The organism is Aliiroseovarius marinus (assembly GCF_050881025.1).
GTDB lineage: Bacteria > Pseudomonadota > Alphaproteobacteria > Rhodobacterales > Rhodobacteraceae > Aliiroseovarius > Aliiroseovarius marinus_A.
In genome coordinates this window covers 223011-278928 of record NZ_JBNNXQ010000004.1, presented here as the reverse complement: position 1 = coordinate 278928, position 55918 = coordinate 223011, and the positions used below count along the sequence as shown (strand labels likewise).

General features: G+C 58.2%; 57 protein-coding genes (2 of these 57 only partly in view). 27 read left to right on the top strand and 30 right to left on the bottom strand.

Annotated elements, in window-relative coordinates:
* Positions 1-717, top strand: the 3' portion of a protein-coding gene (hemN, locus tag ACRY08_RS13985) for an oxygen-independent coproporphyrinogen III oxidase (RefSeq protein ID WP_432450573.1). Its footprint begins 639 nt before the window's first position; only the last 717 of its 1356 coding nucleotides appear in the window; its start codon lies beyond the left edge, outside the window; it ends in the stop codon at positions 715-717.
* 275 nt (positions 718-992) lie between these two features.
* Here hemN and ACRY08_RS13980 read toward each other — a convergent pair whose 3' ends face one another.
* From ACRY08_RS13980 to ACRY08_RS13955, 6 genes are all read right to left on the bottom strand, one after another.
* Positions 993-1748, bottom strand: a complete 756-nt coding sequence (locus ACRY08_RS13980; protein WP_432450572.1) for an esterase/lipase family protein — start codon at positions 1746-1748, stop codon at positions 993-995.
* Positions 1749-1925: 177 nt separating this feature from the next.
* Positions 1926-3062, bottom strand: coding sequence for a hypothetical protein (locus ACRY08_RS13975; RefSeq protein ID WP_432450571.1), 1137 nt, complete (start codon positions 3060-3062; stop codon positions 1926-1928).
* Positions 3063-3419: 357 nt separating this feature from the next.
* A complete protein-coding gene (gene groL / locus ACRY08_RS13970) occupies positions 3420-5069 on the bottom strand; it encodes a chaperonin GroEL (RefSeq protein ID WP_432450570.1) in 1650 nt (549 codons plus the stop codon).
* A 41-nt stretch (positions 5070-5110) separates the two neighbouring features.
* Entirely contained in the window at positions 5111-5398 is a 288-nt protein-coding gene (locus ACRY08_RS13965) for a co-chaperone GroES (protein ID WP_432450569.1), read from the bottom strand.
* Between the two features lie 151 nt (positions 5399-5549).
* Positions 5550-6674, bottom strand: coding sequence for a cytochrome-c peroxidase (locus ACRY08_RS13960; protein ID WP_432450568.1), 1125 nt, complete (start codon positions 6672-6674; stop codon positions 5550-5552).
* Positions 6675-6755: 81 nt separating this feature from the next.
* On the bottom strand, positions 6756-7397 hold the full coding sequence (locus ACRY08_RS13955) for a DUF2161 domain-containing phosphodiesterase (protein ID WP_432450567.1): 642 nt from the start codon (positions 7395-7397) through the stop codon (positions 6756-6758).
* Positions 7398-7584: 187 nt separating this feature from the next.
* Here ACRY08_RS13955 and ACRY08_RS13950 point away from each other — a divergent pair, with 187 nt between their 5' ends.
* The 8 genes from ACRY08_RS13950 to ACRY08_RS13915 all read left to right on the top strand — a co-directional run bounded on the left by ACRY08_RS13950 (position 7585) and on the right by ACRY08_RS13915 (position 13534).
* Positions 7585-8505 carry a manganese-dependent inorganic pyrophosphatase gene (locus ACRY08_RS13950; protein ID WP_432450566.1) on the top strand — a complete coding sequence of 307 codons (921 nt, stop codon included), beginning with the start codon at positions 7585-7587 and terminating at the stop codon, positions 8503-8505.
* A 130-nt stretch (positions 8506-8635) separates the two neighbouring features.
* Entirely contained in the window at positions 8636-9079 is a 444-nt protein-coding gene (locus tag ACRY08_RS13945) for a carboxymuconolactone decarboxylase family protein (RefSeq protein WP_432450565.1), read from the top strand.
* Between the two features lie 107 nt (positions 9080-9186).
* The gene (locus tag ACRY08_RS13940; RefSeq protein ID WP_432450564.1) at positions 9187-10062 is read left to right on the top strand and encodes a TIGR01459 family HAD-type hydrolase; all 876 of its coding nucleotides are present in this window, start codon (positions 9187-9189) and stop codon (positions 10060-10062) included.
* Positions 10063-10257: 195 nt separating this feature from the next.
* Entirely contained in the window at positions 10258-10701 is a 444-nt protein-coding gene (locus ACRY08_RS13935; protein WP_432450563.1) for a MaoC family dehydratase, read from the top strand.
* Between the two features lie 94 nt (positions 10702-10795).
* Positions 10796-11740 (top strand): bifunctional riboflavin kinase/FAD synthetase, encoded by a 945-nt coding sequence (locus tag ACRY08_RS13930; protein ID WP_432450562.1) that lies wholly within the window; start codon positions 10796-10798, stop codon positions 11738-11740.
* A 2-nt stretch (positions 11741-11742) separates the two neighbouring features.
* Complete coding sequence (locus tag ACRY08_RS13925; RefSeq protein ID WP_432450561.1) at positions 11743-12033, top strand: Dabb family protein; 291 nt, start codon at positions 11743-11745, stop codon at positions 12031-12033.
* On the top strand, positions 12033-12485 hold the full coding sequence (locus ACRY08_RS13920) for a YcgN family cysteine cluster protein (protein ID WP_432450560.1): 453 nt from the start codon (positions 12033-12035) through the stop codon (positions 12483-12485). Before ACRY08_RS13925 ends, ACRY08_RS13920 begins: the two co-directional genes overlap by 1 nt.
* The gene (locus ACRY08_RS13915; RefSeq protein WP_432450559.1) at positions 12485-13534 is read left to right on the top strand and encodes a threonine aldolase family protein; all 1050 of its coding nucleotides are present in this window, start codon (positions 12485-12487) and stop codon (positions 13532-13534) included. Before ACRY08_RS13920 ends, ACRY08_RS13915 begins: the two co-directional genes overlap by 1 nt.
* 35 nt (positions 13535-13569) lie before the next feature.
* Here the strand turns inward: ACRY08_RS13915 and ACRY08_RS13910 are convergent, their stop codons facing one another.
* Together ACRY08_RS13910 and ACRY08_RS13905 are read right to left on the bottom strand one after the other, a co-directional pair.
* Complete coding sequence (locus ACRY08_RS13910) at positions 13570-14391, bottom strand: alpha/beta fold hydrolase (RefSeq protein ID WP_432450558.1); 822 nt, start codon at positions 14389-14391, stop codon at positions 13570-13572.
* Between the two features lie 2 nt (positions 14392-14393).
* Positions 14394-14993: a 2-hydroxychromene-2-carboxylate isomerase gene (locus ACRY08_RS13905; protein ID WP_432450557.1), complete on the bottom strand. Its 600-nt coding sequence runs from the start codon at positions 14991-14993 to the stop codon at positions 14394-14396.
* A gap of 105 nt (positions 14994-15098) precedes the next feature.
* Here ACRY08_RS13905 and ACRY08_RS13900 point away from each other — a divergent pair, with 105 nt between their 5' ends.
* A complete protein-coding gene (locus ACRY08_RS13900; RefSeq protein ID WP_432450556.1) occupies positions 15099-16112 on the top strand; it encodes a ribose-phosphate pyrophosphokinase in 1014 nt (337 codons plus the stop codon).
* 80 nt (positions 16113-16192) lie between these two features.
* Here ACRY08_RS13900 and ACRY08_RS13895 read toward each other — a convergent pair whose 3' ends face one another.
* From ACRY08_RS13895 to ACRY08_RS13855, 9 genes are all read right to left on the bottom strand, one after another.
* Positions 16193-16540, bottom strand: a complete 348-nt coding sequence (locus tag ACRY08_RS13895; RefSeq protein ID WP_432450555.1) for an H-type lectin domain-containing protein — start codon at positions 16538-16540, stop codon at positions 16193-16195.
* A gap of 60 nt (positions 16541-16600) precedes the next feature.
* Positions 16601-17803, bottom strand: coding sequence for an MFS transporter (locus tag ACRY08_RS13890; RefSeq protein WP_432450554.1), 1203 nt, complete (start codon positions 17801-17803; stop codon positions 16601-16603).
* 107 nt (positions 17804-17910) lie between these two features.
* Complete coding sequence (locus ACRY08_RS13885; protein ID WP_432450553.1) at positions 17911-18321, bottom strand: F0F1 ATP synthase subunit epsilon; 411 nt, start codon at positions 18319-18321, stop codon at positions 17911-17913.
* 57 nt (positions 18322-18378) lie between these two features.
* Positions 18379-19803 (bottom strand): F0F1 ATP synthase subunit beta, encoded by a 1425-nt coding sequence (atpD, locus tag ACRY08_RS13880; protein ID WP_432450552.1) that lies wholly within the window; start codon positions 19801-19803, stop codon positions 18379-18381.
* A gap of 18 nt (positions 19804-19821) precedes the next feature.
* The gene (locus tag ACRY08_RS13875; RefSeq protein ID WP_432450551.1) at positions 19822-20700 is read right to left on the bottom strand and encodes a F0F1 ATP synthase subunit gamma; all 879 of its coding nucleotides are present in this window, start codon (positions 20698-20700) and stop codon (positions 19822-19824) included.
* A 14-nt stretch (positions 20701-20714) separates the two neighbouring features.
* Positions 20715-22253: a F0F1 ATP synthase subunit alpha gene (gene atpA / locus ACRY08_RS13870; RefSeq protein WP_432450550.1), complete on the bottom strand. Its 1539-nt coding sequence runs from the start codon at positions 22251-22253 to the stop codon at positions 20715-20717.
* Entirely contained in the window at positions 22253-22813 is a 561-nt protein-coding gene (locus ACRY08_RS13865; protein WP_432450549.1) for a F0F1 ATP synthase subunit delta, read from the bottom strand. Before ACRY08_RS13865 ends, atpA begins: the two co-directional genes overlap by 1 nt.
* A gap of 402 nt (positions 22814-23215) precedes the next feature.
* The gene (locus ACRY08_RS13860; protein WP_432450548.1) at positions 23216-23983 is read right to left on the bottom strand and encodes a methyltransferase domain-containing protein; all 768 of its coding nucleotides are present in this window, start codon (positions 23981-23983) and stop codon (positions 23216-23218) included.
* Between the two features lie 108 nt (positions 23984-24091).
* Positions 24092-24739, bottom strand: coding sequence for a DUF938 domain-containing protein (locus ACRY08_RS13855; protein ID WP_432450547.1), 648 nt, complete (start codon positions 24737-24739; stop codon positions 24092-24094).
* Positions 24740-24815: 76 nt separating this feature from the next.
* Here ACRY08_RS13855 and gloB point away from each other — a divergent pair, with 76 nt between their 5' ends.
* The 3 genes from gloB (at position 24816) to ACRY08_RS13840 (ending at position 29040) form a co-directional block, all read left to right on the top strand.
* Positions 24816-25580 (top strand): hydroxyacylglutathione hydrolase, encoded by a 765-nt coding sequence (gloB, locus tag ACRY08_RS13850; RefSeq protein ID WP_432450546.1) that lies wholly within the window; start codon positions 24816-24818, stop codon positions 25578-25580.
* Between the two features lie 160 nt (positions 25581-25740).
* Positions 25741-28059 carry an ATP-dependent Clp protease ATP-binding subunit ClpA gene (gene clpA / locus ACRY08_RS13845; RefSeq protein WP_432450545.1) on the top strand — a complete coding sequence of 773 codons (2319 nt, stop codon included), beginning with the start codon at positions 25741-25743 and terminating at the stop codon, positions 28057-28059.
* Positions 28060-29040: a M23 family metallopeptidase gene (locus tag ACRY08_RS13840; RefSeq protein WP_432450544.1), complete on the top strand. Its 981-nt coding sequence runs from the start codon at positions 28060-28062 to the stop codon at positions 29038-29040.
* Positions 29041-29160: 120 nt separating this feature from the next.
* Here the strand turns inward: ACRY08_RS13840 and ACRY08_RS13835 are convergent, their stop codons facing one another.
* From ACRY08_RS13835 to ACRY08_RS13825, 3 genes are all read right to left on the bottom strand, one after another.
* Complete coding sequence (locus ACRY08_RS13835) at positions 29161-30897, bottom strand: peptidoglycan -binding protein (protein WP_432450543.1); 1737 nt, start codon at positions 30895-30897, stop codon at positions 29161-29163.
* 3 nt (positions 30898-30900) lie between these two features.
* Complete coding sequence (locus ACRY08_RS13830; protein WP_432450542.1) at positions 30901-32103, bottom strand: biopolymer transporter ExbB; 1203 nt, start codon at positions 32101-32103, stop codon at positions 30901-30903.
* Between the two features lie 76 nt (positions 32104-32179).
* The gene (locus ACRY08_RS13825; protein ID WP_432450541.1) at positions 32180-32725 is read right to left on the bottom strand and encodes a gamma-glutamylcyclotransferase; all 546 of its coding nucleotides are present in this window, start codon (positions 32723-32725) and stop codon (positions 32180-32182) included.
* Positions 32726-32815: 90 nt separating this feature from the next.
* Here ACRY08_RS13825 and ACRY08_RS13820 point away from each other — a divergent pair, with 90 nt between their 5' ends.
* Positions 32816-33817 carry a DUF2125 domain-containing protein gene (locus tag ACRY08_RS13820; RefSeq protein ID WP_432450540.1) on the top strand — a complete coding sequence of 334 codons (1002 nt, stop codon included), beginning with the start codon at positions 32816-32818 and terminating at the stop codon, positions 33815-33817.
* A 120-nt stretch (positions 33818-33937) separates the two neighbouring features.
* Here ACRY08_RS13820 and ACRY08_RS13815 read toward each other — a convergent pair whose 3' ends face one another.
* The 5 genes from ACRY08_RS13815 to ACRY08_RS13795 all read right to left on the bottom strand — a co-directional run bounded on the left by ACRY08_RS13815 (position 33938) and on the right by ACRY08_RS13795 (position 39070).
* Complete coding sequence (locus tag ACRY08_RS13815) at positions 33938-34831, bottom strand: extensin family protein (protein WP_432450539.1); 894 nt, start codon at positions 34829-34831, stop codon at positions 33938-33940.
* A 31-nt stretch (positions 34832-34862) separates the two neighbouring features.
* Positions 34863-35786 (bottom strand): prephenate/arogenate dehydrogenase family protein, encoded by a 924-nt coding sequence (locus ACRY08_RS13810; protein WP_432450538.1) that lies wholly within the window; start codon positions 35784-35786, stop codon positions 34863-34865.
* The gene (hisC, locus tag ACRY08_RS13805) at positions 35783-36904 is read right to left on the bottom strand and encodes a histidinol-phosphate transaminase (RefSeq protein ID WP_432450537.1); all 1122 of its coding nucleotides are present in this window, start codon (positions 36902-36904) and stop codon (positions 35783-35785) included. Before hisC ends, ACRY08_RS13810 begins: the two co-directional genes overlap by 4 nt.
* A gap of 196 nt (positions 36905-37100) precedes the next feature.
* Positions 37101-37721, bottom strand: coding sequence for a 30S ribosomal protein S4 (rpsD, locus tag ACRY08_RS13800; RefSeq protein ID WP_432450536.1), 621 nt, complete (start codon positions 37719-37721; stop codon positions 37101-37103).
* A 284-nt stretch (positions 37722-38005) separates the two neighbouring features.
* Positions 38006-39070 (bottom strand): Hint domain-containing protein, encoded by a 1065-nt coding sequence (locus ACRY08_RS13795; protein WP_432450535.1) that lies wholly within the window; start codon positions 39068-39070, stop codon positions 38006-38008.
* A gap of 209 nt (positions 39071-39279) precedes the next feature.
* On the opposite strand from ACRY08_RS13795, the gene ACRY08_RS13790 reads away from it, so the two are divergent.
* Positions 39280-40443 (top strand): alpha-hydroxy acid oxidase, encoded by a 1164-nt coding sequence (locus ACRY08_RS13790; RefSeq protein WP_432450534.1) that lies wholly within the window; start codon positions 39280-39282, stop codon positions 40441-40443.
* A 2-nt stretch (positions 40444-40445) separates the two neighbouring features.
* Here the strand turns inward: ACRY08_RS13790 and fliP are convergent, their stop codons facing one another.
* The 4 genes from fliP to fliF are packed head-to-tail and all read right to left on the bottom strand — an operon-like array spanning position 40446 to position 43769.
* A complete protein-coding gene (fliP, locus tag ACRY08_RS13785; RefSeq protein WP_432450533.1) occupies positions 40446-41186 on the bottom strand; it encodes a flagellar type III secretion system pore protein FliP in 741 nt (246 codons plus the stop codon).
* Positions 41187-41192: 6 nt separating this feature from the next.
* On the bottom strand, positions 41193-41480 hold the full coding sequence (locus ACRY08_RS13780) for a FliM/FliN family flagellar motor switch protein (RefSeq protein WP_432450532.1): 288 nt from the start codon (positions 41478-41480) through the stop codon (positions 41193-41195).
* Positions 41473-42090: a flagellar biosynthesis protein gene (locus tag ACRY08_RS13775; protein WP_432450531.1), complete on the bottom strand. Its 618-nt coding sequence runs from the start codon at positions 42088-42090 to the stop codon at positions 41473-41475. The genes ACRY08_RS13780 and ACRY08_RS13775 overlap by 8 nt, the downstream gene beginning before the upstream one ends.
* Complete coding sequence (gene fliF / locus ACRY08_RS13770) at positions 42090-43769, bottom strand: flagellar basal-body MS-ring/collar protein FliF (RefSeq protein WP_432450530.1); 1680 nt, start codon at positions 43767-43769, stop codon at positions 42090-42092. The genes ACRY08_RS13775 and fliF overlap by 1 nt, the downstream gene beginning before the upstream one ends.
* Positions 43770-43898: 129 nt before the next feature.
* Here fliF and ACRY08_RS13765 point away from each other — a divergent pair, with 129 nt between their 5' ends.
* The 10 genes from ACRY08_RS13765 (at position 43899) to ACRY08_RS13720 (ending at position 53995) form a co-directional block, all read left to right on the top strand.
* Entirely contained in the window at positions 43899-44402 is a 504-nt protein-coding gene (locus ACRY08_RS13765; RefSeq protein WP_432450529.1) for a flagellar basal body-associated FliL family protein, read from the top strand.
* Positions 44403-44417: 15 nt separating this feature from the next.
* Entirely contained in the window at positions 44418-44852 is a 435-nt protein-coding gene (locus tag ACRY08_RS13760; RefSeq protein ID WP_432450528.1) for a hypothetical protein, read from the top strand.
* On the top strand, positions 44852-45481 hold the full coding sequence (locus tag ACRY08_RS13755; protein ID WP_432450527.1) for a MotE family protein: 630 nt from the start codon (positions 44852-44854) through the stop codon (positions 45479-45481). The genes ACRY08_RS13760 and ACRY08_RS13755 overlap by 1 nt, the downstream gene beginning before the upstream one ends.
* Positions 45482-45549: 68 nt before the next feature.
* Positions 45550-46419, top strand: coding sequence for a flagellar motor stator protein MotA (gene motA / locus ACRY08_RS13750; RefSeq protein ID WP_432450526.1), 870 nt, complete (start codon positions 45550-45552; stop codon positions 46417-46419).
* Entirely contained in the window at positions 46416-48707 is a 2292-nt protein-coding gene (locus ACRY08_RS13745; RefSeq protein ID WP_432450525.1) for a hypothetical protein, read from the top strand. The genes motA and ACRY08_RS13745 overlap by 4 nt, the downstream gene beginning before the upstream one ends.
* 177 nt (positions 48708-48884) lie before the next feature.
* Positions 48885-50969, top strand: coding sequence for a flagellar biosynthesis protein FlhA (gene flhA, locus ACRY08_RS13740; protein ID WP_432450524.1), 2085 nt, complete (start codon positions 48885-48887; stop codon positions 50967-50969).
* Positions 50966-51739: a flagellar biosynthetic protein FliR gene (locus ACRY08_RS13735; RefSeq protein ID WP_432450523.1), complete on the top strand. Its 774-nt coding sequence runs from the start codon at positions 50966-50968 to the stop codon at positions 51737-51739. The genes flhA and ACRY08_RS13735 overlap by 4 nt, the downstream gene beginning before the upstream one ends.
* Positions 51739-52836: an EscU/YscU/HrcU family type III secretion system export apparatus switch protein gene (locus ACRY08_RS13730; RefSeq protein WP_432450522.1), complete on the top strand. Its 1098-nt coding sequence runs from the start codon at positions 51739-51741 to the stop codon at positions 52834-52836. Before ACRY08_RS13735 ends, ACRY08_RS13730 begins: the two co-directional genes overlap by 1 nt.
* Positions 52833-53222, top strand: coding sequence for a hypothetical protein (locus ACRY08_RS13725; protein WP_432450521.1), 390 nt, complete (start codon positions 52833-52835; stop codon positions 53220-53222). The genes ACRY08_RS13730 and ACRY08_RS13725 overlap by 4 nt, the downstream gene beginning before the upstream one ends.
* A gap of 128 nt (positions 53223-53350) precedes the next feature.
* Complete coding sequence (locus tag ACRY08_RS13720; protein ID WP_432450520.1) at positions 53351-53995, top strand: 50S ribosomal protein L25/general stress protein Ctc; 645 nt, start codon at positions 53351-53353, stop codon at positions 53993-53995.
* 62 nt (positions 53996-54057) lie between these two features.
* Here the strand turns inward: ACRY08_RS13720 and ACRY08_RS13715 are convergent, their stop codons facing one another.
* Positions 54058-54822: an FkbM family methyltransferase gene (locus tag ACRY08_RS13715; protein ID WP_432450519.1), complete on the bottom strand. Its 765-nt coding sequence runs from the start codon at positions 54820-54822 to the stop codon at positions 54058-54060.
* A gap of 38 nt (positions 54823-54860) precedes the next feature.
* On the opposite strand from ACRY08_RS13715, the gene pth reads away from it, so the two are divergent.
* Both pth and ACRY08_RS13705 read left to right on the top strand, forming a co-directional pair.
* On the top strand, positions 54861-55571 hold the full coding sequence (pth, locus tag ACRY08_RS13710) for an aminoacyl-tRNA hydrolase (RefSeq protein ID WP_432450518.1): 711 nt from the start codon (positions 54861-54863) through the stop codon (positions 55569-55571).
* On the top strand, positions 55568-55918 hold the 5' end (the start) of the coding sequence (locus tag ACRY08_RS13705; RefSeq protein WP_432450517.1) for a DUF2332 domain-containing protein. 672 nt of this gene lie beyond the right edge of the window; 351 of the gene's 1023 nt are visible here — the first part of the coding sequence; the start codon lies at positions 55568-55570; its stop codon lies beyond the right edge, outside the window. The genes pth and ACRY08_RS13705 overlap by 4 nt, the downstream gene beginning before the upstream one ends.

Below are 55918 nucleotides of genomic sequence, written 5' to 3'. Positions count from 1 at the left end.
CCGCATCAAAACACAGCGCGCATCACGGATTCGGTTGAAAAACTGATCAGCCTTGGTCCGGACCGCGTGGCGCTGTTTGGCTATGCGCATGTGCCCTGGATGGCGCGGCGCCAGACCCTGATCCCGACCGAAGCCCTGCCGTCGGCCGAAGAACGGCTGGAGCTTTACAACACCGCCCGCGACCTGTTCATCGCCAATGGCTATGACGAGATCGGCATTGACCATTTCGCCCTGCCCACAGATGGGCTGGCCAAGGCGCATAAAGCGGGCACGATGAAGCGGAATTTCCAAGGCTACACGGAAGACACGTCAAAGGTGCTGATGGGAGTGGGGGCCAGCTCGATTGCGCGTTACCCGCAGGGCTATGCGCAAAACGAACCCGCCACGGCCAAGTATCAGGCCGCTGCGCGCGCTGGAACGCTGGCATCAGCGAAAGGCCATGTGTTCAGCGGCGACGACATCGCTCGCGGGCGCGTGATCGAAGAGCTTCTGTGCTATTTCCGTGCCGATCTGGCGGCAATTGCGCAGGAACAAAACCTGCCCGTTGAAACGCTTTTGGGCTGGGTGGAAGGGTTGGAGGCAGCCATGCCCGACACCACAACGCTCATCGACAACGTGCTGGCGATCCGTGACAGCGCCCGCCCTGTGGCCCGCATGATCGCCCGTCATTTCGACGCCTATGACATGAATGAAAGCGGCCACAGCCAAGCGGTCTGATTGCAGATCAAAAGAGTGCTCCCGCGCCTTGCATCCCTGACGGTCTTCAGGCTTGGGGGTGGCCCGCCCCTGCGGGGCGGGTGGTCGGTCGCGCGCATGTGACCCATCGCGTTTTGCGGCAGGCAATTCGCAGAACTGGCTCAGGTTAAAACCGAAACGCTTTAAAGTGTTTCGAGATTAAGTTGGATCACAACTTGATTTCGAAACGCCCACATCATCGATAGGTTCCGCGCGTTTCGACATATTGTCGTGCCTCAACAATAAGTCGAAACGCTTTAGTCTTTCTTCCGATATCCGGCTTCAGTCGCAATCCGGTCCAAAACCTTCGCCAAAGTCAGGCCGTGTTCAAACGCCCCGGTTTTTAGGAAGCTTTTCACCTGTGCGATGACCAGCGGGTTTACCATCATGAACGTATGGGTCACCGGCAGGGTGATATGATCCGTCATACCCTCAACTCGCGTGCTTTCCACAGACACTTTGCCATCATCTTTGCCCTCGATCAGGGCCGAATAAATCGGGTTCAGGGACAGGGTTCCAGCCACCACACCAAGTTCAAATTTCGGTAGTCCCAGCTGGTTTGGCAGCGAGTCTTCCCCGGTCCCCAGCTGCATTCCAGCTGGCCCGTTGATCCATTCAAACGGCTCGAGATCACGCAATTCATCCACCAGTTCAGAGCCTTTGTTGGGCGGCGCAAGCATCACCACGCGCCCCATCTGTGCCGGTCGATGATCTTTCAGCCACACACGCGCCAGAATGCCCCCCATGGAATGGGTCACGAAATGCGTTTTCTGATCGCCGCACGCCCGGATGGCTGGCGGAATGGCAGCTTCGACCAGCACGCCAATCCGCGCTTTGGTGGATGGGTAGCCCAGATTGACGACATCGTAGCCTTCCGCCTCCAACGCTTCCTCCATCACCCAAAGGGATGACGGAGAGCGCGCAAGCCCATGAAGCAACACAACGCAATCCGCCCGTGCGGTGGACAGGCCAGAGACAAGCATCAAGGCGGCTATGACAAAGCGGCGTAACATACTGTTTAGATAAGCCCTGCGCCGCGCAATTGCGAGTGAGCAGCAAGCGTTTCGCGGGTTTGCGCGAAGTTTGGCCCGTAGGCCCATCAGACACACATCTGACCCAAACGAAAACCGCCCCAACCGATGGGTTGGAGCGGTGATGTTCAGGTTCATGGGGTGCAAGGGGGGCTGTGATCAGCGCACCTCGGTAAAGAACCCCGGCGCGAACCAGCGGATGATCAACGCACCCGCGCCCGCGACAGCCACCCCAAGCGATGCGATCCATCCGATGATCGGAACCATTGCCAACACCGTAATGGCAACCGCGCCCACCAATGCCGCAATGGCTCGCTCGGCAAGCGTTTCAGGCAATGGGCGGCTCATCACCCCCAAGAGCCCAACGCCAAGCACATAGGTACCGATCACGAAACCCGCGATCCCCAGAAGTGCCGCCAGAACGATCGACGCAGGCACCAACAGAATGCCAACTCCGGTCAGGGCGAACAGGAACAAGGACCCAGCCAGCGCCGAAATGGTCAGGAAACCCATCCACAACGCGCGCACCGGGCTTTCCAGCGTACGCACGCGCAGCGCCATCAGAAACTCCGGGGCAAGGGCCGCCAAAAGTGCCGCCATCGCCGTCAGAACAAGGATCGAGCTGATTTTGCCGCCAATCCAGCTGGTCAGACCTGTGCCAGATGTGTCTTGTGTCGCGCCACCGTCAGGATCAGCCGAGGCATCAAACGCGTCTGCATCGTGACGCTCGATCCGGTCGGCAGGCACCACATGTTCCGGCACGACAATGCCCTCAGGGTCATCGGCATAGATGTAGAGCGTGCCATCAACACGCGCATTTTCGCCAAAACTGACCGATTTGGTGGACAGGCTCAGATCCCCGGCGATGGCCTCGGTCAACAGCACATGTTCCGCAGCAATCAACGCGCTATCGCCTACCGGAGCCGTGATTTCAGCGCGTTGGGCGGCCACACGCAAATCGCCCCCGATGGCATCGGTGACCAAAACCGTGTCGCCCAGAAGCTGGGCGTCCCCACCGATTGCGGCCGAGACATTCACGTTCATACCTGCGGCATAGAGGCTTTGCCCCACCGACGCCGAGATCGAAACAGACCGACCGCCAACATGTGCGCTGCCCTCGATCGGCGCAGAAAGCACAACGGTGTTGCCGACCACAAAGGCATCATCCACCGCATCGCCCGAAAGCGTCACGTTGTCTCCGGCGATATAGGCGTCACCGCCAAAGCGGTATTCCTCTTGCGCAGCAGCCGGAAGCGCCAAAAGGGTTACAAAAAACAAAACGAGTGTGCGTAGCATGGCTGTCCCCTGCCATTAAGTTGATGTTACTGGCCTTAACATAGGCAAATCTGAACCGATTGTAAGACAGCTTGGGCAAATTACTTATGCAAATTGACCAAAGCGCTTCGGGATAAACCAAGGCCATGTTTATTCTTTATTCCGAAACGCTTTTGCATCGCACCTAAACGGAAAAGGCGCCCCTGTCGGGGCGCCTTTAAATCAGGCTTTCGATGAATTCCCTTGCAGGACTTCACCTGACGCTCAACGGCTCTCGGTGATTTCCTTTGCAGGAATTCACCTGGCGCTCAATGGCTCTCGGCAGATTGGCCTTAAGGCCAATCGCCTGTCGCAACTGAATTCCTGGCGGAATTCAGTTTACATCATGCCGCCCATGCCGCCCATGCCGCCCATGTCGGGCATGCCGCCACCAGCAGGCGCATCTTTCGACGGCTTGTCGGCAACCATGGCTTCCGTGGTGATCAGAAGGCCTGCAACCGAAGCTGCATCTTCCAGAGCGGTCCGGGTCACTTTGGCCGGATCGATCACACCAAAGCCGAACATGTCGCCATATTCTTCGGTCTGCGCGTTGAAGCCGAAAGCCGTGTCGTCCGACTCGCGTACTTTGCCAGCCACAACAGCGCCGTCGACGCCTGCGTTTTCAGCGATCTGGCGCAGCGGCGCTTCGATGGCTTTACGCACGATCACGATGCCAGCGTTCTGGTCAGAGTTTGCACCTTCCAGACCTTCCAGCGCTTTGCCGGCCTGAACCAGAGCAACACCGCCACCGACGATGACGCCTTCCTGCACAGCAGCGCGGGTCGCGTTCAGAGCATCGTCCACACGGTCCTTGCGCTCTTTCACTTCAACTTCGGTCATGCCGCCAACTCGGATCACAGCAACACCGCCTGCCAGTTTGGCAACACGCTCTTGCAGTTTCTCACGGTCGTAATCCGAGGTGGTTTCTTCGGCTTGAGTACGGATCTGAGCAACACGTGCTTCGATCTCGGCTTTCTCGCCAGCACCGTCGACGATGGTGGTTTCGTCTTTGGTGATTTCGATTTTCTTGGCCGAACCCAGCATGTCCATGGTGACCGATTCAAGCTTCATGCCCAGATCTTCCGAGATGACCTGACCGCCGGTCAGGATCGCGATGTCCTGCAGCATGGCTTTACGACGATCGCCGAAGCCCGGAGCCTTAACGGCCGCGATTTTCAGGCCGCCGCGCAGTTTGTTGACAACCAGAGTTGCCAGCGCTTCGCCTTCGACGTCTTCAGCAATGATCAGAAGCGGCTTTTGCGACTGGATCACCTGCTCAAGCAGCGGAACCATCGGCTGCAGCGACGAAAGCTTCTTCTCGTGCAACAGAACCAGACAGTCGTCCAGATCAGCAATCATTTTGTCAGGGTTGGTCACGAAGTAGGGCGACAGGTAGCCGCGGTCGAACTGCATGCCTTCAACAACAGTGGTCTCGGTTTCCAGACCCTTGTTCTCTTCAACAGTGATGACGCCTTCGTTGCCAACTTTCTGCATCGCGTCTGCGATCTGCTGGCCGATTTCGGCTTCACCGTTGGCCGAGATGGTGCCAACCTGCGCAACTTCGTCGCTGTCTTTCACGTCACGGGCCGAAGCTTTGATGCCTTCGACAACTTTGGCGGTTGCCAGGTCGATGCCGCGCTTCAGGTCCATCGGGTTCAGGCCAGCTGCAACCTGCTTCAGACCTTCGCGAACAATCGCCTGGGCCAGAACGGTGGCAGTGGTGGTGCCGTCGCCAGCTTCGTCATTGGTGCGCGAGGCGACTTCTTTGACCATCTGCGCGCCCATGTTTTCGAACTTGTCTTCCAGCTCGATCTCTTTGGCAACCGACACACCATCTTTGGTGATGCGGGGTGCGCCGAACGACTTGTCCAGAACCACGTTGCGGCCCTTGGGGCCCAGGGTCACTTTGACAGCGTCAGCAAGGATATTCACGCCACGCAGCATTGCATTGCGGGCATCGGTGTCGAACTTTACGTCCTTAGCAGCCATTTAGCTTACTCCAGAATATTCGTGTAAATCGTGTCAGACGATCAGGACAGGACGCCCATGATGTCAGATTCTTTCATGATCAGCAGCTCTTCACCGTCGATGGTGATTTCAGTGCCCGACCATTTGCCGAAAAGGATCTTGTCGCCTTCTTTGACGTCCATTGCGATGCGATCGCCGTCGTCGTCCTTGGCGCCAGCGCCCACGGCCACAACCAGACCTTCAGCGGGTTTTTCCTTGGCGCTTTCCGGAATGATCAGACCGCCAGCGGTTTTTTCGTCGCTCTCTACGCGGCGAACAAGCACGCGGTCATGCAGCGGGGTAAAAGCCATATTTCTAAGCTCCCTAAGCTCAGTTAACGTTCCATTAGCACTCATCTGTTGCGAGTGCTAACGGCGCATAGTTAGGGGTGGCTTTGGGGGGAGTCAACAAACGGGCGGCAACTTTCGTCGCCGCACCGCAGCACAAACAGCCCTGCAAAGATCAGTCTTCCAGCAAATGCTCGTATCGCTGATCGGTGAGCGTCTTCATGAACGCCACCAAAGCGTCAACGCGCTTGTCATCCAGCGCGGGCCCGTGGGTCAGTTCGTCGACCGCGAGGTTTTGCGGTATTTCGGGCATGGCCCAAGGCTTGTTCGTTTCGGGATTGATTTGGCGGGCTTTGTCCAAAGTGTTGTATTTATTGTAAAACAACACCACGGTTCGAAGATCTTCGAACACGCCATTGTGCATATAGGGGCCCGTCACCGCCACGTTGCGCAACGTGGGCACCTTGAACCGACCGCCCGCTGAGGCCGTGTCGACATCCGGGTTTGCCAACAGGCCCAGATCCGGCCCCTTCACACCATTTGCCGCGCGCACCGCCTTGTTCACGGGCGTGCCAATATTGTGGTATTCATAGTTGGTGAAGGGCTCGTCCTGCGCGATAGGAGACATGCGCAGCTGGTGGCAAAGGTTGCAATTGGTGAACTGCTCGGAGGTGAACAGCACGCGACCCAGCTCTTCCTGGGGAGACAGATCAACCTCGCCGCGCAGAAACCGGTCGTATTTGCTGTCGAACGGCGCAAAGAACGGCGTGCGTTCAAAGGCCGCGATGGCTTGGGTCATCGCATCGTAAGCGGCTGTGTCATCGTCCCATATCGCGTCACCAAACAGCGCTTTGAAGCTGGCCACATAGGCGTCATTTTCAGCCAATCGCGCCACAACCGACGCTTTGTCCGGCATGCCCATCTCGATCGGGTTCAAAGGCGGGCCACCCGCCTGCCCCGCCAGCCCTGCCGCGCGCCCATCCCAGAACATGCCGCCTCGCCATGCCGTTTTGTCGAGCTGTTCGAAGCTGGGCGTGAACATCGCATAGGCCGCCGTGGGTGCGGTGCGATCCCCAAGGCTTTCCCCGTCATCGCCCAACGACACAGCACGCCCAGCCTCGGTTTCACGCGGATCAACAAAACCAACTTCAGGATCGTGGCAGGTTGCACAGGATTGAGTGCGGTTTTTTGACAGGTTCACATCGAAAAACAACGCCTCGCCCAGCGCCTCCAACGTGTCTGTCGCGAAAACGGGGCCGGTGGTTGCAGCCAGAAAAGCTGCGGTCAGAAGCGGGCGCATGTCGATATTCCTTATGCCTACAGCTTCCTTTACTCCAATTTTCAGGATGCGCAACTTGATCCTTATCAAAACAGTCGGAAATTAATCTTCTGCCTCGCTCAGACCATAGACGCCACGCGCGACACGCTGAAACCACCCATAGTGATTCATCGCCATGATATTGGTCGCCCGCGAAACCCCGGTGGCGCGCGCAACCTCTGCCCCGCGTGATGGCCCGTTTGCCTCCAGATAGGCGCGCAATTTGTCGGCATCCTGCCGGTACGCCGTGATCAGCTTGCCGCGCGTCCCGCCGGTGTTCGGATCCCCCTCGCGTCGGGCAAATTCCGACAACAGCCGCGCGGTCTTCACCTTGGACTTTCGTGGCTGGAACGGGCCGGGATCGGCATGCAGCTGCACATGCCCGTCCTTCAAGCGCACCGACAAAACCCCAAGCCCCAGCCGCTTGCACAGACCAACATTGCCCTTGAAGGCCCGCCAGCCGGGCTTTCCAGACCAACGCGGCACGGCCACATAGACCAAATCCGTGACCGCCTGCCGCGCCACCGCCTGTTGCAGCAATGTCAGCGAAAACCCCGCCTTCAGTTCAACAATCACAGGCGCGTCCTGACCTGCACGCATCGCCACCACATCAGCCGGCCCGATCTCGGACTTCACCTCATAGCCCATATCCTCAAGCCAGGATTTTACGGGCGCGTATAGTTCGGTTTCGGCGGGTTTGGTCACACGGATATTCTTTCAAACGAAGATCAGGACAGTTTCGCCAAACGCCTTGATGATCGCAAGGGGCTTGCGTCTGAAACATGACGGGGTTTCTGCAACTGCACAGATGTTGGCCCTATCAGGGATGACAAGGCGCATCCGCCTACCTATAAGGCGCGTAAACACGAACAAGCAAAGACGGATGACGCATATGACAACCCTCGTTTTCGGCCACAAATCGCCTGACACCGACTCCACCGGCTCGCCCCTGATCTGGGCCTGGTATCTGAACGAAGTGAAAGGCGTCGACGCCAAACCGGTTCTTTTGGGCCAGCCCAACACCGAAGCCGCTTTCATGTTGAAGCGCTGGGGTTTTGACATGCTGGACATCATCGAAGACGTGGCCGACGATCAGGCTTGCGTTATCGTCGACACCAACAACCCGGCCGAGCTGCCCGCCAACATCAACGGCGCAGACGTTCAGGCGATCATCGACCACCACAAGCTGGTAGGCGGTCTGGAAACCAAAGGCCCGATCGACATCACCATCCGTCCGCTGGCCTGCACCGCGACCATCATGTATGACCTGATGGGCGACGACGCGGCCAAGATGCCGGAAGCCATCAAGGGCGCGGCCCTGACCTGCATCCTGTCGGACACGCTGGAATTCCGCTCGCCCACCACCACGGATCGCGACCGCGAAGTGGTGGCCGCTCTGGCCGCTGATCTGGGCGTGAACGTGTCTGAATACGCAGCCGAGATGTTTGCCGCCAAGTCGGACGTGTCCGAGTTCTCGGACGCCGAGCTGATCCGCATGGACTCGAAAGAATACGAAGTCTCGGGCACCAAGTTCCGTGTTTCGGTTCTAGAAACCACCGCCCCGGAAATCCCGCTGGGCCGGAAGGAAAGCCTGATCGAGACCTTCAAAACCGTTGCTGCTGAAGACGGCGTGGACGAGGTTCTGCTCTTTGTCGTGGACATTCTGAAAGAAGAAGCCACGCTTCTGATCCCGAACGACGTTGTAAAAGGCGTCGCAGAAAAGAGCTTTGGCGCCACCGTCGAGGGCGACGCCGTTGTCCTGCCCGGCATCATGAGCCGCAAAAAGCAGATCATTCCGAACCTGGCTGTGTAAGCCAAGCTGGAAGACGAGACCTGAAAACCCGCGCAATTGCGCGGGTTTTTTGTTTCCGCGGCCCAAAGATTTGTCAGGCTGGCAACAATTGTCACATCATGCAAAGCTTCCGAAAACACAGGAGCTCCAGATGATCAAACGCCTCGACTACACTTCTATCAATGGCCAAGCCATCGCCCGGATGGCACAGGCGAAGGACTGCATGAGCTCGATCGACGCGAAGCTTCGTGCTTTGATTGAGTTGCGCGTGTCACAAATCAATGGATGCGCCTATTGTGTAGACCTGCACACCACTGAGGCACGACGCGCTGGTGAGACCCAGCAACGGCTTGATTGCCTGACAGTTTGGCGCGAAGTCGCTTTCTTTGACACTGGCGAAAAAGCTGCGTTGGCTTGGGCTGAAACCATAACATTGATTGCAGGCACCCATACGACCTCCCCGGAATACGATGCTCTTTCAGCCCACTACTCAGACCGCCAGATCGTTGACCTAACGCTCATTATCGCCCAGATGAACGCTTGGAACCGCTTGGCGATCAGTTTTGAGCACCTGCCAGAGACACGAGACAGCTAGCGCGTGCACGCGCCTTCGATCATCTGATCTTGCCGATGCACATATGTGCTCTAGCAACCCCGCCTCCCCTCTGCCATACCTCGGGCAACACCCAAGGAGACCGCGCCATGACCCGTATCATCAACAGCCTCTCGGAGATTTCTGCCAATTACGACACGCTCTTTGTCGACCTTTGGGGCTGCGTGCATAACGGGATCACGGCGTTTGACGAGGCGGTCGCCGCACTTCGCGCCTACCGCGCCGGTGGCGGGCTGGTGGTGCTGGTCACCAACTCTCCCAAACCGCGCGCAGGCGTGGCCGAGCAGCTGCCGCAATTTGACGTGCCTTCGGATTGCTATGACACCATCGCCAGCTCTGGTGACAGCGCGCGCGCGGCAATGTTCACCGGTGCCGTCGGGTCCAAGGTGTTTTTCATGGGCGAATGGCATCGCGATGAAGGCTTTTTCGAACCGATGAGCGTGATCGACGCGCCGGTCGACATCACCCGCGCACCCGTGGCCGAGGCCGAGGGCATTGTCTGCTGCGGCCCTTTTGATCCGATGGCGGACCCCGAAACATGGCGTGCGGACCTTCTGATGGCCAAGCAAAAAGGGTTGAAGCTGCTCTGCGCCAACCCGGACATCATCGTGGACCGTGGTGAAACACGCGAATGGTGCGCGGGGGCCGTGGCGCGGATGTACACCGAAATGGGCGGCGAGAGCCTTTATTTCGGCAAGCCACACCCGCCGATCTACGATCTGGCCCGCCGCCGTATGCAGGCGGAAGGCCGGTCAACGCCTGAGGGCCGGATTTTGGCAATTGGCGACGGCATTGCGACGGATATCAAAGGGGCCTTGGGCGAGGATATTGATTCTCTGTTCATCACAGGGGGGCTGGCCCGCGAAGAAACGCAAACCCGCACCCAGCCCGATCCAGACGCCTTGGATCGCTATATCCAGTCAGAGCAGATCACACCGACCTTCGCCATCGGCTTTCTGCGCTAAAAACCCTTTTTTTAAAGCCAGACTAGCGGGTCGCCCATGTGGCGCATCCGCTGGCTGCGGCTGCATGACGCGGAGGTCATGCCGTATTTCCACGCAATTTCCCCCTTTATTTTTCTGCAGTTGCAAAGTAACGTTATTACCAATACGGGCGAATAATCGTCCATTTGTTACCCAGCCTATCACTCGGAGGGCAAAATGTTGGACAATTTCCCGCGCGGAACGATCTGCATTGAAGAGCTTGAAATCGGCATGTCGCGTCACATCACCAAAGAGGTGACCGACCGCGATATCGAGCTGTTTGCGGAGGTTTCAACCGACCGCAACCCGGTGCATCTGGATGATGAGTTTGCCAAAGACACGATCTTTCAGGGCCGCATCGCCCACGGGATGCTCAGCGCTGGCCTGATCTCGGCGGTGATCGGCGAACAACTGCCCGGTCACGGCACCATCTATATGGGTCAAAGCCTGACGTTTCTGGCGCCCGTGCGCCCCGGAGATGTCGTACGTGCCGAAGTGACCGTGATGGATATCGACCATGCCAAGCGCCGCGTGACCCTGAAAACCGAATGCCTTGTGAACGGCAAACCGGTTCTGAAGGGCGAAGCCAAAGTGCTGGCACCCTCAGCCAAATTCGACTGATCCACCGGATTTCATCCCGTGTTTTGGCCCGTGCGATTGCCCGCGATTTTCGCGCGGGCTTGCACCCCGTTGCGCCGCACGATAATGCCAGCATATGCGGATCATTCGTGACTATCAGTTTGTCGACCCATCTGCCCGAGGCGCCACGGCTGTCATCGGCAATTTCGATGGCGTGCATCTGGGCCATCAATATGTGATCGACATCGCGCGTGCGAAAGCGGCTGAACTGGGTGCCCCGTTGGGTGTCATGACGTTCGAACCGCATCCGCGCGAATACTTCGCCCCCAAAGCCGCACCGTTTCGCCTGATGAACGCCGACACACGCGCGCACCGTCTGGAAAAGCTGGGCATTGAAACCCTGTTCGAGCTGAGCTTCAACGACACGCTTTCGGCCCTGACCCCCGAAGAGTTTGCCCGCGACGTGATCGTCGACGGGCTGGGGCTGACCCATGTTTTTGTCGGTGCTGACTTTCATTTCGGCAAAGGGCGCGCCGGCACGCCTCTGGACCTTGAAAAACTGGGCGCAGAGCTTGGCTTCGGCGTGACCGTCGCACCGCTTATGTCTGATGATGTGGGCGAGGTCAGCTCGACCGCGATCCGCACCGCCCTGACCGAGGGCCGCCCCCGCGACGCGGCGCGCATGCTGGGCCACTGGCACCGCATCGACGGAGAGGTCATCCGCGGCGACCAGCGCGGCCGCGACCTTGGCTTTCCCACCGCCAACATGTCCATCGCCGGGCTGCACCCGCCCAAGTTTGGCGTCTACGCCGTTGAAGTCGACATTTTGACCGGCCCACATGCGGGCAGCTATGGTGGCGCGGCCTCGATGGGCACGCGGCCCATGTTTGGCGAGAACCTTCCAAACCTCGAAAGCTACATTTTCGACTTCAAAGGGGATATCTACGGTGAACAGATCTCGGTCGCTTTGGTTGAATATCTGCGGCCAGAAGCAGTTTTTGACGGCCTCGACGCACTGATATCTCAGATGGACGCGGACTGTGCCCGCGCCCGTGACATCCTATCCAATCTCAAGAGCTGACCATGATCCGTCACATCGTCTTTTTCACCGCCAAAGACCCCAAGGACCGCGACGCCGTGCGCGAAGGGCTGGAGCTTCTTAAGGGCATTCCCGATTGCCTGCGCCTTGAGATTGCCGAAAACCGGTTTGACGATCCGATCCCCGGCCCCTCGCCCGATGTGATTGTCTATGGCGAGTTCCAGGATGAAGCGCAGCTTGCCGCCTATAAGGCGCATCCGCTTTATCAGCAATCCATCGCCCGTGTGCGGCCCCTGCGCGACATGCGCATCGCCGCCGATTTCGTGGCAGATTGATGCCTGAAGCCCTGCGCAAACGGTTTTGGGAGCGCCCCTTGGGGGATTTGCGCCCCGCAGAATGGGAAGCGCTGTGTGATGGCTGCGGCAAATGCTGCCTAAACAAACTGGAAGATGAAGACAGCGGCGAGGTCGTCTTTACCCGCGTGGCCTGCCGGCTTCTGGATGGCGAAACCTGCCAGTGCTCTCAGTATGATATCCGGCTGCAATTCGTCCCTGAATGCATCCACCTGACACCTGAAAACATTGGCGAAACCGCCTATTTCATGCCGGCCTCCTGTGCCTATCGCCTGCGCCACGAGGGCAAACCGCTTTACGACTGGCACCCTTTGGTGTCGGGTGATCCGGACAGCGTGCACAAGGCGGGCCGCAGCGTACAGGGCTGGACCGTGCCGGAATTTGAAGTGCCCGAAGACGAATGGGAAAACCACCTGATCGAGGAGCCACACTGATGTTTTTCGCCTCTGACAATACCGGCCCCGTACATCCCAATGTGATGGCGGCGCTGACCCGCGCCAATGATGGCTACGCCATGCCCTACGGCGCCGATGACCTGATGGGGGCGGTCACAGCCCGCATCCGCGAGGTCTTTGAAGCGCCCGAGGCGGCGGTCTATCTGGTGGCCACCGGCACGGCAGCAAACGCGATCTCGCTGGCCACGCTGACACAGCCGTTCGAGACGGTTTTCTGTGCCACCGAGGCGCATATCCACGAAGATGAATGCAATGCGCCCGAGTTCTATTCGGGCGGTGCCAAGCTGACGCTTGTGCCCACAGAGCATGCGAAAATGTCGCCTGCCGCGCTGTCAGCCAGCATTCAGGGCGAAGAAAGCCGCGGCGTGCACGGCCCCCAGCGCGGGCCGGTGTCGATCACCAATGTGACCGAACGCGGTACGGTCTATTCCGTGGATGAACTGACCGCTTTGTGCGACGTGGCAAAGGGCTTCGACCTGCCGGTGCATCTGGACGGCGCGCGCTTTGCCAATGCGCTGGTCGCGCTTGGTTGCACACCCGCCGAGATGACATGGAAAGCGGGCGTCGATGTGGTCAGCTTCGGCGGCACCAAGAACGGCTGCATGGGTGTCGAGGCGGTGATCTTCTTTGACCCCAAACACGCATGGGAGTTTGAGCTGCGCCGCAAACGTGGCGCGCATCTTTTCTCGAAGAACCGCTTCTTGGCAGCCCAGATGCTGGCCTATCTGGAGGGCGAGTTGTGGTTGGACCTCGCCACCCGCGCCAATGCGGCCAACGCGCGGCTTGTGCGTGGGCTGAAACAGATCGATGGCATCACCTTTCTGCATGAGCCACAGGCCAATATGAGCTTTGCTGGCTGGTCGCGGGCGGGCCATCAACGCCTGCATGATGCAGGGGCCGCCTATTATGTCTGGGAAGGTCAGTTGGACGGAGATGATCCGTCAGAAATCCTGACCGCCCGCATGGTGGCTGACTGGTCGATGAGTGACGAGAACATCGACCGTTTCGTGGCGCTGGCCCGCGGGTAAGCGGCGCGAGGGCAGCGGTCGCAATCGGTTAGGGTTTAAACTCGCGCATCCTCTGGCAGGAAAGCACGCAGACCCGCAGCCATATCCTGCGGGTGGCTGATTGGCCCCATATGGCCTGCATTGGCAATCACCTGCCGCGTGGCACCGGGTATGCGCTGCGCCAGTTCATCATGCACGGCGCGCACAAGGTCAGGTGAGCGTTCCCCCTCCATCAACATCACCGGGCAACTGAGCGCCTCCAACGCGCCGGGCGCAACCTGACCATGCGCGTCCTCATGGGTCACATTACGGGCTGCCGGGATCAGATGAATGCGATCCGCCATGTCTTGTTTCATACGCTTAGGCAAAGCCTCCCAACCGGCATCACTGCCCCATTGCGCATTGAACAGCCGGGCGGCTTCTAACAGGTCGCCAGCGCGCATCGCATCGGCAAACACGCCATTCATATAGTCGGCATTCCGTGCAAATGCCGGGTGATCCTTGGCCGCCGCGAACAGGACAGGTTCATAAAGGGTCAGCGACCGAACCCGTTCAGGCACTTCCTGCGCCAGACGCAGCGCAACCGTTGCGCCGAAACTGTGGCCGACCACGTCAACCGGGCCATTCGCCTCGCGCTCCAAAAGCGCCAAACCCGCGTGCAGACAGGCATCCTGATAGTCCCCCTGCCCGTCCCAAGCCCCCGATTTTCCGTGCCCCGGAAGGTCATAGGCCAATGTGGTGACATCATCGGCCAGCGCGCCGCGCAGCCCGCGCCAAGCGCCTGAATGCGCGAGCGAGCAATGGATCATCAGGGCAACGCGCGCACCATGTCCCGCCCGATCCCAATAGGTCGGACGACCAGCCAGATTTTCGATCATGATCAGCCCTTTGTCGCCAGATGCGCGTCCAGAAGGTCCAGCCGGTCCTGTCCCCAGAACTTCTCGCCATCATCGCAGACATAGAATGGGGATCCGAACACGCCCGCATTCACTGCATCTTCCAGATTTGCCGGATAGACTTCGGCGCCGACCAAAAGACCGCTCATGGCAAGCGAGGGGCTGAACCCGGCGGCCGAGAGGCAATCCTGCACCACCTGATCCTGCGCGATGTCTTTTTCCTCGACCCAGATGGCGCGCATGATGCCCTGCACCAAGGCCCCCAAATCACCGCCGCCCTCTTTCTGCGCGGCGATGATCGCATAAGACGCCGGCGCGCCATTGGTGGGCCAATGGGCCGGGTTGAAATTCATCTCGACACCCAGCACACGCGACCAGCGTTTCAGCTCTTGCATGCGATACTCCATGCGTGACGGATGACGATCCTTGGGCAACGTGCCCCCGGTGCGCGCAAACAACTGGCCAATGTCGATGGGTTTATAGGTGATTGTGGCCCCGTGTTTGGCGGCCATCTCTTCCAGCCGCGCGCCAGCCAGAAAGGCCCAGGGCGACAGCACTGTGAAATAATAGTCGATATGGCTCATTTTTTTTCTCCGCGGCACCTGAACTGTTTCAAGGAATCTATCCCGATGCTATGGGGTGTCAACGTCACGATTCTGTCATACAGAACAATTCCGGGAACTGCTGCCATGCCTTCCATCACCGAACCGAAACTTATCTCGGGCAATGCCAACCGCCCGCTGGCCGAAGCCGTCGCCAAGCGCATGTCGATGCATCGCGGCTCCAATGTCGGGCTGGTTGATGCCCGCGTCGAACGCTTCAACGACCAAGAGGTCTTTGTCGAGATCTACGAGAATGTGCGCGGCGAGGATATGTTCATCATCCAGTCGACCTCGAACCCGGCCAATGACAACCTGATGGAGCTTCTGATCATGTCGGACACGCTGCGCCGGTCGTCAGCGCGGTCGGCAACCGCCGTGATCCCCTATTTCGGCTATGCCCGTCAGGATCGCCGCACCAAGGCACGCACGCCCATTTCGGCCAAGCTGGTGGCCAATCTGATCGCCCAGTCGGGCATCGAGCGGGTTCTGACCATGGACCTGCACGCGGCCCAGATTCAGGGCTTTTTCGACATCCCGGTGGACAACCTTTATGCCAGCCCGATCTTTGCGCTGGATGTGAAGCACCACTTCAAGGATTGCCTCGACGAGGTGATGGTGATCTCGCCCGACGTGGGCGGTGTGGCGCGTGCGCGCGAGCTGGCAAAGCGCATCGGCGCCCCGCTGGCAATCGTCGACAAGCGTCGCGAAAAAGCAGGCGAAGTGGCAGAGATGACCGTGATCGGCAATGTCGAAGGCAAGCGCTGCATCATCGTGGATGACATCTGCGACACGGCCGGCACATTGTGCAAGGCCGCGGAAGTGCTGATGGAACAGGGCGCACAGGAAGTGCATTCCTATATCACCCATGGCGTCATGTCCGGCCCGGCGGTGGAACGGGTTCAGAACTCGGTCATGAAATCGCTGGTGATCACCGATTCGATCGAGCCGACCCAGCCGGTGCTTGACGCCAAGAACATCCGCGTGGTGCCCACCGCGCCGATGTTTGCACAGGCGATCCTGAACATCTGGGGCGGCACATCCGTCTCGTCGCTGTTTGATCACGACACGCTGGAGCCGCTTTACGAAGGCATGTATTCGTAAACGCGGACCGCTTCGAAATCACACTCCGAAATCACAAAGGGCTCCGCGGGGCCCTTTTTCATGTCCGGATCGTGTGGTGGTCAGACGTCCCAGCTGTCTTCGTCCGACACTTCACCGATGGCAATCCAGTCCGAACGCACCCGCGCCACGCGCGTGTCGCCCCAAGTGCGGAAAACAATGTCAAAACCGGTTTCGCTGATCTCTTCGGCAGACAGGTCCACACGTTGATTGGTCTGTTGGTCCAGATCCCACATCGACATGCTGACCGTCACTTCGGGCGGGGTCAGGAACGCCTCCGAAAAAGCGACAGCGCAGCGAAACTCCCGCGGACCGCTGCCGGTCCACATCTCTCCGTCATGTTCGAAATCCGAGAACAGAACCTGACTGCCCCGATCCACACCCAATAGATGCGACCTGATCCTGCGCATGTGTTGAATACCTTTGTTTCCCCTTCCCCCAAAATGCCGAAAACACAACCACAAGGCAAGCTATGGGCGCGGTTTAAGCCTTAGGAAAAATGGCAAGAGCAGGATCACCAAAACACCGGACACCAGGAAGGGGGCGCCGGGCAGATAGAACCGGGCGCCATCAGCGGCAAATCTGTGGAAGATACCCGTCATCGCCATGGGTCCGATCACCGCAGCGATGGACCCAAGGCTGGCAATCACCCCCTGCAGCAACCCCTGCCGGTCCTCGGCGACCATATTGGCCATCATGGCGGTCATGGTGGGCGGCGACATATCGGCCAGAGCGGCCACGATGATGAACGCGAACATCACATACATGCTGCCGGTCAGGCCAAAAGCCACAAAGGCCGCAATGGCACAAAGGACCGAGAAGATGAGCGTCTTATATTCCCCCCATTTCGGGATCAGGAAGCGCATGACGACGCCCTGCGTGAAGGCCACGGCCATCCCGTAAGACGCCAGCGTCAGTCCGATCAGCGCCGTGCCCCAGCCAAATACCTCGCGCGTCCAGAAAGCCCAGAGCGTCGGGTAGACCATGTTGGCGAACTCGAACAGAAAGATAAGCACCAGTGGCAGGGCCAAACCCGGCAGGCGAAACGCATCCAAAATCGAGCCAAATGGGTTCAGGTCACGTCGTTTGAACCGCCGCCGTTTCTCTGGCGCAAGGCTTTCTGGCAACAGGAAAAGGCCAAAGGCCACATTTGCGGCGGCAAGAGCTGCAGCCAGCCAGAACGGTGCGGTGATATGTATGCTGGCAACCAGACCGCCAATCGCCGGCCCCATCACGAAACCGACGCCAAAAGCCGCCCCGATCAGGCCAAAATTCGCCGCCCGTTCCTCGGGTTTCGAGATATCGGCAAGATAGGCGGTGGCGGTGATGTAGGTGGCACCGGCAATCCCCGCAAGCACCCGCCCGACCAGAAGCCACGCAAAAGTGGTCGCCAAAGCCATGATCACATAGTCGACGGCCAGTGTCACAAGGGCCAGCAACAAAACCGGACGGCGCCCCAGACTGTCCGAAACACCCCCGATAATCGGGGCAAACAGGAACTGCATGGCGGCATAGGAGGCCATCAATATGCCCCCCAGAAACGCGCCGTCAGCGGTGCCCTCTGCCCCAACACGCTCCATCAGGTCGGGCATGATCGGAAACACAATCCCGATCCCCACCGCATCCAACAGGATGGTGGCCAGAATAAACCAAAGCGCGCCGCGATTTTGCATATGTCTGCTCCTTCGCGCCCATCAGTGCCGTGAAGCGGGGGAAAGCGCAAACGCAAAACGCCCCGCCATTTCTGGCGGGGCGTTTTGAAACTTCGTTAGACTTGATGTCAGCCTTTGACGGACAAGCCCAGATCAGCAGCCATTGCGGCGATATCCACCGTGCGTTTGGCCAGCTCGTCGAGGTTCTCGGCAGTCGCATTCTCGGATGCCGCAGCGGCATCAGAAACGAAGCTGTCCAGAACATCCTGTGTCACTTCCGAGGTCGGAAGCGCGCGTTCAGCCAGCACCGAGGTGCCATTGGCGCTCACTTCAGCGAAACCGCCGGTCACGGCGAATTCCGCATCACCTTCCGGCGAGGACACGCGCACGATACCCGGACGCAGCGTCGTAATCGTCGGCGCATGGTTCGGCATGGCGGTCAGGTCGCCATCGGCGCCCGGCAGCTGAACGGAAGTTGCCTGAAGCGAAGCCAGGCTACGCTCGGGCGACACCAGGTCGAATTGCATCGTATCAGCCATTTGGGTCTCCTTCAGAGGTGGTCAGGAAGGGGTCGCACCCTTCCATCCCGATCCCGATTAAGCAGCGTCAGCCGCCATTTTTTCGGCTTTGGCGATCACTTCGTCGATGCCGCCAACCATGTAGAAGGCACCTTCGGGCAGGTGGTCATATTCGCCGGCCACAACTGCTTTGAACGAAGCAATGGTGTCTTCCAGCGGAACCTGAACACCGTCCGAGCCGGTGAACACTTTTGCCACGTCGAAGGGCTGCGACAGGAAGCGTTCGATCTTACGAGCGCGCGCAACGGTCAGCTTATCTTCTTCCGACAGTTCGTCCATGCCAAGGATGGCGATGATGTCCTGCAGCGACTTGTAGCGCTGAAGGATTTCCTGAACGTCGGTGGCCACTTTGTAGTGCTCTTCACCGATAACCAGCGGATCCAGCAGACGCGAGGTCGAGCCGAGCGGGTCCACAGCCGGGTAGATGCCTTTTTCCGAGATCGCACGATCCAGAACGGTCGTGGCGTCAAGGTGGGCAAACGAGGTTGCGGGTGCAGGGTCGGTCAAGTCATCCGCGGGAACATATACGGCCTGTACGGACGTAATCGAACCCGATTTGGTCGACGAAATGCGTTCCTGCATGGCACCCATGTCGGTGGCCAGCGTCGGCTGGTAACCCACAGCAGAGGGGATACGACCCAGAAGTGCGGACACCTCGGAACCGGCCTGCGTGAAGCGGAAGATGTTATCCACGAAGAACAGAACGTCCGAACCGGTGTCGTCACGGAACTGTTCTGCCAGGGTCAGACCCGACAGAGCAACACGCATACGTGCTCCGGGAGGCTCGTTCATCTGGCCGTAAACCAGCGCAATTTTCGACTTCTCCAGATCGTCGGGAACGATAACGCCCGATTCGATCATCTCGTGGTACAGGTCGTTACCTTCACGGGTCCGTTCACCAACACCCGCGAACACGGACACACCCGAGTGCACTTTTGCGATGTTGTTGATCAGTTCCATGATCAGAACGGTTTTGCCCACGCCGGCGCCGCCGAACAGACCAATTTTACCACCCTTGGTGTAGGGGGCCAGCAGGTCGATGACCTTGATGCCGGTGGTCAGGATTTCGGTCTCGGTCGACTGCTCTTCAAAAGCAGGCGCGTCACCGTGGATCGGGCGGCTGTCTTTCGATTTGACCGGGCCCTTTTCGTCAACGGGGTCGCCGATGACGTTCAGGATGCGGCCCAGGGTTGCGTTGCCAACCGGCACAGCGATCGGAGCACCGGTATCGGTGACTTCCTGGCCGCGGACCAGACCTTCGGACGCGTCCATAGCAATACAGCGCACGGTGTTTTCACCAAGGTGCTGTGCCACTTCGAGGACAAGTTTGTTACCGTTGTTGTCGGTGTTGAGCGCGTTCAGAATTTCGGGAAGGGCATCCTCGAATTGAACGTCGACAACGGCGCCAATCACCTGGGTGATCTTACCTTTAGCGTTAGCCATTGTTGTTTCTCCGGTTCCTTAGAGCGCCTCGGCGCCCGAAATGATTTCGATAAGTTCGTTGGTGATCACGGCCTGACGCGAACGGTTGAACTGAATGGTCAGTTTGTCGATCATGTCGCCTGCGTTGCGGGTTGCGTTGTCCATGGCGGACATCCGCGCGCCCTGCTCCGAGGCACCGTTTTCCAACAGCGCAGTGAAGACCTGCGTGGCCACGCCCGAAGGCAGCAGCGTTGCAAGAATGCCTTCTTCCGACGGCTCGTAGTCATAAACGGTCGAGGCTTCTTCAGCACCCTCTTCGGGGGCTTCAAAGCTGGCCGGGATGACCTGCTGGGCAGTCGGGATCTGGCTGATCACGCTTTCGAACTTGTTGTAGAAGATCGTCGCGACGTCGAACTCACCCTCGTTGAAACGATGGATAAGGTCGCCCGCGATGGCCTGGGCATTGTCGTAACCAACGTTGCGCACACCCGACAGATCCACATGGTCAACCATCTGGTCTTCGAATTCACGCTTCAGTTGCTCACGGCCCTTCTTGCCAACGGTCAGGATCTTGACCGTCTTGCCAGCAGCCATCAGCTCCTCGGCACGGGCGCGCGCCAGTTTGGCGATCGACGAGTTGAAGCCACCACAAAGGCCGCGCTCGGCGGTCATGACCACAAGCATGTGGACCTGATCCGAACCCGTACCCGAAAGCAGTTTCGGAGCGCTATCGCCCCCCGACGAAGCAGCCAGCCCACCCAGAACGGCGTTGAACCGTTCTGCGTAGGGACGACCTGCTTCGGCCGCTTCCTGTGCCCGCCGCAGTTTTGCGGCGGCCACCATCTGCATGGCCTTCGTGATCTTCCGCGTCGACTTGACGCTTTCGATCCGATTTTTGAGGTCCTTAAGGTTGGGCATCTGTCTGAGCCCCCTTAAGCGAAGTCAGCGGCGAACGCGTCCAGCGCTGCTTTGACCTTGTCCTCAAGCTCACCTTTAACCTTACGGTCGTTGTTGGTGATGTCGTCCAGAAGATCGGCGTTGTTCTGACGCAGGTGGTTCAGAAGACCCTGCTCGAAGCGACCAACTTCAGATACGTCGATCTTGTCGAGGTAGCCGTTGGTACCAGCGTAGATCACGCAGACGATCTCGGCGTTGGTCAGGGGCGAATACTGCGCCTGCTTCATCAGTTCGGTCAGGCGTGCGCCACGGTTCAGCAGCTGCTGGGTCGAGGCGTCAAGGTCGGAACCAAACTGAGCGAAGGCTGCCATCTCGCGATACTGAGCCAGCGACAATTTCACCGGACCAGCAACCGAAGACATCGCCTTGGTCTGAGCCGACGAGCCAACACGCGACACCGACAGACCGGTGTTCACAGCAGGACGGATACCCTGGTAGAACAGCTCGGTTTCCAGGAAGATCTGGCCGTCGGTGATCGAGATCACGTTGGTCGGAATAAAGGCCGACACGTCGCCACCCTGGGTTTCAATGACCGGCAGAGCGGTCAGCGAGCCCGAGCCGTAGTCTTCGTTCAGCTTGGCCGAACGTTCCAGCAGGCGCGAGTGAAGATAGAAAACGTCACCCGGATAAGCTTCACGGCCCGGCGGGCGACGCAGAAGCAGCGACATCTGACGATAGGACACAGCCTGTTTCGACAGGTCATCATAGATGATCAGGGCGTGGCGTCCGTTGTCACGGAAGTGCTCGGCCATAGCGGTTGCGGCATAGGGTGCCAGGAACTGCATCGGCGCGGGGTCCGAAGCGGTTGCAGCAACAACGATCGAGTATTCAATCGCGCCGGTTTCTTCCAGCTTCTTCACCAGCTGCGCAACGGTCGAGCGCTTCTGGCCAACAGCCACGTAAACGCAGTAGAGCTTTTTGCTCTCGTCGTCGCCAGCAGCTTCGTTATACGATTTCTGGTTCAGGATCGCGTCCAGAGCCACAGCGGTTTTACCGGTCTGACGGTCACCAATGATCAGCTCGCGCTGGCCACGGCCGATCGGGATCATCGCGTCAACCGACTTCAGGCCGGTTGCCATCGGTTCGTGAACCGATTTACGCGGGATGATGCCCGGTGCTTTCACGTCAGCGACGTTGCGCTTTTTGGTTTTGATCGGGCCTTTGCCGTCGATCGGGTTGCCCAGACCGTCAACAACGCGACCCAGCAGTTCGTCACCGGCGGGAACGTCCACGATGGAGTTCGTGCGCTTAACGGTGTCGCCTTCTTTAATGTCGCGGTCGGAACCGAAGATAACAACACCAACGTTGTCGGCTTCAAGGTTCAGAGCCATCCCGCGGATACCACCGGGGAATTCAACCATCTCACCAGCCTGAACATTGTCCAGACCGTATACGCGTGCGATACCATCACCGACGGACAGAACACGGCCAACTTCGGCCACTTCGGCTTCCTGGCCGAAGTTTTTGATCTGGTCCTTCAGGATCGCAGAAATTTCTGCTGCTTGGATACCCATTATCCGACCTCTTTCATGGAATTCTGAAGTGCATCGAGCTTCGAGCGGACCGAAGTATCGATCATGCGCGAGCCCACTTTAACGACAAGACCGCCGATGAGGTTCTCATCCACGGCCATGTTGATGTTCACATCCTTGCCAATGGTGGCCTTGAGAGCCTTGGCAAGTTTGTCTTGTTGCGCCTTGGTCATGGCTTTGGCGGCGGTCACCTCTGCGGTGACCTCGCCCTTGTCCTCGGCGATCAGGCCACGCAGGGCAGCCATCAGCTGAGGCAGCACGAACAGGCGTCGTTTCTGGGCCATCAGCCCCAACGCGTTCGCGACCATCGGCGAAAGTTTCATTTTCTTGGCGATGGCGGCAATCGCTGCGCCCTGTTCGTCGCGGGTATAGACCGGCGAGTTGATCAGGTTCACAAGATCGCCGCTATCGGCGAGAGCAGCGTCAATGGCGGCAACATCCGCCTCGACTGCTTTCAGTTTCTTGCCCTCTTTGGCCAGGTCAAAGATGGCCGTGGCATAACGTTGGGCAATGCCGGTTGAGATCGAGACTGGTTCGGACACGTCCACCCTTCCGATGTATTGAGCCCCATCGTGATCTGCCAGTCAGACAGATCGGGGCGGCCTACAGATGCCGCGTTTTTGCGCGTGTCATCTAAATCGTCGATGCGTTTAGCAGGGAAAACCCCACCTCGCAACAGCCATGCACGGGTTTATCGCCAACATTGATGCACCCATTTCCCACCACCTTTGCCGCAGATGCAGCCATGCCCTTTGAGCTTAGGGAAAAATTGCTGTCCTGGCGGTCGGGAAAATCACATGAGTAAATGAATGCCGTGGTATACAAACGAGCCATATTCATGCAGTTCTTTCGATATTTCATCGCATTCGCAACGAAAATACCGGCCGGAATCGCGCTGATTCTTCTGCGTGACCCCATGGATCACACGCCGTGGTCACCGGGCGCTAGCGACCGGGAAGCTTCGATGCGCTGGGTTCGGGCACCCCCATGCCTTCGAGCACTTTCAGAGGGCGGCGCACAGCCTGCGCCAGTCCGGGCCGGGTGGGCGCGGGGATTTGCTTGGACACTTCGACCATCAACACCCCACCCGCCATGATCACCGGCAACTGATGCCCCGCACGTTCCCAAAACGCGCCGGTTTTCAACCAGAACCGTTTGGACGAGGGCGGTTGGTATAGCGCCGACAGGTGGCGTTCGACCCGGAACCCATGCTCTTTGAGCTGCGCCTCCAACTGGCCGATCGAATAGGGCCGCCCATAGCCAAACGGCGTCGCATCCGACCGCGCCCAAAGCCCGGCACGATTGGGCGCAATGAACAGCGCCCGCCCACCGGGGCCAAGCACGCGGTAAGCCTCGTCCAGAAGCAGGCTGGGCGTTTCGGTCGCCTCCAGCCCGTGCATGACCACCAGCCGGTCCACAACCCCGGTGTCCAACGGCCAGATCGTATCCTCAACCAGAACCGAGACATTGGGCATCCCCGCAGGCCAGGGCATCACCCCCTGCGGTGCCGGCATCATGCCGATCACCCGGCGCGCGTTTTTCAGATAGGGGCGCAAAAGCGGCACCGCAAACCCATAGCCGGCCACGGTCTGCCCCTTGCTGCGGTCGACCGGCCACATCGCCAGCACCTTGTCACGGATCGCCTTTTGCGCCGCCCGCCCCAACATGCTGCGATAGTAAAAGTTGCGAAGATCCTGCACGTCCAGATGCATGCCCGGCTTACCCGTCCCTGACCAAATGTCGTTTGATCGCGAGATTAGCGCATTCGCGCGAAAGGGCCAGCAAAAGGGCACGCGTTGCGACCAGCCATCGCAGAGCTGTCACCCGCCTGCCCCTTTGCGCAACACCAGCGCCAGATTGTTCGCGGGCATTTCAATCAGGTCGGCCCGCGACAACCCCGCCTCGGACGCCCAGCCCTGCACCGCCTCGATGTCCTTATACCCAATCGCGGGATCATGCGTGGTGAGCGCACGATGAAACCGCTTATCCCCATCGGACCTGAACGCCCCACCCGACCGAAACGGACCGTAGAGGAACCAATGCGCACCGGGCGCAAGATTGCGCGCGACCCCGTTGATCACCGCATGTGCGGTGCGCTCGTCCACCAGATGCAGAAGGTTCACAGTAACAATCAAGGCCATCGGGCCGGACTGCCAGGTTGGCGCGCTGGCATCCAGGAACTGCGCAAGCCGCATGTTGCGCACCCCGCGTTCGGCGCGCCATGCATCTATGCTGACCAGCCGGTCTGGCGCGATATCCGATGGCTGCCACACCACATCCGGATGCGCCTCGGCCAGGGCGACTATATGCTCACCAGAGCCCGAGGCCAGCTCCAGCGCGACACCGCGCTTGGGCACGAAAGGAGCGATGGCTTCGAGAATGGGGGCCATGTTGCGCGCTGCAGACGGCGCGCGCAAACGCCCGTCATCAAGACTATGTGCAACCGAATGAGGTTTTTCGCCGGCCATCTTCCTCTCCCACGTGACCAGTATTGAGCCTTGCGCGCGTTTGGGCAAGACTGGCCATCCAAATGCGGAGATCCACATGCTTACCCTCGTCACCATCCCCTGCCTGTCCGACAATTACGCCTTTCTGCTGCATGACGATGCCAGCGGACAAACCGTCCTTGTGGACGCGCCGGACCCGCTGCCGATCGAAGGCGCGCTGGAGGATCGGGGCTGGACCCTGACCGAGATTTGGCTGACCCACCACCACTGGGACCATGTGGACGGGGTTGCGGATCTTGTGGCCAGCACGGGGGCCAAGGTGACGGGTGCCAGCGCCGATGCCCATCGCCTGCCCGCGTTGGATCGGACCGTGACCCCCGGTGAAAGCTTTGACTTCGCAGGCCACCGGGTCGATGTGATCGACGTCTCCGGCCATACAATCGGGCATGTTGCGTTTCATATTGCCTCGGCCGGCATGGCCTTCACCGGCGACAGCCTGATGGCCATGGGCTGCGGCCGACTGTTTGAAGGCACCGCCCCGCAAATGTGGGAGAGCCTGTCGCGCCTTGCCGCCCTGCCCCCGGAAACGCTGATTTGTTCGGGCCATGAGTATACCGCCGCGAATGCGGCCTTCGCGGTCACCATTGAACCCGAAAACACCGCCCTGCACACCCGCCGCGCAGCCATCGAGGCCGCCCGCGCCAAAGGGGAACCCACCGTGCCGTCGTCCCTTCGCGAAGAGCTGGACACCAACCCGTTTCTGCGGGCCCACTTGCCCTCGGTGAAAGCCGCCCTACATATGCAGGGCGCAACAGATGCCGAGGTCTTCACCGAAATTCGGTCCCGAAAAGACAATTTCTGACCCGGTTTTTCCCTGAAATCACACCTGTGAGAGCAGAAAGTGACCAAAAAGGGCTTGTAGAATGCGCTAGGACAACCGAACCTTAAACATATGAGGCGACGGTAAAGGCGGAGAAACCGCCGGGCGGGAAAATCCCGCGCAATCACGAGGAGTGTTCGACATGCCATCTTTTTCAAAACCCCTCGAGGAAGCCATTCACCACGCGCTTGCGCTGGCGAATGAACGGCGCCACGAATTGGCCACGCTGGAACACCTGCTGCTGGCGCTTCTGGATGAACCGGATGCCGCGCGGGTGATGAAGGCCTGTTCGGTCGATCTGACCGTTCTGCGCAAGGTCCTGAACGAATTTATCGAAGAAGAACTGACCACGCTGATCACCGATCTGGAGGGCAGCGAAGCCGTGCCCACGGCCGCCTTCCAACGCGTGATCCAGCGCGCCGCGATCCATGTTCAAAGCTCTGGCCGGACCGAGGTGACGGGCGCCAACGTGCTGGTCGCAATTTTCGCCGAACGCGAATCAAATGCGGCCTTCTTCCTGCAAGAACAGGACATGACGCGCTATGACGCGGTCAACTACATCGCCCATGGGGTCGCCAAAGACCCCGAATTTGGCGAAAGCCGCCCCATTTCCGGCAGCTCTGACTTTGACGAGGACGAGGTGCAGGATGCCCAGCCGGCCGAGGAAAACGACAGCGCGCTTGGCAAATACTGCGTCGACCTGAACGCCAAAGCGCGCGAAGGCGACATTGACCCGCTGATTGGTCGCGACCACGAGGTCGAGCGCGCCATTCAGGTTCTGTGCCGCCGCCGTAAAAACAACCCGCTTCTGGTGGGCGATCCCGGTGTGGGCAAAACCGCCATCGCGGAAGGTCTGGCCACCAAGATCGTCGGCGGTGAAACACCCGAGATTCTGTCGGAAACGACGATCTATTCGCTCGACATGGGCGCGCTTCTGGCAGGCACACGCTATCGCGGCGATTTCGAGGAACGCCTGAAAGCGGTGATGAAAGAGCTGGAAGATCACCCCGATGCGGTCTTGTTCATTGACGAAATTCACACGGTGATCGGCGCGGGCGCGACATCGGGCGGGGCGATGGATGCCTCGAACCTGCTGAAACCTGCTTTGCAGGGCGGCAAGCTGCGCTGCATGGGATCGACCACGTATAAAGAGTTCCGCCAGCATTTCGAAAAGGACCGCGCGTTGAGCCGCCGGTTCCAGAAGATCGACGTAAATGAACCCAGCGTCGATGATGCGGTGAAGATTCTCAAAGGTCTGAAACCCTATTTCGAAGATCATCACGGCGTGAAATACACCGCAGATGCGATCAAATCCGCAGTGGAATTGTCAGACCGCTATGTGAATGACCGCAAACTGCCCGACAAGGCCATCGACGTGATCGACGAGGCCGGTGCGGCGCAACATTTGCTGGTTGCTTCAAAGCGCAAGAAGACCATTGGCACGAAGGAAATCGAAGCGGTTGTGGCCAAGATTGCCCGCATTCCACCGAAAAGCGTGTCGAAAGACGACGCGGAAACGCTGCGGGATCTGGAGAAATCGCTCAAGCGCGTGGTGTTCGGACAGGACAACGCGATCGAGGCGCTGGCCTCGGCGATCAAACTGGCCCGTGCCGGTCTGCGCGAGCCTGAAAAGCCCATCGGCAACTATCTGTTTGCTGGCCCCACCGGCGTCGGCAAGACCGAAGTTGCAAAACAGCTCGCTGACAATCTTGGTGTGGAACTGCTGCGCTTTGACATGTCGGAATACATGGAGAAACACGCGGTCTCGCGCCTGATCGGGGCGCCTCCCGGCTATGTCGGCTTTGATCAGGGCGGGCTTTTGACCGATGGCGTTGACCAACACCCCCATTGCGTCCTGCTTCTGGACGAAATGGAAAAAGCGCACCCGGATGTGTACAACATTCTGCTGCAGGTGATGGATAACGGCGAATTGACCGACCATAACGGGCGCACTGTCAGCTTCCGCAACGTGGTGCTGATCATGACCTCGAACGCCGGGGCCGCCGAACAGGCGAAAGCCGCCATCGGCTTTGGTCGCGACCGTCGCGAAGGCGAAGACACGGCCGCGATTGAACGCACCTTCACGCCGGAATTCCGCAACCGTTTGGACGCCGTGATCAGCTTTGCCCCCTTGGGTAAAGAGGTGATCTTGCAAGTGGTCGAGAAGTTTGTGCTGCAACTGGAAGCCCAGTTGATGGACCGCGGTGTGACCATCGAACTGACCCGCGCCGCTGCGGAATGGGTGGCCGAAAAAGGCTATGATGATCGCATGGGCGCCCGCCCCCTTGGCCGTGTCATCCAGGAACACATCAAAAAGCCGCTGGCCGAGGAGCTGCTCTTTGGCAAGCTGGCCAAAGGTGGGCTGGTCAAAGTTGGCGTGAAAGGTGGAGAGCTGGATCTGCGCCTTGAAAAGCCCCGCATCAGCTCGCGCAAGAAGCCTCCGCTTCTGACGGCTGACTAAATGATGCGTCGCTTGGTTGCACTCATCGTGACGGGCGCGGTCTTCTCCGCGCCCGTTTTTGCACGTGACCTGATCATGGGCTTCCCCGTTGATTGCACTTTGGGCGAGGATTGTTTTGTCCTGAACCTGGTGGATGCTGACCCCGGCAAAGGGGCCGCTGATTTCACCTGTGGTCCACGCAGCTATGACGGCCACAAGGGGACCGATTTCGCCTTGCTGTCATATCAATCCATGCGGGACGGCGTGGATGTCGTTGCCGCCGCACCAGGGCGCGTGCGCGGCGTGCGCGACGGGATGGTCGACAAAACCTACAAGCCCGAAGACAAAGCCGCACTTGGCGGGCGTGATTGCGGAAACGGGATGGTTGTGGATCACGGAGGCGGTTGGGAAACCCAGTATTGCCACCTGAAACAGGGCAGTGTGACCGTCAAACCCGGTCAAGCCGTGCGCATGGGGCAAGTGCTCGGCAAGATTGGACTTTCCGGCCGCACGCAATACCCGCACCTGCATATCTCGGTGCGCAAGGACGGCCAGCGTGTCGACCCTTTTGACCCGGACGGGATCACCACATGCGGCACGCGACCACCTCTGGACGAGCAACTTTGGCAGGTGCCGATCCCCTATGCGGATGGCGGTATCGTGACCTCTGGCTTCGCGCCTGAACTGCCTGAATACGAGGCCATCAAACAGGGCAGTGTCACCTATCCCCAGATCCGCCCGGATGCGCCCGCGCTTGTGGGCTGGAGCTTTATTTACGGCCCTCGAAAAGGCGACATCCTGCGCATGCGCCTGGAAGGCCCTGACGGTGTGGTCATCGAGAAAGACCTTGAGCTGACCAAAACACAGGTGCTGGCATCCCGATCCATCGGTCGCAAAACACGCACACCATGGCCCCCCGGTCGCTATTCCATTTCGACATGGCTGATACGGGACGGACAGGTGCTTGACGCCCACATAAGCGACGTCTTGGTCACCCCATAAAGCTTTCGAGATTAAGCCCGATCACAACTTGATTTCGAAACGCCCACACCATCAACAGGTCCCGCGCGTTTCGACTTATTGTCGTGCCTCAACAATAAGTCGAAACGCTTTAATAAAGCCTCAGCGCTCGGTGAGCTTCAGCTCGATCCGGCGATTTTGTGCACGCGCCTGTGGCGTGTCCGCGCGGTTCACAGGCCGATATTCGCCAAATCCTGTTGCTGCGAGGCGCGTGGGCGGGAAGCCCAGATCATCGATCATGTATTCCACAACGGACAAGGCGCGTGCCTGACTAAGTTCCCAATTGTTGCGAAACGTCCCCGTGCCCAACAACGGCACGTTGTCGGTATGCCCGTCCACACGGATGATCCAATCAACCTCGTCCGGGATATCCCCGGCAACTTCCGTCAGCAGCCGGGCAACCCGGGCGACCTGCGCCTTTCCTTCGGGCTGCAAAGCTGCATCCGCGCTGGTAAACAGCACTTCAGAGGAAAAGACAAAACGGTCGCCGACAATTTTCACGCCTTCCCGATTGCCAAGCACATCACGCAATTTCCCAAAAAATTCAGAACGGTAGGCTGACAGCTCCTTCGCCTCGTCTTCAAGCCGCTTGCGTTCGGCTTCTTCCAATTCGGCGCGGCGGCGTTCTTCTGCCGCGACCCGCGCAAGGGCGGCGTTCAGCTCAGACCCAAGCTTCTGTATCTGCACCTGCGCTGCGCTGTCTTCAGCCGCACTTTCATCCAGGATGGCCTGCAAGCTGCCAAGCTGCGCCCTGAGCGCGGCCACTTGTTCGTTCAAAAGCGCAATCTTTCTCTGGCTTTCGGCGCTTTCGGCTTCTTCCTGAGCCAGTGCCAGATTGGCCGCTGCCAACAGTTTTGCGCGGGTTTCGCTTTCCGTCAGAGCCTCTTGCACGCGACCTTCCGCAGCAAGTCGCGCAGCCAGTTCCGCTTCCAACTGATCACGCAATTGGGCGGTTTCAATCCCTGCCCCCGTCTGCTCTTCGATTTTCAATAATGCCGCGGACAGGCGCTGATCCAAATCCACACCGGCGGCCTTGGCTGCTGCCAAAAGCGTCAGCGTTTCTTCGGCGCGTTTGCGTTCGGCTTCCAGCGCCAAAGTCATCGCCGTCAGTTCGGTATCTGCCGTTTCCAGCCGATCACGCAAAGCCTGCGCCGCTGCGGCTTCGACAAGTCGGCTTTCTTCTTCGGCGGTCAACGCGGCCTGTCCTTCCGCAACCTTTCCTTCAAGCTCCGCAACCAAAGCCTCAAGCGCCTCACGTTTGGCTGCAGCAAGTCGCGCGGCTTCGGCACCGGCATCCACTTCATCGCGCGCCTTGGCCAAGGCCAGCGTCAGAGCCTCCTGTTCAGAGATCATGCGCGCACGGGCGGCTTCAAGCTCCTCAAGACTGGCCGAAAGTGTCGCATTCTCGGAGACGGCCTGATCACGTTGCGCCAAAAGCGACGCAACCTGTGCTTCGAAACTGGTGATGCGGGCCGCCTGCCCAGCCAATTCGGCCGCCTGCGCTTCGGTTTGCGCGGTAAGCTGCGCGATCAAAGCAACCTGCGCTTCAGACACTGCACGCGTCTCGGTCAATGTGGCGTTCAGGGCACCGAGCTCGTTGCGCAGACCTTCTGCCTGACTGCGTTCCAGCCCCAGCGCATCCGCCAGTTCCGCCACCTGAGCGGAGAGGCTGTCCAGTTCATCTGCCTGACCTGAAATCGTCTCGCGCAGGATGAACTGCACGATCATGAAGATGGTCAGAACGAACATCAACACCAGCAAAAGCGCGGTCATCGCGTCAACAAAACCCGGCCAGATCGAGCCTGACATACGCTGCACGGATCGCCGGGTCAGCGCCATGGGTCAGCCCTGTTCCTGACCGGACGCCACGCGAATTGCATGGGTCAGGGTCGCCAGATCACCGCGCAGATCAGACAGGCTTTCCTGTCGACCCGCCTGCATCTCTTCCAAAATACGCAAAAGCTGCACGTCGATGGAGCGAAGGCGCATACGGCTTTCGGCATCAACCGTCTCCTCGCCGGCGTCAGACTGTTTTTCCAACGCGGCGCGGATAGCATCTTGCCCATCGGCCAGTCGCATCAGCGCATCGGTCTGACCGGTGTCTCGTTCCATACGCGCGGTCATGGCCTCGATATTCTGTGCCAGTGCGCCAAGCCTTTCGTCCAGCATGGCACGCTGCACGTCTGTTTGGGTGAAAAGCGATCGCATCGCCTCGACCTGCTCGGCCAGCACACCCAGATAGACCCCGGCATCCTGGCTGGCTTCGCCATCATTGTCGGCAGGTGCGAAACTGAGCTTGGTGATGGTCGAAAGCCATTCTTCCAGTTCACGATAAAACCGGTTTTGACCGTGGCCGGCGAAAAGTTCCATCAGCCCCACGACCAGTGACCCAGCCAGACCCAGCAGCGACGACGAAAACGCCGTGCCCATGCCGCCCAGTTGCGCCTCGAGCCCGGTCATGAGCCGATTGAACACCTCGACCCCGCCCTCGCCCTCGCCCGGTGCCAAGGATCGAATGGTTTCGACCACGGCGGGAACGGTTGTGGCCAACCCGAAAAACGTTCCCAGAAGGCCTAGGAAAATCAGCAGGTTAACAATGTAGCGCGTGATATCCCGCGCTTCATCAATGCGCGTGGCGATACTGTCGAGGATGGAGCGTGACGAGGCAGAGCCGATCTGCATCTGTGTGCTTTTATTGGACCGGATCAGCGCCGCCAGCGACGCCAGAATACGCGGGGCGCGGTCAGGATCATGGGTGTCGCGTTTTTCAACGTAGCCTTCAATCCAACTGACCGAGGCAAAAACCTGCCAGACCTGCCAGAAACAGGCTAACAGCCCGATCAGGAACACAAACAGGATGAAGCCGTTGAGGTAAAGGTTGGCCAGAAACACCGGCATGACGCGGGGCAGCGCGACAAATGTACCAAACCCCACCAATCCCAAGGCCACCAGCATCAGGAAGATCTGGCGGATCGGGTGGGTGAAGGACGGCTCGACCCCTTTTCTTTTGGGCGCAGTCAGCGTCCCGCGATCGGGTTGATCCATGCGGGGAGTTCCTTGTCGCCAATATTATTGGCCTCAGGATAGGCGCGAATTTGGCGGCTGCCAAGCTTTGTGTGCGTCAACGCGCCTGATGCTCCAGCCTGCGCACTTCATTGGAAAGCCAGCTGAGGTCATCATCCTCGATCCCGAGTTCAGTCAGATGCGACGCCGTGTTGTAAAGATACTCCGTATTCGGCCCCCGCCCGCCGACCGCGGCGGCGATGATATGCGCCTGCTCTGCAAGGTCGATTTGGCAATACTGAACGTGGTGCGGGTCAATAACATAGGTCACCGCATCAACCCGGCGCCCGTCAATCAGGTCGATCCACAAACGCTTTTCCAGATAGGCCGACGAGACCAGCTCGCGCGCGCGCAGGTCCGCCATGGTCTGATCATATGTGCCGGCCTTTGCCCGAAACGCCAAGCCCTGACACTGCGCCCCTGTCTGTTCGTCCAGCGCAAGTACAAGGCCCGGTTTTTCTTCGGTCCCGCGATGATGGATGGAACGCATGCAGAAGCTGCGATGATAATCCGGCAGCGATGCCACCACCGCCTCGTCGTGGTCAAACCCGGGGTTCCACATCAACGAACCATAGCCAAAGACCCACAGATCACCGTCGCTCATTTCACTCGCCCTTCCCTTCATCGCGCTGTAAACACGCCTTAAAGCGTTTTGCCGAAGACGAAAAGACACATAGGCGGGCAAGGAGAGGTCATGCGGAAACTTGTGGTGATTGCGGTGGTTCTGGCCAGCCTGTGGGCGGGATATTGGGTCTATGGTGCGCGCGGGGTTGAAGCGGCCTTCAAAGGATGGATCGAAGACCGGCGCGCCGCCGGGTGGGTGGCGCAGGCTCAGGACATTTCCACGCAGGGCTTTCCAAATCGCTTCGACACGATCTTTACCGGGCTGGAACTGGCCGACCCTGCAACAGGGCTTGCCTGGCGGGCCCCCGAGTTTCAGGTTCTGGCGCTGTCATATCAACCGCATCACGTGATCGCGGTCTGGCCGGGGGAACACGTTCTGTCCTCGCCTGAACAGAATATCACCATGCAGGCCGAAGCTTTCGAAGGCTCGCTGGTGTTTGACCCCCTGCCCTCGTTGCCGCTGGATCGCAGCTCGATTGTCGTAGGCAAGCTTGCCATGACCTCAAGCGCGGGTTGGACCGCAGCTTTGGACAGCGGGCAGATCGCCACACGCAAATCATCGGCAGCGCCAAACCGCTATGACCTGCATATGGACGCAACGGGCCTGATGCCCGCATCGTCCTTTATTCAGAGCTTTGGCGAAGGGAATGTTCTGCCCCCGGCCTTTGAGCGCGCCACGCTGAAGGCCAACCTCGACTTCACGAAACCATGGGACCGCAGCGCGATCGAGAACGCGCGGCCGCAAATCACGCGCATTGATCTGGCGGATTTCGATGCAAAATGGGGCACGCTGGGGCTGCGCGCGTCAGGGGTAGTGGATGTGGACCAGAACGGCACCCCAGCCGGAGAGCTGTCCATTCGCGCCACCAACTGGCGGCAGATGATCAAGGTTGCCCAAGCCAGTGGCGCCATTGCACCGGAACTGGTTGGCACGGTCACACGCGCACTGGAATTCATCGCGGGGCTGTCTGGCAAAGCCGAAACGCTTGACGTGACGCTGAACCTGTCGGGCGGCGCCGTCTTCCTTGGCCCGATCCCTGTGGGCAAGGCGCCACGAATTGTAATCCGCTAAAGCGTTTCGGGATAAACTTGAGGCGCATGTTTATTCCGAAACGCCCACGACGTTGATATCTCTTACCGCGTTTCGGTTTTTCCCTGTCTTAGGTTAAAACCGAAACGCTTTAAAAATCTTTTACCGACAATAACTTCCGCTGCGATAGCGCGCAGTGTCGAAATGGAAGTGATCCTGATGATAGCGGTCTGCATTCGGCCCAAGAACGGTGCCGAAAGGGCCGCAGGCTTTCTTGTGCATCGCTTTCAGGACCTTGCCCTGCACCGGATCACGCCAGCCCTTCAGCACGGTGATCTGGGCTCCATTTTTCAACCGGATCGCAGAAATGTCGATGGCGCGTCCGCGCCCATGTTCGCTGATCTTCGCGCCCGGTTTGTTGTTGCGTGTGCGACAGGCGTAATGCGCCGCGACCCGCAAAGAGGCCGGCCCGCCGCCCAGACGGCCAACCGCCGGGAACACGCCATTGCGCACCCAGGCGTTCAACGCCTTCGCCGTGGTGCAATCCATAACGGCGGCTTGGCTCAATTTGACCCCCGAAACCTCGGTGATGCGCACCGGGTTGGTCACGCCGCAACCGCGGATTTTGCCCGGCACGTCCGGGATGGCCTGCCCCTTGATTTCATTCACACCGCAAACCCTTCCGCGCCGGCCGGCCTTTGCCGGTTTCAACTTGGCTTTGGCCACTTTGGTCGCAAAGCCACGGGGCCGGTATTCCGGGTGGCGTGACCGCGCGACGGCCAATTTGCTTCGACGGGGCATCTCAGCGGGTGCAGATTGCGCATCGTTTGACGGGATAGCGGCCACACGCGGGCGGGGCGTCGGGCGCAGAAGCGAGGGTTTTGCGGTCGTGCTCACCAGCTTTGCCGGGCCGGGGCGCGGGGCTGGGCGCATTGACTGGTCGGGCGCAGATGTCGCCGAAACACTGCCAACAATCACAATGGCTGCCGCCGCTGCAACACGCATGCGCCAGTTTTTCATCCGCATGGCAAACCTCGCCATCAACTCATACTTCATGCCGCGCTCCTGCCTGCGTTGGCCCTAAGACCTAAGCTTTGTCGTGCTGACCGCTGCGCCCGAAATCCGGCGCATCCGTATCCTGTCCTGCCTCGATGATACCACGACGGATTGCGCGGGTTCGAGTGAAATAGTCATGCAGGTGGTCACCATCGCCGGTCCGGATCGCCCGCTGCAGTGCAAACAGCTCCTCGGTGAAGCGCCCCAAAATCTCTAAGGTTGCGTCTTTGTTGGTTAAAAACACATCGCGCCACATGGTCGGATCCGAGGCCGCAATCCGCGTAAAGTCGCGGAAACCCGCCGCCGAGAACTTGATGACTTCGCTATCGGTGACCCGGCTCAGGTCATCGGCCACGCCAACCATCGTATAGGCAATCAGGTGCGGTGCATGGCTGGTCACCGCCAGCACAAGGTCATGATGCGGGGCGTCCATCACGTCGACATGTGCCCCCATGCCTTCCCAAAGCCTGGTCAGCCGCGCCGTTGCCTTGGCATCACTGCCATTGGGAACAAGAATGCACCACCGGTTGTCAAACAACTCGGCGAACCCAGACCGGGGACCGCTATGTTCGGTGCCCGCCAACGGGTGGCCGGGAATGAAATGCACATGTTCGGGCAGATGCGGGCCAACCGCTTCGATGACCGCTTGCTTGACCGACCCCACATCCGTCACCGTTGCGCCTTGGGCAAGCTCCGGTGCAATCTCGGCAGCCACGGCGCCCATGGCGCCCACGGGTACGGCCAGAACAACCAGATCAGCGCCCTTCACGGCCTCGGCTGCACTGTCGACAACGCGATCGCAAAACCCAAGCTCGCGGGCGATGTCGCGCGTTTCGGTCGAACGCGCCGTGCCGACGATTTCACCCGCCAGCCCGCTGCGCCGCATCGCATGTGCCATGGACGACGCAATCAAGCCCAGGCCAATCAAGGCGACGCGGTCATAGACCACACTCATGCCTTGCCCCCTTCCGTTTTCTCCGCCGCCGGATCTGGCACAACGCCCTTAAACCGCCCGATCATATGGGCCACGCGACGGCAGGACGCTTCATCCCCGACGGTGATCCGAAGGCAGTTGGGCAAACCATATCCGGCAACCAGTCTGACGATAATACCTTGTTCAAGCAGGAATTTATTGCAAGACACGGCTTCTTCCTTGCTGGCGAAACGCGCAAGGATGAAATTGGCGCAAGACGTGTCTGAAGGCACGCCAAGTTCAGCCAGAGCTTCGGCCAACCACGCGCGCAAACGGGTGTTTTCAGACAGGCACCGCTCGACATGTTCGCGGTCCTTCAATGCGGCTTCTGCGGCGGCAAGTTGGGGCATGGACAGGTTGAACGGGCCGCGCACGCGGTTCAGCATGCCGATGACCTCCGCCGAGCCATAGCCCCACCCGATGCGTAACCCACCAAGGCCATACATCTTCGAAAAGGTCCGCGTCATCACCACATTGTCGTGTTTTTCAACCAGCGAGGCACCGCCGTCGAACCCCTCCACATATTCCGCATAGGCGCCATCAATGACCAACAGCACAGTGTCGGGCAGTTCACGGGCAAGCCGCGACAGCTCTGCCGAGCTGACCATCGTACCGGTGGGGTTGCCGGGGTTCGTCACGAAAACCAGTGAGGTTTTCTTCGTCACCGCCTTCAGGATTTCATCCACATCCACCATGCGTTCACGTTCAGGCACCATCACGGGGGTTGCACCGGCAGCATGGGCCGAGATCTTGTACATCGAGAACCCGTGTTCGGTGTAGATCACCTCGGTGCCCGGGCCGGAATAACACTGGCACAAAAAGGTGATCACCTCGTCCGAACCGACGCCGCAGATGATCCGTTCCGCATCCAACCCGTGTTGCGCCGCAATGGCTGCACGCAGGCTGGCATGGTCGGTAGATGGATAACGATGCAGCTCATGCCCGGCCTTCTTGAAGGCCTCTACCGCATGCGGGCTGGGGCCGAACGGGTTTTCGTTCGAGCTGAGCTTGATCACATTCGACATGCCCGCGACGCTGGAGGCCCCGCCCACATAGGGTGTGATCTCAAGTATCCCAGGTTGGGGTTCAAGCTTTGACATCGGGCGTCTCCTTTGCGCCGTGATTACAACCGCGCCGCGACCTGTGAAAGGGTCAAAGCGTCACGGCGGGTATTTCTACCTCCGCTGCGGCAGCCCTGCATCGGGGTTTGAGCCGGGCGGAGATGGCATCAGGCGGGCAAAAAGAAACCCGCCCAAAACCTGGGCGGGTTCCAAATCTTAGCGATATGTGAACTGTTTAGTTCTTCGCGTAGAATTCGACGACCAGGTTCGGTTCCATCATCACCGGATACGGCACGTCCGACAGACCCGGGGTGCGCGTGAAGGTGGCGGTCATTTTCGAATGGTCGGCTTCGATGTAATCCGGCACATCGCGTTCAGCCAGCTGAACGGCTTCCAGAACAACGGCCAACTGCTTCGAGCGGTCACGCACCTCGATCACGTCGCCTTCTTGAACGCGATAGGAGGGGATGTTCACTTTCTTGCCGTTCACGGTGACGTGACCGTGGTTCACGAACTGACGTGCTGCGAATACGGTGGCCACGAATTTGGCGCGGTACACAACAGCGTCCAGGCGGCGCTCCAGCAGGCCGATCAGGTTTTCACCAGTATCGCCTTTAACACGTTCGGCTTCGCCATAGATGCGGCGGAACTGTTTTTCAGTCAGGTCGCCATAGTAGCCTTTCAGCTTCTGTTTGGCGCGCAGCTGCAGACCGAAGTCCGACAGTTTACCCTTGCGGCGCTGGCCGTGCTGGCCGGGGCCGTATTCGCGGCGGTTCACCGGCGACTTCGGACGTCCCCAGATGTTTTCGCCCATACGGCGGTCAATTTTGTACTTGGCAGCAGTTCTTTTGGTCATCTGCTGATCTCCTTCTGTAAGCTTCGAAGGGCGTTGTCCTCTGGCTTTCGCCTGACAGGGATCCCCTTGCGGGGGCCACCAACACCAATGAAAACCGGCCCCTTGCGGGACCGGATTTGGGGCTTATACGCCTGTGGCTGCGGGAGTCAACGCCCTAAAGCGTTTCGAGATTAAAGCGTTTCCAGTGATCGCCCGATCACAGCAACAACTGGAAACGCCCACGACATTGATGGGTTCCGCGTGTTTCGACATATTGCCGTGTCTCAACACTAAGTCGAAACACTTCAGGCCACATCTCCGCGCAGAATTGCGGCTTCGCCGGCATTCAGGCTGCGCCGGGCGAACCCGCCATAGGCCCGCGGATCATAGTTGAGGTCCGGAAACATCTCGAAAAGGCGCGCACGCTGGCTGTCTTCGACCGTGGCCAGATCCGTGTTGGCCGGGTGAAAGCTTTCCGCCGGCACGCCGTTCGCCCAAACGATTTCGTGGTTCTCAAGCAGTACGTGATAGTAAGACACCTCGCGTGCGCGGGTATCGACCACGATGCGACGCTCGTCCACCAGATCGCTTGCGGACACCAGAACCTCGTCAGAATTGAACAGCTCGCGAGCCCGCGGGCCCTGTATCAAAATCTGGTGCTGTGGCGACACGATCAGGTCTTCATCCGGTTGCCCCGCACAAATCGATCCTGCGCGCAGACGAATGGGCCGAAGCTCGGGCATCGCAAAAAGCCGTGCTCCCGTGATGCGGCGATGACCAACCCAAAGCACTTTCTGCACGCCATTGTCGCGCGTCTGAAGTTCGTCGCCCTCGCCCAGCTCGTCGACGGGTATTTCACCATGCGGCGTGCGCAACCGCGTGCCGGGCGTGAAGCAAATCACACCCGTCGGCTGGTCTGTCAGCTTGTTAACCTGGGCAGGCTTCAGCGCAGCCCGCACAACCCACAGGTCTTCATTTGCAGGTGGGGCTTCGCCCGAGAACACCAAAAGCGGCTGCCCGCCACCGGGTGTTTCGATCAGTGACACCAGATAGCTCGCATGGCCATCTGTCACTTCGAACCCCATATTCAGATAGGTATCGTCCGGCTCATGCGCCTGAGGCGCGCTGCCCGGTTGCATCGCTGCACCCACCAGCTTGTGAACCATTTTCGCGGCGCGACGCCGCAAATCTTCTTCTCCGCTCGCCTCTTTGAGCAGCAAAAGCTCTTGTGGACCGTCAAGCCTTAGCGGGCGCCCAGTCCAGCGCCAACTTGCCCCAACACCCAACGCGGTCACCGGTGCGCCCGGCAATCCGTCTACTTCTGTCTGCGCCCAAGAGATGACAAACGTGCTGCTCGAGCCCGTTTCCATGCCTGTGAACCTGCCTTTTTGTTTTTTTATTAACGGAACGCTAGCACGAGTGATTCGGGTTGTTAAGACATTATTGCGATTTGCGAATATCCGTCCGGCACAGATGCAACAGTTTCAATTTTTTGCGGTTTTTTAGGCGTCAGAATTCCAATTGCATCGCCCGAACTCAACTGGTAAGTTTTCTTTACCAATTCTCCGAGGAGCCCCGCATGCCCGTCATTACCGAAATCGAAGACCTGCGCCGGATCTATAAGCGTCGGGTGCCGAAAATGTTCTATGACTATGCGGAAAGCGGCAGCTGGAGCGAACAAACCTTCCGCGAAAACAGCTCGGATTTCGACAAAATCTACCTACGTCAGCGGGTGGCGGTGGATATGGACAACCGCTCGACCCGGTCGACGATGCTTGGGCAGGATGTGGCGATGCCGGTGGCGCTGGCACCCGTGGGGTTGACCGGTATGCAATGCGCCGATGGCGAAATCAAAGCTGCCCGCGCGGCCGAGAAGTTCGGCGTGCCCTTCACATTGTCGACCATGTCGATCTGCTCGATCGAGGATGTGGCCGAAAACACAACCGCCCCATTCTGGTTTCAAGTCTACACGCTGAAAGACGATGACTTCATGCAGCGGCTTTTTGATCGCGCGCGCGCCGCGAACTGCCCTGCGATCGTCGTGACCGTAGACCTGCAAGTACTCGGGCAAAGGCATAAAGATCTGAAAAACGGCCTATCTGCCCCGCCCAAGCTGACGGCGAAGTCGGTCGCCAATATGATGACCAAGGTGCAATGGGGCCTTGGCATGCTTGGCACAAAGCGGCGGTTTTTCGGAAATATTGTTGGTCACGCCAAGGGTGTTAAGGATCCGTCATCGTTGCACACATGGACGGCCGAGGCCTTCGATCCGTCGCTGGATTGGGAGCGGATCAAGCAGTTTAAGAAGATGTGGAACGGCCCGATGATTGTTAAGGGCATCATGGAAGCCGAAGACGCCCGTCGCGCTGTCGAGGCGGGCGCGGATGCCATCATCGTCTCCAATCATGGCGGTCGGCAACTTGACGGCGCATTGAGCTCCATTCGCGCCCTGCCCGAAATCCTGGATGCGGTCGGAGACAAGGTCGAAGTCCATCTTGATAGCGGCATTCGCTCTGGTCAGGACGTGTTGAAAGCCGTCGCCATGGGGGCCAAAGGCACATATGTTGGCCGCGCCTTCACCTATGGGCTGGGCGCCATGGGAGAGGAAGGTGTCACAAGTGCGCTTGAGGTTCTTCACAAGGAACTGGATATCTCGATGGCATTTTGCGGTCATAGGGACATTCAAACTGTAGACCGGTCCATCCTGCGCATTCCGCGTGGATTTTCGGGCGATTGGGAATAAGGCTAGAAATAGCTACGCACCAACGCGCCCGAGATCAGGGTCCAACCATCCGCAACAACGAAAAACGCCAGTTTGAATGGCAAAGAGACGATTGCGGGTGGTACCATCATCATGCCCATCGACATCAGGATCGCTGCAACAACAAGGTCGATCACCAGAAACGGCAGAAACACGAGGAACCCGATCTGAAAGGCGCGTTCGATTTCAGACAGAAGGAAGGACGGCACAAGGATCGACAGTGGCGCGTCGTTGCCCAGCTCCACCCCTGAGGTTTGCTCGCGTAGGGCCGCCAGATGTGTAAATGTCTCAGGCTCGATGCGGTTTGCCATGAAAATCCGAAATGGCTCAAGAGACGCCATGAAAGCAGGCTCCAGATCCATCACGCCTTCACTAAAAGGCTGTCCGCCACGCGTCCAAGCTTCGGTGAATACTGGTTCCATCACAAAATAGGTCAAAAACAGCGCCAGGCTTACGATCAACATATTGGGCGGAGATTGCTGTAAGCCAATGGCCTGGCGCAGGATCGACAGCACGGTCACGATAAATGGAAAGCAGGTGACCATGACAGCCAGCCCCGGAACGAGGCTTAGCAGTGTCAGTAGAACGAACAGCTGAACAGTTCGCGTTGCCAACTCCCCACCTTCGCCGACAGAAATCGAGATATCCTGGCCGACAACCGGAGCGGTTGATGCAAGCAAAATCACCAAGGCGATGGGGATATATGGTGCAAACACCTGTCGCATCCGATGTCAGAGCCCCGCCTTCAGATCCGCAACTTCGGTCAGGCGCACGGCAAGTTGACCGCTTTCATCGCCTTCGATTTCCTGCAGCTCGCCACGGGCGATCAGTTTGTCGCCGACATAGAGTTCCACAGGGTCTTCAATACGCTTGTCCAAGGGCAAAACTGAATCCCGTTTCAGCTGCAGAAGCTCTTTGACCGTCGGCCTCGCATGCCCCACCGAAATCAGCACTTCAATCGGCACCTGCACAAATGGATTGGCGGCACCCGCGTTCATCTCGTCTTGTTGTTCAGCCATGGTTGAAAGCCTTCTCGTTGATGTCATAAAGGGCCCCCACCGCGTCTCGCATGCGATCAAGCACGCCGGACATGTCGATTTGCTTTTCCGAAACCGGAGACCGCAGATAGATTTGCCCTTCCGGCAAGGTTGCCTGTTCAATCAGCTCGAACGGGACATTGGTCGAGCTTTCCAAGAGCTGCTCCAACGCGCCACGAATACCGGGCGCAACGAGCACTTGAATCGGATTGTCAGCCGCAGTCGCCGCCATTGGAACGATCTCTTCGGCGACCACTTGTGCGATGGCATCCTGAACGACATTGGGCAAAACAACATTGACCATCGCGTTCAAAAGCGGTTCCAAAGATGAAAGAACATGGCTGCGAGCCTCTTGGAAGGTGAAGCCCAAATCCTCGAGGTTGCGCGCAAATTCCGCTTCGACCCGTTCGGCTTCTTGCGTCATAGAGCGCGTTGCATCGTCCCATCCGGCTTTGTAGCCGGCCTCATAGCCTTCCAGCCGTTTTCCCTCGAGTTCAGCCGGGTCAATGGATTGAACCGGTTGCCCAAGTTCAGTTTGCTGAGGTTCTGCGGGTGTTGTGCCAAAATCTTCAAGCGTAAGGCGCGCGCTCATCACACCGCCTCCTCTTCATCTTCCATCCAACCACGCAGGATGTCGACGGTTTCCGCTTGCCGCTCTGCGATAAGATCTCTCAGACGCTGAACCGGATCCTCTGCATCACCTGCCGGATCTTCATCATCAAAACTTATATCTCCGACAACGGCCATTTGCGGCGGCAGGAAGTCACCGTCAGCGACTTCGCCACTCAGCGCAGGCAAATCCGGTACACTGTCTGCCGACGGGAAACCTTCGCTAGGTGCCGCGCCAGCGGGCCCCGCGATACCTTCAGCAGACGCCAACACGGGCACCCCGTCCGCTTGTGATTGATCCAAAGAGGCTGTCGGCGATGCCGATGCAAAGATCGGGCGCAGAACAAACAGTCCCAGCACAAGAGTGACGACGGCCAGAATTGCCATTTGAATGAGCGCCATGACATCCAGCCCGAGGTTTCCAAACAGGCTTGATCCCGGAGCGCTGCCTGAGGTCTCAACCGGTTCAAACTCCAGGGTCTTGATCGTAATGACGTCTCCCCGCGCTTCATCAAACCCAATGGCGCCAGCAACCAACTCCGTCAGCGCGGCGATCTCTTCATCGCTGCGCGGTTGCCAAGTCTCCTCACCCGTATCCGAAACGCTGCGAATGCCGTCCACCAAGACAGCTACGGTCACGCGCTTTGTGGCGCCTGGCGCACGCACGACTTCACGCGTGGTTTCCGACACCTCATAGTTGACCCTTTCACGTGTTTCGGACGCATTTGAATTGGACGCCCCGCCGCCCGCAGCACCATCGCCTTCAGGCAAGTTTGAGGCCACGGTCACACCGCCGCTGCTTTGGTCCGAGGCCGTGTTGTTGGTTTCCTGTGTATCCGTCGAAACGGCCACTCGGCTTTCAGGATCGAAGCGCCTTTCCCGAATGCTCTCTTGTTCAGTGGCGGTTTCAAGGTTCAGCTCAACCACTGCGTTTCCAAAGCCAACCCGCGCCTCAAGCAAACGCTCGATATTTAACTTCATCTGTTCCGCGCGATCCGCAGCAACCGACGGCAGGTCCCCCGCCTCGTCACCGCTTGCGACCAATCCACCGCGACTGTCAATCACCGACACTTGCTCGGGCACAAGGCCGGGTACGGCCGAGGCAATCAGGAATTTCAAAGCACGCGCCTGCGCCGTTGGCAAAGCCCCATTGGCGGTCGTTACAGTCACCGACGCTGTCGGCGTATTGCGTTGCCGAAACCGCTGCGAGGACACATTGCCAATATGCACGCGAGCGTTTTGTATGAGAGGGCTGGCGACGATGGTCCGTGCAAGCTCACCTTCTTTTGCGCGCCAATAGGCCGCGTCAAACATCTGCGAAGTCGTGCCGAATCCACTTAGTCCGTCAAGCAGCTCGTAACCTTTGCCAGAGTTCGCAGGAAGACCTTCGCTGGCGAGGGTCATGCGCAGGGAATCTCGCTTGGAACTGTCGACGAAAATTGCGCCGCCGCGAATCTCGTAGACGACCCCCCGGCCTTCCAATGCCTTCACCACATCGCCCGCCGCACCGCTTTCCAGACCGGAATAGAGCAAGGACATCGATGTATTGGTGGCCATTCGAGACAACCCGATGACCGCAATGAACATGGCAAGGGCTGCAAGCCCGGCAACCATACGCTTTCTCATGTCCAATCCGGCCCAAACCGATGTGAGCTGCTGCACGACGAAACTCCTTGTTACGAGTGGGCTTCTGCCCCCGTCCATGCAGTGAGTTTTCCCCGATCGCCCTTAACAATTGGTTAGTGCCCAGCGGTTTATAACGATTCGAGCAAAAAGTTTTCGGAGACGAGGATGGCCGAAGAGGAAATCACCGAAGAAGGCACTGAAGAGCCGCCAAAGAAGAAGTCCAAAAAAGGGCTTCTGATCGGCTTGATCCTTGCATTGGCTTTGGGCGGAGGGGGGTTCTTTGCCGCCTATTCCGGCTTGGTTGGCGGCGCTGCCCCGACCACCGAAAGCGCGGATGTCGAAGAGGAGACGCCCGTGCTTGATTTACCTGCCGTGGCGTTCATCGACCTTGACCCCATGGTCATTTCGCTGGGGGACGGCGGCAGCAGCCGCCATCTTCGCTTTCGGTCAACACTTGAAGTCGCACCGCAATACGAGGCGGATGTCGCGCAGCTCACACCGCGTGTACTTGACGTCCTGAATTCCTATCTGCGCGCAGTCGACATGAAAATGCTGAGCGATCCAAAATCATTGGTGCAACTGCGCGCCCAGATGCTGCGGCGAATCAAACTGGTAACTGGCGAAGGGCGCGTTCGCGACCTTCTGATCATCGAATTCGTACTAAACTAGAAAAGGGGAACACGCATGGATATCATTTCGGATGTTCTTCTGGGCTTGGGCGCGCTGGCCGCCGCGATCTATTGCCTGGTCCTGTCGCGCAGGTTGCGCCGTTTCAACAATCTTCAAAGCGGAATGGGCGGGGCCGTAGCGGTCCTTTCCGCCCAAGTGGACGACATGACCAAAACGCTTGAAAAGGCGCGTGGTGCGGCTGGTCAAAGCGCATCAATCCTGTCTGACTTGACCGAGCGCGCCGAGCAGTCCAGTCGCAAACTGGAACTGCTCATGGCCAGTTTGCATGACCTTCCAGAACCTGGCGAACCGCCAGAAGGCGAAGCAGCAGTCGAGCAAGCCAGTGAGCCGGTCTCCGAAGACAAAGAACCAGATTTGCCCCCCTCTGATGAAGCACCCAAATCCATCCCAATGTTCTCAAGTAACCGACGCTTGGAGGCCGCAGAGTAATGCCCTCGATCAAGAAATCAGATCAACAAAACCAACCGCCACGCAAACAAGGTGCTTTGCACCGTCGTCGCATGTTGGGGCGAAGCATTCTGTTGTCTACTTCGATTGTACTGGCAACGTCTGCCGGGATTCGCCTGGGCGGTGTGGGATTTGCGATTGCCAAGGATGTTGAGGAGAGCGTCACACAGAACGGAACGGGTGAGGCAGCACAAAACCAAGACCCTGATATTTCACAAATCCTGAACGATCTACAAAAAAGACAAGAAGGTTTGGCGGAACGCGAACGCCTGCTCGAAGATCGCCTTCAGGCCCTGTCGTTGGCCGAAGAACAACTCAGCAAGCAAACTGCTGCTTTGGTAGAGGCTGAAAGCCGTCTGGCAAGTACAATTGCGACGGCAAAAACAGCGGCTTCGGACGACCTGACGCGTCTGACCAGTCTTTATGAGAATATGAAACCAAAGCAAGCGGTGCCCTTGTTTGAAGAGATGGCTCCAGACTTTGCCGCGGGATTTCTCGCACGGATGAAACCCGCAGCTGCTGCACAGATCATGGCGGGGCTTCAACCGCAGACCGCCTATGCCATCAGCGTAGTGCTTGCGGGGCGAAATTCCAGAGCACCCACCGAGTGAAACACACGCATTCTTAATCTGTTTCCGCCACGATTGCAGGAACGAAATCTTCGAAAAACAGGTGTCTCATGATTGGCTTCGTCGGCATTGCCCTAATTTTTGTCATGGTGTTTGGCGGCTACCTTGCTGCCGGCGGCAAAATGGGCATCATCCTGAAATCCCTTCCATTCGAGTTCACAATGATTGGCGGTGCCGCCGCAGGGGCATTTGTTATCTCCAACGACATGGCGGCGATCAAGCACACGCTAAAAGATGTAGGCAAGGTGTTTAAGGGGCCAAAATGGAAGCACGAGGACTATAAAGACCTGCTATGCTTGCTTTTTGAGTTGATCAGACAAGCTCGCCAGAATGCCGTTGCTCTTGAGGAGCACATTGAAAACCCGGAAGAAAGCTCAATCTTCTCAAAATACCCCACCATTCTTGCGGACAAAGAATCCATCGAACTGATCTGCGACACATTGCGTTCTGCGTCGATGAACTACGACGATCCACATCAAGTCGAAGAGGTTCTGGAGAAGCGGATGGAGGCCAACCTGCATCACGCCCTTCATTCGAGCCATGCACTGCAGGCTGTTGCAGATGGTTTGCCTGCCTTGGGTATTGTGGCCGCCGTTCTGGGCGTTATCAAGACAATGGGATCCATTGACCAACCACCTGAAATTCTTGGCAAAATGATCGGCGGAGCCCTGGTAGGGACATTTTTGGGAGTCTTCTTGGCCTATGGCCTTGTCGCCCCGTTTTCCGCCAAAGTGAAAACGGTAATTGAAGAGGACGCACATTTTTACCAGCTTATTCGGGAAGTTCTGGTCGCAAACCTCTATAATCACTCCGTGAATATCTGCATCGAGGTGGGCCGCCAAAACACGCCTGGCCCCCATCGCCCCAGCTACTCTGATCTGGAAGAAGCTCTCAAAGAAGTAAAGCAGGCTGCGGCATGAAATCCGCATTCACCATCATCTTGATTGCATTCCAATCATTGCTGATCAGTTTTCCGGCATTTTCACAGGTCATCTCTGTAAAATCTGGAGAACACCCGACCTTCAGCCGCTTGGTATTTTACGTCAAACCTCAGGAAGACCTGATCTTTGACCGACCTGAGGCACGTGTTCTGCGTATTCGCGCCTCTGAAGAGTTGAAGCTCTCCATTGACCAGGTATTCGATTTTATTCCGCGAACCCGGATCGCGGCGATCAACCAATTGAACGATGAAGAATTGCTATTGACGTTGGCATGTGATTGCTCTGCCGCATACACAAGGCTTCGCTCTGGTGTGCTCGTCCTGGATATTATATCGCCCGGATCATCCAACCCAATTGAAACCGCAACCCTAGTGGACCTGCCTGTTGAACCGCCGCTGAAGAACAAAACTGAAGAAAAAATCGACGCTCAGGCCGCCAGGCTTGGCCTCCCGATTGCAGCCGGACTGACGCCTCCGGAAGATAGCGCTCCACCAAAAAACGACACGCCAAGCCTGCCAAAAACAAAAGCAACGCCAATGGCGGAGGCTCCTCCCAGAATGATCTTGTCGGAGGATGCTCTTGTTGGCTCTCTTGCACGCGCCGCATCGCAAGGTCTGCTTACGCCAAAGACAACAGAGAGCCCGCTTTCTGTTAGCCTCCCCCCACCAGTTCACAACAGTGTCGAGACCGAGAAAGAACCCCTGCCCGCCATTGCACCAAAGCCAGCAGCATCGAACACCAACAACACCCATGTTGAAATTCAAACCTCTATTGAAAGAGCATTTCAACAGCACGTGCAGACTCTGACCGGTACCTCCGTTGGCGGCTGCCCGGATGCTGCTCTGTTCGATGTCGCTTCTTGGGGGGAGGCGGAACAAGAGCCTCTCAGTCTCTCGGCGTTCCGAGCTGACTTGTACCTCGAGTTTGACAAACCTAATGAAGAAGCAGTTCTCTCTCATATTCGACACTTGATCTTTCTGACGTTCGGAGCAGAAGCTATCGCGGTGGCGCGCAGCTTCGACATAAAGGGGATCGAGCTGTCATCATTGGTTTCATTGGCCGATATCGTTGAGCACGGTGAAACAAATACACAAAACGGGCTCGACAATTTCCTTCATTGCCCCAGCCCAGTGTCGCTGTGGGCAACCCTAGCAGCAAAGGACCTGTCTCCAGACATTGACAAGTCGGCTGTCCTTGCCACTCTTTCTGCTTTGCCGCCGCACCTACGGAAACGTATCGGACCATTTCTGGCTGATCGCTTTATTCAAAGCGATGATGACGCGACAGCGAATGAAATTTACAAAATTGTGGAACGTGCAGGAGGCGAAAACAGCCCGGAAGGTGCATTGTTGAACGCGAAGTTGGAAACCCGCGCAGGCAACATACAACCAGCTGAGAACATGCTCACAGAAATCGTGTCGAAGGATGATTCTTCTTCACCGGACGCGCTGATCCTATTGATCAACTCTCATATCAAAAGAGACGCCGGAATTCCTCAAACCACAATTGATCTCCTGGAGGCCATGGCTTTTGAACATTCCGGCACACAGACTGGGGATGCTCTTGATGTCGCAACAGCACGCGCCTTGTTTCACGCGCTGGACTTCGCGAGGGGATACGAAAAACTGGACCAGATCGCCCCGAGTGGCGATGAAGGAAAAATGCTGAAAGCCAATATTGCACAAGAAGCAGCACATCGTTTGGTCGCCCGTTCCAGTTCAGAGCAGTTTCTTAAGACCCTATATGGGCGCACAGACTGGGGCGACTTGCCTGAAGAGACACGGATTCGCATCGCGAGACGATTGTTAGCACTTGGTCTCGTCGAGAAGGTTCGAAATCTGCTCGACAAATCAGGCACCCCCCCCAACCGCAATTCGCGGCTTCTTCTTGCCGAAGGCGCGCTGGCCGAAAACGAACCAAATCAAGCCCTGATCTATTTAACTGGGCTTACGGATGACGTCGCTCAACGCCTTCGCGCACAATCCTTGGAAGCAGTTGGAGAACGCCAAAAGGCTGCGCAGATCTATGCTGAGATCGGAGACATTGAACAGTTTGATCGGGCAAACTGGCTTGGCGGAGATTGGGCCGTTCTAAGGGAGTCACAAACTGCGCCATTCGAGAGCCTCCCAGTGGTGTTGAAGCATGAGACACCAACAGATGCTGCTACCCCTGCAACGTCAATTTCCGATCACCAATCACTGATCCAAAGCAGCACGTCATTGAGAACACAGATCGAGTCATTGCTGGACGAAGTTCCAAAGCCTTAGCTTCAGAAACGTTACAGGTTGTTAAGCTTTCTCTCATATTAATGATGCAAGGAAGCAGCAAGAATTGCGCCATGTATCAACAACTTGAACTAAAATTGCGCCACAAGGCGTGTCCACTCACCGCAACGCGGGAAACCCGCGGTTTGCCTTCTATGACGGCTGGCAAAGGTGAGTAAGATGACGTTATCGATCCGAGACATCTTCCGACCGACAATCCTTCTTGCGCTTGCGCTCATGGCGATCATCGTCATGATGATTTTGCCCATGCCTGCATGGGTCCTGGATGTGGGTCTTTCAGCCTCGTTCGCGCTCGCCATTTTGATGTTCACAGTTACATTGTTCATCGAACGTCCGCTCGATTTTTCAGCATTCCCCACTGTCTTGCTCGCATCGCTGATGCTGCGCCTTTCACTAAACGTCTCGTCGACAAAGCTCATTATTGGGCAAGGACATACAGGCACCAGCGCCGCTGGAAGCGTCATCGAAGGCTTTGCAAATTTCGTCATGGGGGGCAGCGTTCTGCTGGGCCTTGTTGTGTTTGGCGTTCTGATGATCGTGAATTTCATAGTGATCACAAAAGGCGCAGCGCGTATGGCCGAGGTTGGCGCTCGATTTGCACTTGATGGAATGCCGGGCAAACAATTGGCAATCGACAGTGACATGTCGGCTGGTGCCATCGATCATGCGGAAGCCAAGGCACGGCGCGAACGCGAACAGGCCGAGACAACGTTTTTCGGGTCTCTCGACGGCGCTTCCAAATTCGTCAAAGGTGATGCCGTTGCAGGCCTGCTGATCACTTTTCTAAACCTTCTCGTTGGCCTTCTGATCGGCGTGATCGTTCACGACATGGAGATCGCACGCGCTTTTCAAACCTATGCCATTCTGACCGTAGGTGACGGGCTGGTGACCCAAATTCCAGCAGTTGTCATTTCGATCGCATCCGCACTTCTTCTTGCGCGTGGCGGCACGTCTGGTTCAACCGACCTTGCCCTGTTCTCTCAGCTTGGCAAATACCCCTCTGCTCTGGCAACCGTGGCTGTTTTGATGGGGCTCTTTAGTCTCGTGCCAGGGCTTCCGTTTCTCCCGTTCATTGCCGGGGCAGGCGCGCTCGGCACCGCCGCTTGGTTTGGATTTCAGCGCGAAAAAGAAGAGGCCAAAGCTGCCGCTGTCGAGACAATTGCGCCCGAAGACATCCCCTCAAAAGAAAGCATTGGTGATGTTCTTGATCTGGACGATATCCATGTAGAATTCTCACCGGATCTGGTTGCAATGGTACTCGATCCAGCCACGGGGCTTGATGCCCGAATTGCCAGCATTCGAAATCATGTCGCGTCGGCGTTTGGGCTCATTCTGCCCGAGATACGGTTGACGGATGACGCAAGCCTGCCAACGGGCACCTATACAATCAAGATCCAAGGGGTCGAACAAGCGCGCAGCCGATTGATCCCGGATCGCGCGCTTGCCATTCTGTCGGGCAATGCTGATGTCGTGCCCGAAGGTGAGGATGTCAAAGAGCCTGTCTACGGCGCGCCGGCCCGCTGGATCGCAAACGACCGGCAAGAAGAAGCCGCACTCGCGGGTTGCGCCGTGGTTTCGGCGACCGAAGTTCTGGCCACGCATCTACTTGAGGTGATGAAGGTGAACTTCCCACGTCTGCTTGGCCTGAAAGCCCTGCGACGGTTGCTTGATGAATTCACCAATCTGAGCGACCCGCACAGGTCAGAAGCGAACAAACGCCTATTGGACGAGCTGGTGCCCGACAAGGTTCCGATGGATGTTTTGCATTCCGTTTTGCGTCTGCTTCTTGAAGAGCGTGTTTCAATCCGGAACTTGCCGTTAATCCTGGAAAGCGTCGCTGAAGGGCGCGCGATCTATGGATCCGTTGAAGGCCTTTGCGAACATGTTCGCCAGCGGTTGGGGTTTCAGCTGGTGTCGGAATTGAAACGCGATGACGGAACGGTGCCGCTTGTCCAGCTTGCGCCGGAATGGGAAAGCCGCTTCCAACGCCACCAAATCGACGGGGACCGCCCGGGCGATGTCGCGCTTCCTCCAGATCAGTTCAATGCTCTCGCCAATTCAGTGGCGGACAAGATCGCGCGTGCTGGCGAAAATGGTGTCTACCCAGCCATCGTGACTTCTTCGCGCAGGCGCCGTTTTCTGAAAACCGTTCTTTCAGCCAAAGGGATCGCAAATCCGGTTCTTTCCTTCGAGGAAATTGGCACCGAAGCACGCCCCTCGTTGGTTGGCATGGTGCCCGCATGATCGAAGATCTCGCCGCCCTGTCCGGTCTAACCGTCGAGTTCCTGACCATCGGATTCATCGTGTTTTTACGTGTCGGTGGCACCATGGCTTTGTTACCAGCACTCGGTGAGCAGTCTGTGCCAGCCCGTGTGAGGCTGTTTCTGGCGCTTGGGTTCACTGCCATTGTCGCACCGTCAATGGCAAACACAATCTCTCTGAACCAGTTGCAAAACAGTCTGGGTCATCTTGTCTGGACCGAGCCTGTAATTGGCTTGGGGTTCGGCATCGTGCTCAGGCTGATGATCATGGTGCTGCAAATGGCCGGCAGCATTGCCGCCCAAGCAACCTCACTTGCACAGATTTTCGGTGCAGCAGGCACCGATCCGCAACCCGCGATCGGACATGTGTTGATGATTTCTGGACTTGCGCTTGCCGTCATGGCCGGGCTGCATGTGCGTGTAGCCGAAGGGCTGATCATGTCATATGAGGTTTTCCCCGTCGGAACGCGGCCAGAAGCTGACGCCTATTCTGAATGGGGAATATCCCGGGTCGCACAGGCGTTTTCCTTCGCCTTCACGCTGGCCGCGCCATTTGTGATCGTGTCGCTGCTTTATAATGTGGCGCTTGGTGTGATCAACCGCGCCATGCCCCAGCTGATGGTTGCTTTCGTGGGCGCACCCGCCATCACGGCAGGCGGCCTGATCCTTTTACTCCTGACGACGCCGATCCTTTTGCCGATCTGGAAATCAGCCTTCGAAGCCACGCTACACGACCCGTTTGGAGGCTGGTGATGGCGGGCACGGATGACGACGACAGCAAACAACACGAGCCAACACAAAAGAAGCTGGATGATGCGCGAAAACGTGGCGAGGTAGCCCGATCCGCCGATCTGAACACAGCCATGTCCTATATGATGCTATTGCTCGTTGCGGTGGGGTTCGGAGCCACCACGTTGAAAGGGATCGGATCATTGCTGGCTTCATTGATCGCCAATTCTGACAGCCTTGCCACACAGGTTTTCAACGGGCGCTCTGCGCCTTTGACAGGTGGCCTTATGATGAAGATCGGTGCGCTTATCTCGCCGTGGATGCTTGGTCCGGCCATCGCGGTCATCGCCCTGAGCGTCGCCACAAAAACATTTGTGGTTTCCGGCGAAAAAATAGCCCCAAAACTCAACCGTATTTCCCCATTGTCAAACGCCAAGAACAAGTTCGGACGCTCTGGCCTGTTCGAGTTCGCCAAAAGCTTCTCCAAACTCAGCATCTACGCGATCATTCTGGGCATGTTCATCTGGGTAAAACTGCCGGAAATGCTGGCCACGCTCTCCCTGTCACCCGCCATGGTCACTGTGACACTTCTGACTTTGTCCGTTGAGTTTTTCGGCATCGTTTTGCTGGTCGCCTTCACCATCGGCGGCATTGATTACCTTTGGCAGCATCAGGAACATCTGCGCAAGAACCGGATGTCCCACAAAGAGCTGATGGATGAGATCAAGCAAAATGAGGGCGACCCCCATATGAAGAACCAGCGGCGTCAAAAAGGGTATGACATCGCTATGAATCAAATGCTCGCGGATGTGCCGGATGCCGATGTGGTGGTCGTGAACCCGACACATTATGCCATTGCCCTAAAATGGTCGCGGCTGCCGGGCGAAGCCCCAATTTGTGTAGCAAAAGGTGTGGATGAGATCGCGGCCCGCATACGCGAAGTGGCAAATGAAAGCGGTGTGCCGATCCACCGCGATCCCCCAACCGCACGAGCCTTGCATGCGACAGTGGAAATCGGGCAGGAAATCCCGCCCGACCAGTATCAGGCGGTCGCGGCTGCCATCCGTTTCTCTGAGAATATGCGGGAAAAAGCGCGCCGTTCGATCGGTGACACAACATGATTTCTCAAGAACAAAGCCTCTATCAGCTGGCGGAGCTTGGTTTTGACAAAGCAATGGCGGCTTTGGCCCCTTTCAACCAACGTGTCGCAGAAATCGAGGCCCGGATCGCGGCGCTGCGCGCACAACGTGATGCCTGTCAAGCGGATGGTGACAGCCTTGCTTACCACAGCGGCTATTATCACAAATGGCAGGCGTGGAGCGACGCGGAACTGAAATCTCTCAACATGGAGCTGGCACGTGCGCGCGCCGCGCGGGAGGAAGAAATGGCGCGTACGCGCCTAGCCTTTGGACGCAAAACTGCCGCCGCTGCGATTCTCGATAAAACCCGGTCAGATCAGAGAGAAAGAGCCGCCAAACGGCTGGAGGCGCAAAACCAAGCGCAATAAGGAAGGAATTCGCCCAATTATGCCATTATTTCCCTTTCCAAACGACCCAATCAACGATAATGACACGGCTTCATCGCGGGGCTTACACCCTTGGAGGATCCCCGCACCACTGACTATGGAGAAAACCAATGGCACGTGAGATTCCTAATCTTGAAGCCACGGTACGTACGGGGACAGGCAAGGGGGCCGCTCGTCAAGCTCGCCGCGAAGGCATGGTACCGGGTATCGTATATGGCGGCAGCGCAGAGCCGCAGCCGATCAACATCCCCTTCAACGTTCTGTTCAAACGCCTGAAAGCTGGCCGTTTCCTGTCGACGCTCTGGAACCTCAAAATCGAGGGCCAGGAAGACGTGCGCGTGATCTGCCGCAACGTTCAGCGCGACGTGGTAAAGGACCTGCCGACCCACCTGGACCTGATGCGTCTGCACCGCACGACCCGCATCAGCCTGTTCATCCACGTGGAATTCGAGAACGAAGAAGAAGCGCCCGGCCTGAAGCGCGGCGGCGTTCTGACCGTTGTGCGTCCGGAAGTTGAACTGAACGTTCTGGCAGGTGAAATCCCTGAGAAGATCGTTGTCGACCTGGCTGGTCGCGATGTGGGCGACGTCATCCACATCTCGGACGTGACGCTGCCGGAAGGCGCCAAGCCGACCATCGACCGTGACTTCGTCATCGCGAACATCTCGGCACCCAGCTCGCTGCGGTCTTCGGATGAAGGCGAAGAAGAAGGCGAAGCCGTTGAAGACGGCGAGGCCGCTGCAGCCGAAGAATAAGTCGCGGAACTTTCCACGACAAAACGGGGTCCCAATCGGGGCCCCGTTTTCATTTGGGTAGGTCAGGTCGTTTCGCGTTCGAACACGATGACATTACCGCGGCTACCCCAAGGCATATAGTGAAACCCTGCATCGAACATGGTGCGCATGACATGGCTGAGCTTTGGGATGCCATAAAAATCTGGATGTGTTTCCATGATGACCAGCCGAACGTTATCACGCCAAGGGTCTTCTATAATGTCCAGTTCGGCCCCTTCGATGTCCATGACCACCACCGTTGGGTCGAACGCCTCTTGCAGATCTGAAAACTTCAGCGCCGGCACCTCAACCAGTTTCGAGCGCTTGTTCTTCTGCTTTTCGCCGGCGATCGAAGACGCCCAAAACCCCGGAGAGACCTCAAACGTGATCGTTTCGTCCTTGAATGCTTGTCCGACCACCGCACCTTGAAGCACCCTTGCAGTATCGCACTCATTGATTTGAAGATTCTTTTCAATGGTGCGGGCCATGATCGGGCTGGCCTCGACAATCGCGACATTTTCCGGCCCGACAGTTTGCGCCGCGAAGACCCCAAGGTACCCTGCCCCGCCGCCAAGCTCCAACACGCGATCGGTTTCGCGCAGGTTCTTTTGCAGCGCGAAGAACTCTTTATACTCGTAAGCTCCGCTGTTCAGGGCAGCGCGAATATTGTCATTCAGGGCATTTTCCGGGATCTGAAGCTTGATCCCTCCAATTTTAAAACGTGGCACCAAAGCCTCCAAATATGCGCCGCGCGCCTGAGCGATTGCCAGAACTGGTACACGACAGTATTTTATCCCTGCAATCTTCACGCGCGCAGGGCGCGAAGTCCAGTTGGAATGGAAGTCATATGAAACTCTTTGTCGGACTGGGCAATCCCGGTCCTAAATACGCGGGAAATCGGCACAATATCGGCTTCATGGCGCTGGACCGGATCGCAGAGGATCACGGGTTTTCCCCATGGCGCGGCAAGTTTCAGGGCAGCGTAAGTGAAGGGCGGTTCGGGTCCGACAAGCTGGTGCTTTTAAAGCCCGAAACCTTCATGAACCTGTCCGGGCAATCGGTCGGCGAGGCGATGCGGTTTTACAAGCTTACCCCCGCGGATGTGGTGGTGTTCCATGATGAACTGGATTTGGCCCCGGGGAAATGCCGGGTGAAAACGGGTGGCGGACACGCGGGGCACAACGGGCTGCGCTCGGTCCATGCCCATATCGGGGCCGACTATCAACGCGTGCGCATGGGCATCGGCCATCCGGGCAACAAGAACGCCGTGGCCGGATATGTGTTGCGAGACTTTGCCAAGGCCGATCAGGACTGGCTGGACGACGTGTTGCGCGGCTGTTCGGATGGTGCGGCGGATTTGCTGGCGGGCGACAGCGGCAAGTTCATGAATGCAATCGGGCGGCGGGTGAACCCGCCCCGGTCCTCTGGTGGCACGGAAGGGCCAGCAAAGAAAAAGGCCCCGCCAGAGCCGCGCCCGACAAAACCTGATCCGGCACCCGCTGACGCTCCGCAAGACAAGCGCAGCCCGCTTCAAAAGCTGATGGACAAGTTTTCTTGAGCTTGCGCGATGCCTTCGAGGTTCAGGCGCAGCACAACGAACGGCTGGAAAGTCCTTTCACTGCGCGGGTGTTGCGGATCGCAGGACAGAAGCTGCATCCCGGCACCCCGTTGACCGACCGCATGTTTACGTGGGGCGGGGATATCGGCGCCTCGGGCCACTCCCTTCCGCTGCGTTTTCTGGCAGGCTTGCACGCGCTTGTCCTGACGGGGAATTGCCCCGAGCTGGTGGCGGTATACCCGCCCAATCCGACCCCGACCGACACGGAAATCGGGACCGCAATAGACGCCGCCCTGACCCACCACGCCACCGTGCTTGACCGTTGGCTGGACAATCCACCGCAGACG

What these genes read in the sequence shown, in the direction of transcription:
- ACRY08_RS13840 (WP_432450544.1), top strand. Translation starts at nt 28,060, where the DNA reads ATGATGCGTCGCTTGGTTGCACTCATCGTGACGGGCGCGGTCTTCTCC.
- clpA (WP_432450545.1), top strand. Translation starts at nt 25,741, where the DNA reads ATGCCATCTTTTTCAAAACCCCTCGAGGAAGCCATTCACCACGCGCTT.
- ACRY08_RS13895 (WP_432450555.1), bottom strand. Translation starts at nt 16,540, where the DNA reads ATGCGCAGGATCAGGTCGCATCTATTGGGTGTGGATCGGGGCAGTCAG.
- ACRY08_RS13885 (WP_432450553.1), bottom strand. Translation starts at nt 18,321, where the DNA reads ATGGCTGATACGATGCAATTCGACCTGGTGTCGCCCGAGCGTAGCCTG.
- fliP (WP_432450533.1), bottom strand. Translation starts at nt 41,186, where the DNA reads ATGCGACAGGTGTTTGCACCATATATCCCCATCGCCTTGGTGATTTTG.
- ACRY08_RS13920 (WP_432450560.1), top strand. Translation starts at nt 12,033, where the DNA reads ATGCCTGAAGCCCTGCGCAAACGGTTTTGGGAGCGCCCCTTGGGGGAT.
- atpD (WP_432450552.1), bottom strand. Translation starts at nt 19,803, where the DNA reads ATGGCTAACGCTAAAGGTAAGATCACCCAGGTGATTGGCGCCGTTGTC.
- pth (WP_432450518.1), top strand. Translation starts at nt 54,861, where the DNA reads ATGAAACTCTTTGTCGGACTGGGCAATCCCGGTCCTAAATACGCGGGA.
- ACRY08_RS13935 (WP_432450563.1), top strand. Translation starts at nt 10,258, where the DNA reads ATGTTGGACAATTTCCCGCGCGGAACGATCTGCATTGAAGAGCTTGAA.
- ACRY08_RS13755 (WP_432450527.1), top strand. Translation starts at nt 44,852, where the DNA reads ATGCCCTCGATCAAGAAATCAGATCAACAAAACCAACCGCCACGCAAA.
- rpsD (WP_432450536.1), bottom strand. Translation starts at nt 37,721, where the DNA reads ATGACCAAAAGAACTGCTGCCAAGTACAAAATTGACCGCCGTATGGGC.
- atpA (WP_432450550.1), bottom strand. Translation starts at nt 22,253, where the DNA reads ATGGGTATCCAAGCAGCAGAAATTTCTGCGATCCTGAAGGACCAGATC.
- gloB (WP_432450546.1), top strand. Translation starts at nt 24,816, where the DNA reads ATGCTTACCCTCGTCACCATCCCCTGCCTGTCCGACAATTACGCCTTT.
- ACRY08_RS13795 (WP_432450535.1), bottom strand. Translation starts at nt 39,070, where the DNA reads ATGGAAACGGGCTCGAGCAGCACGTTTGTCATCTCTTGGGCGCAGACA.
- ACRY08_RS13905 (WP_432450557.1), bottom strand. Translation starts at nt 14,993, where the DNA reads ATGAGCCATATCGACTATTATTTCACAGTGCTGTCGCCCTGGGCCTTT.
- ACRY08_RS13965 (WP_432450569.1), bottom strand. Translation starts at nt 5,398, where the DNA reads ATGGCTTTTACCCCGCTGCATGACCGCGTGCTTGTTCGCCGCGTAGAG.
- ACRY08_RS13820 (WP_432450540.1), top strand. Translation starts at nt 32,816, where the DNA reads ATGCGGAAACTTGTGGTGATTGCGGTGGTTCTGGCCAGCCTGTGGGCG.
- ACRY08_RS13790 (WP_432450534.1), top strand. Translation starts at nt 39,280, where the DNA reads ATGCCCGTCATTACCGAAATCGAAGACCTGCGCCGGATCTATAAGCGT.
- ACRY08_RS13745 (WP_432450525.1), top strand. Translation starts at nt 46,416, where the DNA reads ATGAAATCCGCATTCACCATCATCTTGATTGCATTCCAATCATTGCTG.
- ACRY08_RS13735 (WP_432450523.1), top strand. Translation starts at nt 50,966, where the DNA reads ATGATCGAAGATCTCGCCGCCCTGTCCGGTCTAACCGTCGAGTTCCTG.
- ACRY08_RS13825 (WP_432450541.1), bottom strand. Translation starts at nt 32,725, where the DNA reads ATGAGCGACGGTGATCTGTGGGTCTTTGGCTATGGTTCGTTGATGTGG.
- ACRY08_RS13780 (WP_432450532.1), bottom strand. Translation starts at nt 41,480, where the DNA reads ATGGCTGAACAACAAGACGAGATGAACGCGGGTGCCGCCAATCCATTT.
- ACRY08_RS13900 (WP_432450556.1), top strand. Translation starts at nt 15,099, where the DNA reads ATGCCTTCCATCACCGAACCGAAACTTATCTCGGGCAATGCCAACCGC.
- ACRY08_RS13775 (WP_432450531.1), bottom strand. Translation starts at nt 42,090, where the DNA reads ATGAGCGCGCGCCTTACGCTTGAAGATTTTGGCACAACACCCGCAGAA.
- ACRY08_RS13945 (WP_432450565.1), top strand. Translation starts at nt 8,636, where the DNA reads ATGATCAAACGCCTCGACTACACTTCTATCAATGGCCAAGCCATCGCC.
- ACRY08_RS13980 (WP_432450572.1), bottom strand. Translation starts at nt 1,748, where the DNA reads ATGTTACGCCGCTTTGTCATAGCCGCCTTGATGCTTGTCTCTGGCCTG.
- ACRY08_RS13830 (WP_432450542.1), bottom strand. Translation starts at nt 32,103, where the DNA reads ATGGATCAACCCGATCGCGGGACGCTGACTGCGCCCAAAAGAAAAGGG.
- ACRY08_RS13940 (WP_432450564.1), top strand. Translation starts at nt 9,187, where the DNA reads ATGACCCGTATCATCAACAGCCTCTCGGAGATTTCTGCCAATTACGAC.
- ACRY08_RS13810 (WP_432450538.1), bottom strand. Translation starts at nt 35,786, where the DNA reads ATGAGTGTGGTCTATGACCGCGTCGCCTTGATTGGCCTGGGCTTGATT.
- ACRY08_RS13925 (WP_432450561.1), top strand. Translation starts at nt 11,743, where the DNA reads ATGATCCGTCACATCGTCTTTTTCACCGCCAAAGACCCCAAGGACCGC.
- ACRY08_RS13720 (WP_432450520.1), top strand. Translation starts at nt 53,351, where the DNA reads ATGGCACGTGAGATTCCTAATCTTGAAGCCACGGTACGTACGGGGACA.
- hisC (WP_432450537.1), bottom strand. Translation starts at nt 36,904, where the DNA reads ATGTCAAAGCTTGAACCCCAACCTGGGATACTTGAGATCACACCCTAT.
- motA (WP_432450526.1), top strand. Translation starts at nt 45,550, where the DNA reads ATGATTGGCTTCGTCGGCATTGCCCTAATTTTTGTCATGGTGTTTGGC.
- ACRY08_RS13765 (WP_432450529.1), top strand. Translation starts at nt 43,899, where the DNA reads ATGGCCGAAGAGGAAATCACCGAAGAAGGCACTGAAGAGCCGCCAAAG.
- ACRY08_RS13890 (WP_432450554.1), bottom strand. Translation starts at nt 17,803, where the DNA reads ATGCAAAATCGCGGCGCGCTTTGGTTTATTCTGGCCACCATCCTGTTG.
- ACRY08_RS13860 (WP_432450548.1), bottom strand. Translation starts at nt 23,983, where the DNA reads ATGCATCTGGACGTGCAGGATCTTCGCAACTTTTACTATCGCAGCATG.
- ACRY08_RS13975 (WP_432450571.1), bottom strand. Translation starts at nt 3,062, where the DNA reads ATGCTACGCACACTCGTTTTGTTTTTTGTAACCCTTTTGGCGCTTCCG.
- ACRY08_RS13910 (WP_432450558.1), bottom strand. Translation starts at nt 14,391, where the DNA reads ATGATCGAAAATCTGGCTGGTCGTCCGACCTATTGGGATCGGGCGGGA.
- flhA (WP_432450524.1), top strand. Translation starts at nt 48,885, where the DNA reads ATGACGTTATCGATCCGAGACATCTTCCGACCGACAATCCTTCTTGCG.
- ACRY08_RS13855 (WP_432450547.1), bottom strand. Translation starts at nt 24,739, where the DNA reads ATGGCCGGCGAAAAACCTCATTCGGTTGCACATAGTCTTGATGACGGG.
- ACRY08_RS13835 (WP_432450543.1), bottom strand. Translation starts at nt 30,897, where the DNA reads ATGGCGCTGACCCGGCGATCCGTGCAGCGTATGTCAGGCTCGATCTGG.
- groL (WP_432450570.1), bottom strand. Translation starts at nt 5,069, where the DNA reads ATGGCTGCTAAGGACGTAAAGTTCGACACCGATGCCCGCAATGCAATG.
- ACRY08_RS13930 (WP_432450562.1), top strand. Translation starts at nt 10,796, where the DNA reads ATGCGGATCATTCGTGACTATCAGTTTGTCGACCCATCTGCCCGAGGC.
- ACRY08_RS13730 (WP_432450522.1), top strand. Translation starts at nt 51,739, where the DNA reads ATGGCGGGCACGGATGACGACGACAGCAAACAACACGAGCCAACACAA.
- ACRY08_RS13875 (WP_432450551.1), bottom strand. Translation starts at nt 20,700, where the DNA reads ATGCCCAACCTTAAGGACCTCAAAAATCGGATCGAAAGCGTCAAGTCG.
- ACRY08_RS13815 (WP_432450539.1), bottom strand. Translation starts at nt 34,831, where the DNA reads ATGAAGTATGAGTTGATGGCGAGGTTTGCCATGCGGATGAAAAACTGG.
- ACRY08_RS13760 (WP_432450528.1), top strand. Translation starts at nt 44,418, where the DNA reads ATGGATATCATTTCGGATGTTCTTCTGGGCTTGGGCGCGCTGGCCGCC.
- ACRY08_RS13725 (WP_432450521.1), top strand. Translation starts at nt 52,833, where the DNA reads ATGATTTCTCAAGAACAAAGCCTCTATCAGCTGGCGGAGCTTGGTTTT.
- ACRY08_RS13960 (WP_432450568.1), bottom strand. Translation starts at nt 6,674, where the DNA reads ATGCGCCCGCTTCTGACCGCAGCTTTTCTGGCTGCAACCACCGGCCCC.
- ACRY08_RS13950 (WP_432450566.1), top strand. Translation starts at nt 7,585, where the DNA reads ATGACAACCCTCGTTTTCGGCCACAAATCGCCTGACACCGACTCCACC.
- ACRY08_RS13915 (WP_432450559.1), top strand. Translation starts at nt 12,485, where the DNA reads ATGTTTTTCGCCTCTGACAATACCGGCCCCGTACATCCCAATGTGATG.